This window comes from Vibrio sp. A37 (genome assembly GCF_059777565.1).
On record NZ_JBLNLI010000009.1, the window covers coordinates 1 to 57,671 of the forward strand.

Genomic DNA, 57,671 nt, shown 5'->3' on the forward strand with positions numbered 1-57,671 from the left:
TGATGGCAAAAGTAGGTTTATTGCCGAATGTGATTAACCGTTACCCACATGAGTTTTCAGGGGGACAATGTCAACGAATTGGTATTGCACGAGCACTGATACTCAGACCGAAAATGATCATCTGTGATGAGCCGGTATCGGCACTGGATGTCTCGATACAAGCGCAGGTGGTGAATTTACTTAAAGAGCTACAAAAAGAGTTGGGCTTGAGTTTGGTCTTTATTGCTCACGACTTATCGGTAGTGAAACATATCTCAGATCGCGTGTTGGTGATGTATTTAGGCAATGCAGTAGAGCTGGGTGAAGCTGAGCCTTTATTTGCCGATCCCAAGCACCCTTACACACGAGCATTGATGTCGGCGGTACCCATTCCTGATCCGAAACTGGAGCGCAACAAGCACATCGAAATGCTGGAAGGGGATTTACCTTCTCCTATCAGTCCGCCTTCAGGGTGTGTGTTCCGCACTCGTTGCCCACAAGCGACAGAAGACTGTGCTAAGACCAAGCCAGTGATGAAAGGTGATGCCATTCATGCGGTGTCGTGTTTGCAAGTAAACATATAATTTTCCAATTTGGCCTGTGACAGGCTTAAGCGTGGTCGCGATATCGGGCCGCGCTTTTTTTCACTACTTCAACTATTTCAAACATCAAGGTCAACTTCTTCTGCTTATGCCACCAAGCTTGATATTTATAATGAATACTAAGTTAACTGGTTGAATATAGGTGATCAAAATGGGACAACTTGTAGAAGGTGTTTGGAGTGATGTCGGTTACGACACAAAAAAAAGTGGCGGGAAATTTGTCCGTGAAGATGCTGGCTTCAGAAACTGGATTGTAAACTCTCCAGATGCCAAGTACCAACCTGAATCAGGACGTTATCATTTATATGTTTCTCTTGCCTGCCCTTGGGCGCACCGGACGTTAATTTTTCGCGAGCTCAAGCAGCTTACTTCTCACATTGACGTGACCGTAGTCTGTCCAGATGTCATCAAAGAAGGTTGGCAAATAGGGCTTCCAGAACCTCTATTTGGTCATACTCGATTGCATCAAATTTATACTCAGGCTAAGCCTGATTATACCGGACGAGTAACAGTACCCGTTTTATGGGACAAGAAAACCAATACTATCGTGAGCAATGAATCTTCTGAGATCATTCGTATGTTTAACTCTGCGTTTAACGAGCTTACTGGTAACCACGATGACTACTATCCTGAATCACTGCAAAGTGAAATAGATAAATGGAATGATTTCATTTATCCGAATGTGAACAATGGGGTTTATCGCTGTGGTTTTGCCACCACACAGAGTGCCTATGAGGAAGCCTATGAATCTTTGTTTAACGCGTTAGATGAGATTGAGCAGCACCTCGACAAAAATCGTTATCTGGCTGGTAATCAAAAAACAGAAGCCGATTGGCGTTTATTTACCACCTTAATAAGGTTTGATGCTGTGTATTTTGGTCACTTTAAATGCAATAAGAAGAGAATTTCTGACTATGCAAATATTCAGAACTATTTAAAAGAGTTGTACCAAGTAGAAAGTGTGAAGCAAACCGTCGATTTTTATCACATAAAGCGTCACTACTACTTTAGCCATGTCAATGTCAATCCAACACAAATTGTGCCAGTGGGGCCTGAGTTGGATTTAGATAGTCCCCATAATCGAGCACAGAAGTTTGAACTATAAAAACGTATAAGCAAAAACGAAAAAGGCCCTCAACCAAATCTGAGGGCCTTTGATTTATCTTTTTATAAGCTTAATTATGCTTCAGCTTGAGATGCTTGGATTGCAGTTAGTGCGATTGTGTAAACGATATCGTCTACTAGTGCACCACGTGACAAGTCGTTTACTGGCTTACGCATGCCTTGCAGCATTGGTCCAATAGAGACAAGATCCGCAGAACGCTGTACCGCTTTATACGTTGTGTTACCAGTGTTTAGATCTGGGAAGACAAATACAGTTGCTTTACCTGCAACAGGAGAGTTTGGAGCTTTAGAAGCTGCCACGCTTTCCATGATTGCTGCATCATACTGAAGAGGACCGTCGATGATAAGGTCAGGACGTTTTTCTTTAGCGATGCGAGTTGCTTCACGCACTTTGTCAACATCCGCACCAGAGCCAGATTCGCCTGTTGAGTATGAGATCATAGCAACGCGAGGCTCAATGCCGAACGCTGCTGCCGATTCTGCAGACGAGATAGCAATTTCAGCAAGCTGCTCAGCGTTTGGATCTGGGTTAACCGCGCAGTCACCGTATACAAGTACTTGGTCTGGTAGCAGCATGAAGAATACTGACGAAACAACCGATACACCTGGTGCAGTTTTGATGATTTGGAATGGCGGTACAATAGTATTCGCAGTGGTATGAACAGCACCAGAAACCAAGCCATCAACTTCGTTGTTCTCAAGCATCATAGTGCCGAGGAATACAGAGTCTTCTAGTTTTTCGCGAGCAACAACTTCTGTCATGCCTTTCTTTTCACGAAGCTCGACTAAGCGTGCTACGTAATTGTTGCGAACTTTCTCTGAGTCGATGATTTGAACGCCTGCACCTAGTTCAACACCTTGTTGAGTAGCAACACGGCGGATTTCTTCTGGGTTACCTAACAGCACACACTCAGCGATGCCACGTTCAGCACAGATTGCCGCAGCTTTAACAGTTCGTGGCTCATCACCTTCTGGCAGTACAACACGCTTACGTGCTTGTCTTGCCAGCTCAGTAAGTTGGTAACGGAAAGCTGGTGGGCTTAGACGTTTAGTACCTTGAGAACCTTCACTGAGTGAGTCAATCCAAGGAACATCGATATGGCTTGCAACATGCTCGTTAATAAGCTCAATACGCTCTTTATCGTCTGGTGGAACTTCTAGGCTGAAGCTTTGTAAGTTAAGCGACGTTTGCCAAGTGTTACCTTCAACACGAATGATAGGCAGACCTGTGTCAATAGCAGGTTGGCAAAGGTGCTGGATTTCTGCAGGAAGCTCGTAGCCACCGGTAAGAAGAATCGCACCGATTTCAACGCCGTTCATTGCTGCTAATGAAGCTGCCACGATTACGTCAGGTCTATCCCCCGAAGTCACGAGCAATGAACCTGGCTTAAAGTGTTGCAGCATATGTGGCAGGGAGCGCGCGCAGAACGTGATGCTTCGAATACGACGTGAATTAATATCGCCTTCGTTGATGATTTCTGCTTTAAGGTGATTTGCGATGTCAATGGCACGAGTCGCGATAAGGTCGAGTGTCCATGGCACACATCCAAGCACTTTGATTGGGCTCGAATTGAAGATTTGCATCACTTCTAGATTTGTATGAATAGCAGCAGTCGAGTCATCAAAGATTTCAGAAAGATCTGGGCGAGTACGGCCAGCGCTGTCGACTGGAGCGTTCAATTTGTTAATGATAACGCCAGAAATGTTTTTGTTCTTGATTCCACCAAAGTGGGAACACGCAACTTCAATGCGCTCTTTAAGTTGCATTGGGTTGTCTGTACCAGGTGTCGCAACTAGCACTATTTCTGCACCAAGCGTAGCAGCGATTTCAGCATTAATTTGGTTGGCAAAAGGGTGCTTACGTGTCGGAACGATACCCTCAATTAACGTCACTTCAGAATTCTTATTTACGGCGTTGTATCTCTCGACGATTGTTTCGAGCAATATATCAGTTTTATCTGCGCCAATAAGGTGCTCAGCTTCGGCAATCGATGTAGGCTCACCGATCTTGATGTCACTGGTTGCCTGAATAATTGCAGACGTTAGATCTGGGTGATTAGAATTATCTAACCTCGGCTGCGCAATTGGCTTATAAAAAGAAACATCGACACCTTTACGTTCCATGGCACGCAGTACACCCGTGCAGACACTAGTTAAACCTACACTAGTGCTGGTTGGAATGAGCATGATTGTACGGGACATTGTATAGTACCTTTACTATTAAACTTAAATAATGTTCAACTTCTAGTTTAGTTGGGGGGTGTAACAAAATCAGAAGTTGAGCCCCTGAAAAATCTGGCCAGCAAGAATTACTGGCCAAGAAAAGAAAATTATAATTCTGATAAACGAGCTGTATCTTCAGCGATAACTAGCTCTTCATTTGTTGAGATAACCATTGCTGGAACACGGCTATCCTTAGTTGTGATGACACCTTCACCACCAAAACGTGCTTTAAGGTTAGCGTCACTATCCACTTCAATACCTAAAATAGCTAGGCGGTTTAATACAAGCTCACGGATAGGCGCTGAGTTTTCACCGATGCCACCAGTGAATACAATAGCGTCTAGGCGGCCTTCCAGCGTTGCGGTATAGCCTGCGATGTATTTTGCTAGTCGGTGACAGAACACATTCATTGCTCGAGCTGCTTCTTCTTTTTCACCGTAGTTGTCTTCAACAAAGCGGCAGTCAGAAGTTACTTCGGTCAAACCTTGCAGGCCAGACTCCTTCGTTAACATAGTGTTGATTTGATCAACGGAGTAACCTAGGTTGTCATGTAAGTGGAAGATAATTGCAGGATCAATGTCACCACAACGAGTACCCATCACTAAACCTTCTAGAGGTGTAAGACCCATAGAAGTATCAACACATTTACCGTTCTTAATTGCACATACAGATGCACCATTACCTAGGTGGCAGTTGATGATATTAACTTCATCAGTTGGCTTGCCAAGACGGTCTGCAGCTTCGCGACCAATGAATAAATGTGAAGTGCCATGCATGCCATAGCGACGGATTCCATGCTCTTTATATAGTGAGTACGGAAGAGCGTATAAAAATGCTTCTTCTGACATGGTTTGGTGGAAAGCTGTGTCGAAAACAGCAGCCATTGGTAGTCCAGGGAATGCTTTTTGAGCCGCTTTGATACCAACAATCGCTGCTGGGTTGTGAAGTGGTGCGAGTGTCGCACAATCTTCGATACCTTGCAGAACATCATCATTGATCAGTACTGATTGAGTGAATTTTTCACCACCATGGACAACGCGGTGGCCAATTGCTTTTACTTGTTCTGCTAGCTCTGGCTTAGATGCCAAGATAGTCTCTACAATAAAAGCCAGTGCTTGGTCGTGAGCTGCGCCTTCACCTAATTGAGCTTCGTGCTTACCATCAAGTTTCCATTTGATGCGTGCATCAGTAAGATATAAACATTCAGCAAGGCCTGTTAGGTATTCGTCGCCATTGCTTGGATCGACAACAGCGAACTTGAGTGATGAACTACCGCAGTTTAAAACTAAAACTAGCTTAGACATGAGTGACTACCTATGATTATCGGTTCTAACAAAAAAATAAATCCGAGAAATAGTAAGCAGCTTTGTGAGCGTGTACTTAATCTCGGTCAAAAAAACTTCAATTTCCCTATAGAAAAAGGTTACTGTTATCGGTGTAACCCGGAGTTTTCCTAACATATCTAACGTAAAGTTGCTCATACTGATAAAATAAGCAACAATGAGAAATAGACACCGTTCACGGTGAATATTAGATTTGTTAATATAACAAAAAATTGTTCGAATTAAAAAAATTTGATCAATTACAAAAAAAGGTAATCAATTGCGTCATTTGTTTAGATGTTCAACTTTTTTTAAAGACAGACCAGACGAGTGGTGGGGGTGGTTATGAGTAATAAAGCTGGTTTAGTACGTAGCTTGAAGAGTGGCCAAAAATATATGGACTCTTGGCCTATGCGTAAGGAACTCAATCTGCTCTTTCCAGAACAACGGATTATCAAAGCGACACGATTTGGCATAAAAGTGATGCCTGCAATTGCTGCGATTAGCGTTTTGACTCAAATGGTATTCCATAATGAGCAAGCGATGCCGCAAGCTGTCATTATTGCATTGTTTGCTATAAGCCTTCCTTTACAAGGAGTCTGGTGGTTGGGTAATCGTGCCAATACGCAATTGCCTCCTGCGCTCGCGGGTTGGTACCGCGAAATTCATCAGAAAATTACCGAGTCAGGGTTTGCCTTGGAACCGGCTAAATCAAAACCTCGCTACAAAGAGCTAGCTAATATTTTAAATCGTGCATTTAGGCAGCTAGATAAAACAGCTTTAGAGCGCTGGTTTTAGTTTAAAAGTTATATTGAATAAAGAAAAAACCTCACATTTAGATGTGAGGTTTTTTTGTGCTGTATAGTCGCTTAGTTGAACATTGCGATTGCTTTCTCAGCGTCGACATATTCTAGGTTGAAGCTTTCTGCAACTTCTTTACATGTCACTTTACCGTGAATGACATTCAAGCCTTCTAGGAAGCCTTTATCGTCCAGCAGAGCTTCGCGATAACCTTGGTTTGCTAGCTTGATAATGTAAGGCAGAGTCGCATTATTTAACGCGAAAGTTGAAGTGCGTGCGACCGCGCCTGGCATGTTAGCTACACAATAATGAACAACATCGTCCACAATGTAAGTTGGATCTGCGTGCGTTGTGGCATGAGAAGTTTCGAAGCAGCCACCTTGATCGATAGCAACATCAACTACAGCGCTGCCTGTTTTCATTCGCTTGATGTGGTCTTTAGTGATTAACTTAGGAGCTGCGGCTCCAGGGATAAGCACGGCACCTACAACAAGGTCAGCAGCTAAGACATGCTTTTCGATAGCGTCTTCTGTTGAGTAAACAACTTTAGCTTGTCCTTGGAACTCTTCATCTAGTTTGCGTAACGTATCGACATTTCTATCTAAAATGGTGACATCTGCTCGAAGGCCGACTGCCATTCTTGCAGCGTTAGCCCCCACAACACCACCACCAACAATGACAACTTTGGCTGGTTCAACACCCGGTACGCCGCCCAGAAGCAGTCCACGTCCACCGTGAGACTTTTCTAGTGTTTGAGCACCAGCTTGAATGGACATTCTGCCAGCAACTTCAGACATTGGTGCTAAAAGTGGCAATCTTCCCATATTATCTGTTACAGTCTCATAGGCTATACAGACAGCTTTGCTTTTAATTAGGTCTTCTGTTTGCGGAAGATCTGGTGCAAGGTGCAAATAAGTGAATAAAATTTGCCCCTCGCGCAGCATAGCGCGCTCAACAGCTTGCGGTTCTTTAACTTTTACAATCATATCCGCTTTGGCAAATACGTCGGAAGCGGTGGGAAGAATGGATGCACCTACGGATATGTAATCATCATCTGAAAAGCCAATGCCAGAACCGGCTTTGGTCTCTACGTAGACTTGGTGGCCAAGTGAGACAAGCTCTCTTACGCTTGCGGGGATCATTCCTACACGGTACTCGTGGTTTTTAATTTCCTTAGGTACGCCAATGATCATCCTGACTCCTTAATGTTTCGTGGTTATATTAACTGTGTTTGTTGTATTTTTATCGAGTTAATATCTAGTATAGTAGTAGATAGGCGATATTTGATACTGAATATTAAAAAATTGTAGTATATTTTTTTGCAAGGAAGTTATAAGGTGGAATAAAAAATGGTAGACAACTATAAAAAGCCGTCCAAAGATCTCGACCGAATCGATCGCAATATCTTAAATGAGTTGCAGAAAGATGGTCGAATTTCTAACGTAGAATTGTCAAAGCGAGTCGGCTTGTCTCCAACCCCGTGTTTAGAGCGGGTACGTCGACTAGAGCGTCAAGGATACATTTTGGGCTATACTGCATTGCTCAACCCGCAGTATTTAGATGCATCTTTATTGGTGTTTGTTGAAATTACGTTAAATCGCGGTGCACCGGATGTCTTCGAACAATTTAATACAGCCGTTCAAAAGTTAGATGATATTCAAGAGTGCCACTTGGTCTCAGGTGATTTCGACTATTTATTGAAAACTCGAGTGTCTGATATGAGCGCTTACCGGAAACTGCTAGGGGATACCTTACTACGCTTACCAGGTGTAAATGACACTAGGACTTACGTTGTTATGGAAGAAGTTAAGCAGACCAATCAGTTAGTGATTAAAACTCGTTAGCGGAAAGACCTTTCTATATTCTGACTTTCGGCAATTGGGTTTTGGACCTCGATATGTTTAAATCTTTATGAGTGGTGTAATGGCTTGTTGTGTTTCTGGTTTAATCATTTGTTTATAAATGACTAAACTATAAAAGACGAGCCTGAACCGCTCAAATTGTATTTAACAGTGCCTATCCTAAAATGGATAGTGTCAGCGGATGATTCAGTAACTTATGTTCAAAGAGAGCAAGAATAAAGTCGAAACTATCGTTAAAACGGGTGAAGAACCTCGTTCTTTCCGTTTAAATGGTTCGCAACGCCTCAAAGAGTGCGGGTTAATTCTAGCCGTACTTGTCTCTATGTTGTTATTTGTGGCGCTTATCACTTTCAGTCCGGCCGATCCTTCATGGTCCCAAACAGCGTGGGGCATGCATATCAATAATGCTGGCGGTTTCGTCGGAGCCTATATTGCAGATACACTTTTCTTTACCTTTGGGGTGCTTGCCTATTTAGTTCCCTTCTTATTGGTCATTTCTTCTTGGGTTTATTATCGCAAGAAGGATAGCGGTGAACCTATCGACTTCATGCTTTGGGGAACTCGTGTCTTAGGTTTAGTCATACTGATTTTAACCAGTTGTGGCTTAGCCAATATTAATGCCAACGACATATGGTATTTTTCTTCTGGTGGTGTGATAGGTGATGTACTAACGAATCTCGCTTTGCCTACATTGAATGTCTTAGGAACCACTCTCGTATTCCTATTTCTTTGGGGGGCTGGATTTACACTCCTCACTGGAATCTCTTGGTTAAGGGTTGTAGAGTGGCTAGGTGAAAAAGCCATCAGTGGATTGACCTCACTTGTTAATCGCACTCGTGGAGAGGAAGATGAGCTAATTCAGCCAACCAGTTTTGCGGTGAAAGATGACCATTTGTTGGAAACATCCCATCCACAGGAAAGAATTATTGAGTCTGATACCATCGAGGACGCGCAGATCAGCGACCCACTCATGGACACGAAAACAAGCAAGCGCAAGTTCAATATACACGTTCCTGAGAAATCAAAGCAGGAGCGAAAAGAACCTGTCCCTAACTTCCTAAAAACAGGTACCGATGCTGTTTCTGAAGACTTTACAGTGACAGAGCCAGAAGTTGATTTTCAACCGCAAAATCTAAACTCAACCATTGAAGAGCTAGAACAAGCCGTTGGTGTTCAAGACAACCTTACTGTCGTTGAAAATACAACGACAGAAGACCGTGTGACTCCAATCAACCGTGAAACAACGGACACGACGGACACCTTGTCACTTGATAGTGAGTCTGTTGTGGTTGAAGATACGCCTTGGAATATTGATGTCGAGCCATTGGACCCGGCTTTAGATACAGAGCAACTCAACCAAGTCTTTGATGAGATTGAAACGGACGAACAACATCAACAGCCAGTTATTTCGTCGTTTGATATTGAAGATGACATTGACGAACCGGTGCCTGAAAACGTTGATGAAGACGTACAAGCATTCCAAGATATGGTTGCAGATGCTAAATCAGCGGCCAAAGAGAAACAAAACCCATTTTTGGTGCAAAAAGAGACCGACCTCCCTGTGCCTGAAGAGCCAATGCCAACACTAGAGCTGCTTTACCACCCTGAAAAAAGAGAAAACTTTATCGATAGGGAAGCGCTAGAAAACATTGCTCGTTTGGTTGAAGCGAAACTGGCTGATTATAAAATTCAGGCAGAAGTCGTCGATATCTTCCCGGGCCCAGTCATTACCCGATTTGAGCTGGATTTGGCTCCCGGTGTTAAGGTTAGTAGAATCTCAAGCCTTTCTATGGACTTAGCGCGCTCACTATCTGCCATGGCGGTTCGTGTGGTGGAAGTTATTCCTGGTAAGCCATACGTTGGTTTAGAACTGCCAAATATGAGCCGTCAGACGGTATATTTCTCTGACGTTGTGGGGAGCCCTCAGTTTGAAAATGCGGCCTCTCCTACAACAGTGGTACTTGGACAAGATATTGCCGGTGATGCGGTGGTAGCGGATTTATCAAAAATGCCACATGTACTGGTTGCGGGTACAACGGGTTCTGGTAAGTCGGTTGGTGTGAACGTGATGATCTTGAGTATGCTTTATAAAGCGACTCCTGAAGAAGTTCGCTTCATCATGATTGACCCGAAAATGCTGGAGTTGTCAGTTTACGAGGGGATACCTCATCTGCTGTCTGAAGTCGTGACTGACATGAAAGATGCTTCCAATGCATTGCGCTGGTGTGTTGGAGAGATGGAACGTCGCTACAAGCTAATGTCTGCTCTCGGTGTTCGAAACATTAAAGGCTTTAACGACAAGCTTAAAATGGCCGCTGAAGCGGGACATCCAATCCATGACCCACTCTGGAAAGAGGGGGATAGTATGGATCAGGAAGCGCCGCTACTGACCAACTTACCTTACATTGTCGTCATCGTAGATGAATTTGCTGACTTGATGATGGTTGTGGGCAAGAAAGTGGAAGAGCTTATCGCACGGCTTGCACAGAAGGCTCGTGCAGCGGGTATTCATCTAATCTTAGCTACTCAAAGGCCATCCGTTGATGTCATCACTGGCTTGATCAAAGCGAATATCCCAACCCGTGTAGCATTTACTGTATCGACGAAAACTGACTCTCGAACAATATTGGATCAGGGTGGTGCAGAGTCTTTGCTTGGAATGGGTGATATGTTGTATCTACCTCCGGGCTCTAGCCACACGGTTCGTGTTCATGGTGCGTTTGCTTCAGATGACGATGTTCACGCAGTAGTTAACAACTGGAAAGCGCGTGGCAAGCCAGAGTATATCGAAGAAATTACCAGTGGTGATCAGTCTCCGGAGATGTTGCTTCCTGGTGAAAAAATGGAATCGGAAGAGGAGATGGATCCTTTATTCGACCAAGTTGTAGAGCATGTCGTCGAGTCTCGCCGGGGCTCGGTATCGGGCGTGCAACGTCGATTTAAAATAGGCTACAACAGAGCCGCGCGAATCGTCGAGCAGCTTGAAGCACAGGGTATCGTGAGTGCGCCGGGGCATAATGGCAATCGTGAAGTATTGGCTCCCGCGCCAGGTCGAGATATGAACTAGTTGAATAATCGGTAGAAGTAGAATTTGCGCGCGTTCTAAAAATCCCCCGCTATGAGTAGCGGGGGATTTTTTTATCGGAAGCTTAGCTCTGATTTACGAGTAAATTGGCTAACAAATACGATAACGAGTGCCACGAGATTAGCAGCAAATATAACAACTAACCATTGAGGCATGGACAATGTTAAAAATTGCCATGAGATCTTTGAACACTCTCCAGTGGCAGTAAATATCCAAGGGAACCATTGGCTCAAAGGTAGCCAGCTTGGAAACTCTGGAATTAAGCTACATGTGGAAAAGATACTTGGATGAAGCTGCATGCCGACGTGCTCTACAGCCAAAGACAGCCCTTTAGCTGCACTAATTCCCCAAACGATCATGCCTAACCATACAAACACAGGACTTTTAGGATTAATCAAACCCATCAACGCTCCTATGGCGATACCTAACATAGCCACACGTTCATAGACGCACATGACACAAGGATCTAACTTCATTACATGTTGGAAGAACAGCGCACAGCCTTCAAAAAACAGCGCGAAAAGTAGCAATAAAAACCAAGATAACCGACGTTTAGAAAATTGTTTTATTGAGAACAGTAAACTCACAGAATGACCCTATTGAGATAGAAAAAGCTCTGACGTATCAGAGCTTTTTATCTTGTATTGGTTCCATATTCAACCAATTTTTCTAGTGCGCCGCAGCTTTAGCAGTGTCTACTGCCTGTACTGTGGCATCAGAGATCCAATGAAGCTGGTGAAAATAGGCTGTCATAGGCTCAATAAAGAACATGATGCCCAGTAGTCCAACGATTGATAGTACGATAGTGTAAGGTAATGCCATTAGCACCATACGGCCATATGATAGTCGAATAAGTGGTGCTAGTGTTGAAGTGAGAAGGAACAAAAAAGCTGCTTGTCCATTGGGTGTGGCTACTGACGGAAGGTTAGTTCCTGTGTTGATTGCCACAGCTAATAGATCAAATTGCTCGCGTGAGATAATACCCTGAGCCAACGCATCTTTCACTTCTAGGATGTAGACTGTCCCAACAAACACGTTGTCTGACACCATCGATAGCAAGCCATTGGCAACATAAAATAGAGCGAGCTGGGTGCTCTCATTTTTAACGTTCAATACAGCATTAATGACAGGAGCAAACAGGTGTTGGTCGATAATAACAGCAACGATGGAAAAGAAAACCGCTAACAATGCAGTGAAGGGGAGAGCTTCTTCAAATGCTCGTCCTATTTGGTGTTCCTCTACAATTCCGGTAAATGATGTCGCTAAGATGATGACAGAAAGTCCGATCAAACCGACAGCGGCTAGATGGAAAGCCAAGCCAACCATCAACCATATCGCAATGATGCCTTGAACATAAAGTTTTACCACGTCTTGTTTAGTTCGTGACTTTTTTTCTGCGTTGTCGAAATCAACCAAAATCTTTCTTACGCTGTTTGGTAGTTCAGCGCCATAGCCAAATACTTTAAACTTCTCAACAAGTACGCAGGTAAGCAGTCCACAAAAGAATACTGGAATGGTAATGGGTGCCATACGAATGATGAAATCACCAAACTGCCAACCAGCTTGATCAGCAATAATTAGGTTTTGAGGTTCGCCTACCATGGTCATTACGCCGCCTAGCGCTGTGCCTATACCTGCATGCATAAGCAATGAACGAAGAAACGCTCGATAGTGCTCTAAGTCATCGCGTGTTAGGTCGCAAAGCCCTTCATCATGGGTATGATCATGGGTTGAGTTAGCCCCTTTTCCGGACGCAACTTTATGATAAATAGCATAAAACCCAACGGCGACGCTGATGACCACAGCAATAACGGTCAACGCATCTAAGAAGGCGGACAGAAATGCAGAAACAAAACAAAAAGAAAGGGAAAGCAGTACTTTAGAGCGAATTCCAAGCAGTATTTTAGTAAAAATGAAAAGCAGTAACTGCTTCATGAAATAGATGCCTGCCACCATAAAGATAAGCAATAGCAACACTTCTATATTCGTCACGAGTTCATGTTTAACTTGTTCAGGACTCGTCATGCCAATCGCTATTGCTTCAATCGCTAATAGTCCTCCTGGTTGCAGAGGGTAGCACTTTAGGGCCATCGCAAGGGTGAAAATAAACTCAACGACAAGCAACCAACCAGCGACGAACGGGCTGAAGTGAAATACGATGGGGTTAACTATCAAAAAAGCGACGATTGCCGCTTTGTACCAAGTTGGTGAGTTGCCAAGAAAGTTTTTGACAAAAGCGTTTCCGAGAGACATCGGCATAAGTAATACTCTTATTGTTTTAAACCAAACTACTAGTGGCTTGCATTCATTAGTGGGTAATACCTAGTCAATGACTTAGATTCACGCTGCGCAATTGAGGCTTTTATTATTGAAAGTGAGCGTTTTAGGGTAACTTTGCACAGCTTCTCCCTGAATATTAATAGCAAGCGCTCCATGCTCACAGCAAACTCTACTCATCAATGTTGTCGAGTCAACGTTAAGCTGCTTAGGTATTTGTAATTTTGTTTCGAAACGAGATCAGTGCAGCGATTTTAGTAATTTTTCTTGGATAAATTTGGCTCTTGCTGGTGAAATTATTGAAAGTGCTCATTATTTGCATTTTATTCCAATATGTATGCATAAATGTAAAGCTTTATGGGTAATTGTATTCATATTTTGAATTTTTTAAATTATTGTAAATACGTGTATTACGAGCCTATTTCTTAAAAAGAGTGTGTATAAAAATTTATAATGAAGGTTATTTTGCTCAACTTGGCATTATTCTGGTTTTTATGGAAAATTAGTTTGCTGGGTTTTTCGCGAATACTTTTGTCTAAAGGAGCTGATAGAGAATATCAGGAGTATTTAAGTGAAGTGATACTCTAGAAGTTTTATGCATTTTATTTTTATCGTGCCAAACTAGTGGTATGATGAGTTGTATTAGATTCTTATAACAAACAATCTGAAACTCGAATCCCCAGGTTGATTGGGTATATAACAAACTGGAAAAGTAATTAATGGTCATTAAGGCAAAGAGTCCAGCTGGATTTGCAGAAAAGTATATTATCGAAAGCATATGGAATGGTCGTTTTCCTCCCGGTTCCATTTTACCAGCTGAACGAGAACTTTCTGAACTTATTGGTGTTACACGTACAACTCTACGAGAAGTATTGCAAAGGTTGGCTCGTGATGGCTGGCTCACTATTCGGCATGGGAAACCAACTCAAGTTAACCAGTTTATGGAAACTTCAGGGCTGCATATCCTTGATACCCTGATGACATTAGATGCTGAAAATGCGACTGCTATTGTCGAAGATTTACTCGCTGCACGTGCCAATATCAGCCCTATTTTTATGCGATATGCATTCAAAGCGAATAAAGAAAGCTCTGAGCGGACTATTGTTAACGTTATTGAGTCTTGTGAGGCTCTACTGAATGCAGACTCTTGGGATGCATTCATGGAATCCTCTCCCTATGCTGAGAAAATCTCCCAGCATATCAGCGACGACAATGAAAAAGATCCAGAAAAACGTCAAGCTACTTTAGTCGCTAAAACGTTCAACTTTTACGATTACATGTTGTTTCAAAGATTGGCATTTCATTCAGGAAATCAGATCTATGGTTTGATATTTAATGGTCTGAAGAAGCTTTATGATAGAGTGGGTAGCTATTACTTCTCGAACGCAACAGCACGTGAGTTAGCGATGACATTCTATCGTGAGTTGCTAGAAGTATGTCGTTCTGGAGAGCGAGATAAACTGCCTTTGGTTGTGCGTCATTATGGGCTGGAAAGTTCGCAGATATGGAACAAGATGAAAACCACATTGCCGACCAGTTTTACAGAAGACGAAAGTTAGCACATAATGTTTAAATGATTCACAAAAAGCCTGTTAGTACAGGCTTTTTTGGGTTTCAGAACTATATATTGTCTTCGTGTCCGCCAGCAGCCCAAAGCCACTGAGAAAGATGTTGTTCCAAATCGTGCAGTTCATCAGGTCCAATTAATGCCAGTCCCAAATCTTCTGCTCGGGTAATGTCATTGTATCGAAGTGGTCGGAAGCTCACTAGCATCGCTCTAGCTTGCAAACCACCTAGGAGATCTCGGAGCGACTCAAGCTTATATAAGGTATCGTCACCATCATCTCTCATTCCTTTAGTTTTACATTCGATAATGTGCAGCTTGTTGTTCACTACACAAGCGACGTCTAATTCGTTTCTCACTTCCCGCTCGCCTAATTGACGATATACCTGAACGCTAAGTGAGTGATCTTGTATGGTTGGCATTTGATCTTGAATTTTCCGTACGGTGTTATGAACTAAATTTTCGAGCCATTCACCATTGGAAAACCTTCGTGCGTTCTCATCGGCGAAAGTTAGAACACCGTTTTCATAGGTGGCGATGTTTGCATTGGCTAGATCATTGATAAGCTGACTTAGTTCTCGATAACCTTGTTGTTTCTCGGTCAACTCAACATCAAGCTTCTGCTCTTTGCGGCATGTTGTCGCGAGATAATTAAGTGTTGCTAAACCGGGTCCCAGTTCTAGTGCTTGGCTGGCCCATCTCTTACCTATTTCATGTAAGTTTTCATTTAGGCTTTGAGATAGTTCTTCATTGTTGAACTCTCCTCGTGCGCCAAAAATGGTCAAATAATCGGATATCGTTATTTTGTCTTGAACCTGACCATCAGCTTTGGATTCAGGGTAAAGCCAACAAAAGCGGTCACTATTTGGTTCTACAACAAAAATGGGCCACTGATAGTCACGAAAAACCTCGTAGACAGACAGAAGTCGATGTCTTAACCCACAACTTGCATTGAGAATGACTCTTTCTCCCTGTTTGTCGAGCTTGTTGGCCAGCTCTTGAACGGATTGCTTGATTGATAATGTATTTGCGGCTTTTGTAATTTCAAAAAACTCGGATTCAATGTTTCTCTTGTTTAGAACTTGTCTCAGTCGCTGAAACATCTTTTCTTGGCTACTGTCGCCAATAAAAACCATATGAGCATCGACTACTCGATTATCCAGCAATGGAGTCACTAATCGAATAGGATCTGAGTCTATGATGCCTACGTGAACTGTCATAACGTTACCTCATGTCGGACGTTATGCCCTTATTTGGGGCGGTGCTATAGAAATTCTGATGTGCGGGCTACTTCAAATGTGATAGCCCACAACCTATTACTACGATATAGCGATGAATTTCACAAAAACAAGGTGGTTAGCCAGATATTCACCGTAAATAATTATTATTTACAAGGTATTTACATGTCCGATATTTGGATATGGGCATGGCAGTGCGCTGAGTTTGTTTACACAAAGTGACGATAAATAGGAATTATTGCTCTCTGATAATATTGAGCTTTCTATTTCCTTAACGCATACTGGGCCGAGATAAAATAAAAATGTAACGGAGCATTTTATGGCTGAAGAGACCATCTTTAGTAAAATCATTCGCAAAGAAATTCCTGCAGATATTGTTTATGAAGACGATTTAGTGACAGCGTTTAGAGATATCAATCCCCGAGCGCCAACGCATATTTTGATTATTCCAAACAAGTTAATACCAACCGTTAACGATGTGACTGTCGAAGACGAAGCGACAATGGGAAGAATGTTTACGGTTGCGAGGAAACTTGCTGAGAAAGAAGGTGTCTCACAAGATGGTTATAGGTTGCTCGTGAACTGCAATACTCACGGTGGCCAAGAGGTTTATCATATCCATATGCATTTAGTGGGTGGACGTCCTTTAGGACCAATGCTGGCTGGCTAATATTCAAGAGAAATTTGCCGTCAAACCGACAAAAAATAAATGGGCATATTGCCCATTTGTTGTATATCCAAGTAAGCTAAATTCAGTATTTGTAAGTAATATCTAGCCTCAAACACTGTGTTTTATACTCAACTCAAGGTATAGAAAGTTTTGGAGGCAAAACGATTAATTTTCATTTTAACGGAAAGCGTAAGTGCGAAAACACATTAGACTCGTAGTGGCAATTTCTACTCTTTCTTTGCTGACGTCTTGTGCCAACATGTCTACAGGAAATCTATTTAGTCACTATAGTGCTCAGAATAGAGGAGTTTATCAGGCGGTAGAAGCAGGCCGATACAGTAAAGCGGTGGAAGCATTACCTGATAATAATATTGCTGGGAATATTCTCGACAATATGGAAAGAGGGCGAGTGTACTACTTAGATCAAAAGTATGCTGACAGTATGGCCAGCTTTCAAAAAAGTAATCAGGCGGTAGATAAGTGGCAAAATCAGCCTATTGTTTCTATATCCGATACCGCGACGGATATAGGTTCTCTTGCAGCAAATGATAATTTGAACCAATATAAACCGGCTGATTATGAGCTAGGATTTTTGCATTTATATTTAGGGCTCAATTATCTACACAAGAATGATTTAACGGGCGCATTAGTCGAAATGCGCAAGGCAAATCAAGTGCAAATGAAAGCCCGACAAGACAGAGCAAGCGAATTGCAATCTGCGCAAAAACAGATGAACACTGAAGGTATTTCACCAAATCTAGGTGCAGTACTGGCGAATTACCCGAATGCAGGTAAGGTATTAGGCGAAGTGCAAAATGCCTATCTCTTTTACTTATCCGCATTGCTATATGAGACATCTGGCGATCTCAATGATGCTTATGTTGACTATCGCCGAGCGCTTGCGGTTATGCCTGACAACCAACAGGTTATAAACGGCACAATCAGAGTCGCAAATATGCTAGGCATGAATCAGGATTTGCAGCTATTGCTTAAGCGATACGGCCAGCCTAAACAGATGAAAAAAGATCAGGCTAGAGTCATTGTGATTGAAGAAGAAGGTGAAGTAGAAGCACGACAAGAGTGGAAGCTTTCTATTCCTCTTGCTAGTAGTAGTGGTGGTGCGATTTACTCATTGTCATTGCCATATTATCCAAAAGATGAGCCTGAACGATTTGCGCCACTGCGTATCAATGGTAAAAAGTTAGCCGCTGATAAACTAGCGAATGTAAATGCTATGGCGGAGAATGATCTGGCTGAACGTTTACCAACCATAATTATTCGTCAGGTGTTGAGAATTTACGCTAAAGACCAAATTCGGCGCGAAGCTGCAGCGAAGGGAGGGGAAATTAGCAATTTGATTCTAAACTTATGGAATACATTTACCGAGCAAGCCGACACTCGTAGTTGGCAAACATTACCACGAAATGTTTATACTGCGAGCCAGTTTGTGAATGCAGGCGAGCAAAACATTAATGTTGCTGGGCACGATTATGAGTTTAATGTGAAAGCGGGCCATACGGCATTAGTTTGGATTTCACGCCAAGGTGGAAGCGCCGTTATTTGGCATAAACAACTAGGAAGATTGGAATGAAAAAGTGGCTGATTTTTATATTCGTTGCCTTATTTGTGACGGGGTGTGCTCAAAATACCGCTGGGCTGCAAATTGATGGTGAGTCCCATAAAGTCCTTTTTGGAGATAAAGTACTTGGTTCGAGACTTATCGTTAATGACATTACCACCACTCAAGTCGATGGACGTGCTAGAGGTGTGGTTCGCCTAACCAGTAAGTATCAAGGTAATTTGAATATCCTGTATCGTTTCTCTTGGTATAATGACCAAGGCTTGGAAGTGAACACGAGCTCTGGTCCATGGCGTCAAGCGATTGTATATGGTGACGAAACCGTGTCACTTTCTGAAGTGACGTTAAACCCAAATGGCACCCAATTCCGGTTGCAGATCCGTGAAAATAATGACTAGGTTTACAACCCTAGGGTGCGTACTGATATCACACTGTAAGTAAGTGATTTAAATCTTTATATTCAAGGAACTAGAAACTTAACGTTTTTGGTGACTGAGTATTTAAACAACCAAATTAGTAAACTGAGGAACCACCAATATGAAAAAAAGTGCGATTGCATTAATTGGCTTGGCTGTTCTTCTTGGTGGCTGTACAAACAAAGTCACTTACGAAGATCCAAATGCCGTTGACACCACATCAGTAGATTTCAACTCAACCGATCTGCAAAAGATAGCCAACAATATGGTTGATAGTATGTTGATGTCGCCATCTATTGCAGCGATCACGCGTAATAATCGCCCAATCGTTTTTGTTGACGGGATTAAGAACAAAACGAGTCAACATATTGATACGGAGTCCATCACTGATTCTATTAGTACGAAACTGCTCAACTCGGGCAAGTTCCGTTTTGTTGATATGAGTCGTGTTAATGATGTTCGTAAGCAATTGAACTTCCAAAATCATGATGAACTAGTCGATCAAAACACTGCGATCAAGTTCGGTAATATGGTAGGCGCTCAGTACATGCTATACGGAAACTTGTCTAGCATCGTTCAAAGCAACGGTAGTGATAAAGATGTATATTACAAAATGACTATGCGCTTGATGGATCTTAAAACAGGTCTTATTGAGTGGGCAGATGAAACTCAGATCCGCAAGCAAGAATCGCGAGCGCTGATCGGTTTTTAATACCAATGTCAGCAATTAAGTGATCAGAATATTGCATGGGAAAAATCGTTCAGAGCAAGGCAGAATTTTTATAACTAGTTTATTCTAATTATGGAAATTTCAACAAAGTGATGAACGATTTTAGCCAGCAATAATGACTAAATAGTTGCTGGAATCGGTATAACCTTCAGGAGTGATTTATGGCGAGAATGCCGTGGCGAGATGCTTGTCGGTTAGACAATTCTTTAGCGTCCTTAGATCACTTCTTTAAAAGCCCTCCAGATTATGCTCAAACTTTGTCTGGAGGTTTGACTAACAGGTGTTGGAAAGTCGTTCTTACAAACGGTGAACAATATGTATGGCGGCCAGATAGCCTAGTATTAAAAGCATTTTCCATTTCACGATATCAAGAACATAGAATACTAACCTCAATCCAACCTGAAAACCTCTCTCCCAAGCCTTATCTTATTAATGCCAATGGTTTATTGGTTGAATGGATTGATGAAGAACAAGCTGAGCCAATAGATTTTCCGTCGTTGTTGCATTTATTTGCCAATGTACATAATTGCAACGTTTTATCCATTGCGATTGCTCCATTTAACTATACAGCCAGAGTGGATCATTACTGGATACAAATTAATGAACCTCTTAAAACGGCTGAACTAGAGGCGCTATATCAGCAATGGAGAGAGGCCCCCATTATCCCGGAAGTCGAACAGACTTTGTGCCATTTCGATCTAGGTCCCTATAACGTTGTGAACACCTCAGATGGATATAAGATCATAGATTGGGAATACGCTTCTCTTTTTGACCCTAGGTTCGATCTAACACTCACTATTGTCGCTTGTCAGCAAGAAGTTGAAGCGTCTGTTCAGCAATATTGTTTGCTGCGCCATATTGATGGAGTCGACGATTGGGTAGAAGGTGTTATTCAATGGTTGCCTCGGGCGAAATTAATGGCCATGCTTTGGTATTTATTGGCTTACCAGTTAAAAGGCGGTGAGAACTATTTGCAAAGTGCTGAAGAGTTACAGCAAACTCTAAGCGACCAAAGCGACCAAAGCGACCAAAGCGACCAAAGCGACCAAAGCGACCAAAGCAACTGAATACCAAAATTGTGTTATATATCCGCTTTCCAAGCATTAAAACCTTACTTTCTATGTTAGATTTAACGAGAGGTAGATCGTGGAGGTTTTATGATTATATATTTGCATGGGTTTGACTCCTCGAGCCCAGGGAATCACGAGAAAATTCTTCAACTTCAATTTATTGATGAGGATGTTCGATTTATAAATTACAGCACATTACATCCTAAGCACGATATGCAGCATATTTTGAAAGAAGTGCACAAGCTGTTGGAGGAGACAAAAGATACGTCAGTATTGATTTGTGGTGTTGGGTTAGGTGGGTATTGGTCTGAGAGAGTAGGTTTTCTAAGCGGTATTAAGCAAGTTATCTTTAACCCTAACCTGCACCCAGAGGAGAATATGTCTGGGCGAATTGATAGGCCAGAAGAATATGAAGATATCGCAACCAAATGTGTCGAAAAGTTTAGAATAAAAAATAAAAATAATTGTTTAGTGATTTTATCTGTGGAAGATGAAGTTTTAGACAACAAGAAAACTGCTTCTGAGCTCGAGTCATATTACCCAGTAGTATGGGATGAAAATGAAACTCATAAATTCAAAAAAATCTCTCAGCATTTACAACGAATCAACGAATTCAAGAGCTCTTAAGTAGCACGAACGCATCGATGAGCGTGTATTCCCTTCCATCACGCTCATATCATCTTCACTTCTGATAACTCCAACTCCCTTGCCCAGCAGTAATCAAAAGTTGCGTGACTGATTTAGCGCTATATAATGTGACCGACATAGAAATTTGATACATGTCAAAAAAGTAAGAGTAAGTAATAACTTACCGTAAATTTAAAACTTATGGGCTGTAGAGCCTATTTATCCAAATTATTCGTGAAGCTCAGATGGCAAGAAGGACGTGCAGTACCAATATATACGGTATGTAAAAGAAAAAGAATTTATCGATATGATTTGATCAAAGCTTATAGAGTCTAGCGAGTTTTCCATTTGCCGCATATTCTTTAAATAGCACTCTGTCGTATCGAGCCATTTTTATCATTTCTTAGAGGATTGTTGTTGTGACACGAATTGTCGTCGTTGGCGGTGGTGCCGGTGGACTTGAGCTGGCTACTAAACTTGGCCGTACACTAGGCCGTAAAAAGCGTGCCCATATTACCCTAGTTGATCGTAAGGCGAGCCATTTATGGAAGCCATTACTGCATGAAGTAGCTACAGGTTCACTTGATGAAGGGGTTGATGCGTTAAGCTATCGAGCACACGCTAAAAACCATCATTTTGATTTCCGTATTGGCAGCTTGTGCGATATTGATCGAGAACGTAAAACTATTACGTTGTCAGAGATGAGAGATGAACAAGACCAGCTACTCATGCCAAGCCGCGAAATAGAGTATGATATTTTAGTCTTAGCCATTGGCTCAAAATCTAACGACTTCAACACACCGGGTGTGAAGGAGCACTGTATTTTCCTAGATAGTCCTGAGCAGGCTAGTCGTTTCCGTACGGAAATGAATAATGAATTCTTACGTTTGCATGCCAAACATGGTGAAGGAATCGTTGATATCGCAATCGTTGGTGGTGGTGCGACAGGGGTTGAGCTTTCTGCAGAGCTTCATAACGCAATCAAAGAACTGCATAATTATGGCTTTAAAGACCTTGATTCAAGCAAGCTAAACATTAACTTGATTGAAGCTGGCGAGCGCATTTTACAAGCTCTTCCTCCACGCCTTTCTGGCTCCGCACACACCGAGTTAACCAAATTAGGTGTGAATGTTCGTACTTCTACAATGATTACATGTGCGGAAGAGGATGGACTCATCACTAAAGAAGGTGAGAAAATCCCTGCGCAGATTATGGTGTGGGCGGCTGGAATTAAAGCCCCAGATTACATGAAAGAGATCGCAGGGCTAGAAACTAATAGAATCAATCAGTTGGTAGTTAAAGATACACTGCAAACGACACGTGATGAGGATATCTTCGTCATCGGTGATTTAGCGCAATGTACGCAACCAGATGGTTCTTTTGTTCCGCCACGCGCTCAAGCAGCTCACCAAATGGCTAGTCGCGCTTTTAGTAATATTGTTGCGAAGCTCAACAATCGCGAACTAAAACCATACATCTATAAGGATAAAGGGTCTTTAATTTCGCTCAGCCGCTTCTCTACGGTGGGTAGCTTAATGGGGAACCTGACCAAAGGCTCAATGATGGTTGAAGGTCGAATCGCTCGTGTGGTTTATATATCGCTGTACAGAATGCACCAAATGGCATTGCATGGCATGTTTAAAACACTACTTATCATGTTGATGGGCCGTATCAATAGGTTACTGCGCCCTAAGCTGAAACTCCACTAATACATGAAATCGGCAAGAGCTCAGTGTTTTAACTGAGCTCTTTTTCGTTACACAACATCTTCTGGTATAACGGAAAATACCATTCCCGCTTTTGGAGTGCCTTGATGCAGATAGCGGTTCTTAGCGATGGCCTCGAAAGTTGCTTTGCAGGAAAGGGCGAGTTTTTGGCTCGGGATATTGTCAGGATCGCAAACAATTTCTACACGTGTGATCTTTAGCTTATCAAAGCAAAACTCAATCACAGCCTCTAAAGACTCTTTGCCAAATCCATTGTTTTGGTATTTGTCTGCTATCCAGTAACCGACACTGACCATATTGAAGGTATGGTATAGCTCATTAACTGACACCATCCCGACGAGTGAACCATCTGCTTTTTTATAAACTCCGAACCCATATGATTTCGCCTGAATCCAATTCAAGCGAGTGTTCAATACAAAATCATCTGCGTCGTCAACGGTAAAATTTGGTTCGCACCAATCTACCCACTGATGTAATGATGGCGATTGTCTGATGCAGTCTGTTAACGCTTGTACATCCTCTGATCTTACGAGTTTAAGCACTAAACGGGGAGTGACAATTTGGAGGTCAACAACCATAGCTATACAAAAATATTTATCTTTTATATCAATTATATTGGCAGATATGAAACTTGCTTGGAATGTTATGCAGCTCTGTGATCAAAAAAGCCCTCGTTTAACGAGGGCCTGTGTCGAGCGACTTTTAACAAGTAATTATTTTACTTTACGTACTTGAATAATCATTCCCATAAGTGGGTTATCAAGATAGTAGGTTTCAGAACTTCTCATACGGCGTTTTTGCTTCATTTGATAAGTCTTGAGTATCGTTTCGATTTTGACAGGAGGTGTTATTTGCTCCATGTGGCCAATTTGTACACTAGAGTTATCTTGCCCTTGGTCTAGAGTCGAATTTAAGCCAATCTGAGGGTCACTGATAATCGTTTTTTTGGTGCTAGGCTCTCTTAAATCCAATGTTGTATCTGCGTACAAGTAGTGCTCTACATAAATTTGCAGCTTCCCATCTAACTCATATAGTGGCTTTGGTACAGAGTGCTCAGTCACCCCGTCCATGACTTGCTGCCCAACCACTGCTTTTTTTTCTGTACCATCAGGGTCAAATTGCGAAGCATAATTTTTCCCTGCTTGAATTCTAAACACAGGAGCAGAATATCGGCCTTGATCTCCTTGACGCCAAGCAACATGCATCAGTACTTGGAATCCAGCATGGTTTTGTAAAGCCTTGACCTGTTTATCTAGCTTATACGCGGAAGGAGGTAGCATGGTCACTCCTTTCTTAGCAAGGTATGCGCTATTGTAGAAACTGCCAACATTCTTCATGTTAATCGGAGGCAGATCATTTGGCCAAGACTCATTGACGCTTTGTGGGTTGACGTCGCGCTTAAATATAATCACTTCTATGTCGAATTGTCTCTTTGCCGCAAAAACGGGGGCAGAAACAACAATGAGCAGTAGCAGTGGGAGCAGTTTTTTCATTATGACTCCGTCATCAGATAGAAATCGATTCGCCAATAAAACATAAACTATTATGCCGTTGCCGCTATTACATTACTTCGAAATTCAGCTAGCATATCGGTAACGAACTGAGTTCGTTTACGTCTGTCAGCTAATGGTACAGCAAACTTAAGTTTAGTGGGTCCTTCCATAGCGAATTTTTGTGGTTGAGATTGCAAGAGTGTAACTAAATAAGCCGGGTTTATGTCAGCATTTGGATAGAACTCAATATAGCCACCTTTTTCATGTGCCTCAATTTTCTTCACTTTTAATGCGCCTGCCGCGATTTTTAGTTCTGATATAGATAGTAAGTTTTTCGCCGCATCTGGCAATAGGCCGAACCTGTCGATGAGCTCTACTTTTATTTCTGAAAGCTCTTCTAAGCTTTGGACACTTGCGACTTGCTTGTACATAGACAAGCGTGTGTTTATATCTGGTATGTAACTATCTGGAAGAAGAGCTGGAATGCGCATCTCAACTTCAGTTTGTTCTCTAAGTAGCTCGTCTAAAGAAAGTTCTTTTCCATTTTTCATTGCCTCTACGGCTTGCTCTAACATTTCCATGTACAAAGTGAATCCCACAGATTGTATTTGTCCGCTCTGCTCGTCACCAAGTAGTTCTCCAGCGCCACGTATTTCTAAATCGTGAGTTGCTAGGGTAAAACCTGCCCCCAAGTCTTCCAAGGAAGCAATTGCATCTAGACGTTTTATCGCATCTTTAGTCAAGGCTTTAGGGTGAGGGGTCAGCAAGTACGCATAAGCTTGGTGGTGTGAGCGTCCAACGCGACCACGTAATTGGTGAAGCTGGGCCAAACCTAAATTGTCTGCACGATTCATGATGATGGTATTGGCGGTAGGTACATCAATACCTGTTTCGATGATGGTGGTACAAACCAAGAGATTGAAGCGCTGGTGGTAAAAGTCGTTCATGATACGCTCAAGTTCTCTTTCTCGCATTTGTCCATGAGCGACCGTAACCCTAGCTTCAGGAATCAGTTTTTCAAGATCCTGAGCAACTTTTTCGATTGTTTCTACTTGATTGTGCAAAAAATAGACTTGGCCGCCACGCATGATTTCACGCAATGCTGCTTCGCGAATCACATTATCATCGTGTTGGCGGACAAACGTTTTAATCGATAGCCTTCTAGCTGGTGGAGTAGCAATGATGGATAAATCACGCATTCCACTCATCGCCATATTGAGTGTTCTTGGAATTGGCGTCGCGGTTAGAGTTAGGATATCTACATCGGCGCGCATTGCTTTTACTTTTTCTTTCTGGCGAACACCAAAGCGGTGTTCTTCATCAACGATCAATAGGCCAAGGTCTTTAAATTGTATATCGCTGGAAAGCAACTTGTGAGTACCAACGACGATGTCAACTTTGCCTTCAGCGACATCCGCCAATATTTGCTTTTGTTCTTTTGCCGATTTGAATCGCGATAACACTTCGACTCGAATGGGTAAGTTGGCAAAGCGATCTCTGAAATTTTCAAAGTGCTGCTGGGCGAGCAAGGTAGTCGGAACGAGTACCGCTACCTGTTTACCATTATCCGTGCTGACAAAAGCAGCACGCATTGCCACTTCTGTTTTACCAAAGCCCACATCACCACAAACCAAACGATCCATTGCTTTAGCTTGGCACATGTCTGATAAAACAGCATTGATAGCATTGGCTTGATCATCTGTTTCTTCAAATGGAAAGCCGGATTTAAAGGTAGCGTACTGGCCTCTGTCTAATGCAAACTTGTAACCAGGTTTGAGCTCTCTTTTCGCATAAACATCTAGAAGTTCAGCAGCAACATCTCTTACTTTTTCAGCCGCTTTTTTCTTTGCTTTTGCCCAACTTTCGCTGCCAAGTTTGTTAATAGGTGCGCCATCTTCAGCACCACCAGAGTAACGGCTAATTAAATTTAACGATGATACAGGCACATAGAGTTTCGCTTCATTTTGATACTCAAGCATTACGTACTCTGTTGCCATTCCGCCAGCTTCTAGCGTTTCCAACCCTAAGTAGCGACCGATACCATGGTCAATGTGAACGACAGGCTGTCCGGGTTTTAGCTCAGCGAGATTACGTATAACAGTATCGCTGTTAACTACTTTTTTATTTTTGCGGCGATGTTGGATAACTCTATCGCCAAGTAAGTCACTTTCACAAATCAGTGCAACATTGTCTTTGCCGAAAATAAACCCGTGCTCACTTGAGCCAATAACAAGTGAAAATTTGTTGTCACTGGTGACTGCTGATTGAAAGCTTTCAGCTTGCTCAGGCCTGAGTTTAATGCCTTGTAAAAGCTCGATTAAAGCCTCTCTTCGGCCTTCGGACTCAACCGAAAAAATAACTTTGCCATTAAATGATTCGCTGAATTTGCGCAGTAAATTTAATGGTTCACTGTTTTGATGCTGTACGGCAAGGTCTGGTAAGGATTCGATATCTGAGTTAACTCGGCCAGCTCGTTTTTGCACTGGATCTCGGCTCAAGGTTATCTGAGCGAATTGTTTTAAATGACCAAATAATTCATCTTTCTTTAGCCATAATTCTTCTGGTGGCAATAGTGGGCGCAAAGGGTCGACTTTACGTTGATCGTATCGAAACTCCACATCTTCTAAAAAGTGGTCAATGGGTGATTCAATATCCCCAACCACAATAAGTTGGCAGTTTTCGTCGATGTAGTCGAACAGCGTTTCTGTGTTTTCAAAAAATAGTGGTTGCCAGTATTCAATGCCTGCAGGCCATGTTCCTTTCGATACTTGAGAGTACACTGATTCTGGTTCACGGCGAGCTTCAAAACGCAGCCTCCAGCGAGTTCGAAACTCCTCAATGGCACTTTTTGTCGTTGGAAATTCGTGTGCAGGAAGCAGCTGAATACTTTTTATCTCTTCAATCGAGCGCTGACTTTCTGGCTCAAATGTACGAATGGTATCAATTTCATCGTCAAAGAAATCTATCCGATACGGAAGCTGGCTTCCCATTGGGAATAGGTCGAGTATCGAACCTCGGCTGGCATATTCTCCGGGGCCAAATACCTGATCAACATGACGGTAACCAGAGTTTTCAAGTTTGATTCTCAGCTTTTCAAGAGAGAGTTGATCGCCAGCATTCACCATCAAAGTGTGTTGCAGCATAAAGCTTCTAGGTGCTTGCCTTTGCAATAATGTACTGACAGGAACGACGGTAATGCCAGAGGTAAGGTTTGGCAGTTGGTACAACCTAGCGATTCTGTCAGAGATAATTTCTTGGTGAGGAGAAAAACTATCATAGGGCAGTGTTTCCCAGTCAGGGAATAAAGTGACATCTTCTTCGCTAAACTGCTCTATCTCGCTGACAAGTTTCAACGCAGTTTGTGGGTCTGGTACCGCAAGTAGAGTATGTCCGCTGTGAGTGTTTGCTAGCTCTGAGATAGCAAGAGCAAGGCTTGCACCTTGTAAATTACCGACATGTTTTTTGTCTCCGGCACCTGTAGGGTTAGCCAGAGATAGCAATGAAGATGTAGTCATGATAAAGCGTTAAGTTATTCTCGGTTTAGAGTGCGTTCGCGCAAAAGTTTTTGTTGTTGGTGAAGTGCGGCCTTAATTAGCAAGTCTTGGTCTTGCTCTCGTAATAAGACATATTCCAAGGAAATGGCGTAACCATTTTCATGTTCTACACATTCTACCACTTTGGCGTAGCAGTATATCGCAGCTGCAGGATGTTCCAAAAAAAGTTTTGCTCGTGCGTGAGAATCAACCTTAAGAGGAACGTTTGATTGGTAGGTAAACTGGCTTGCCCCAAAAGAAAGAGTATGATGGCGATATTGTTTATCATCTTGCTGAGATAGTATGTAGGTGAGAATTAAGTTGAGCTTAGAGTTTTGATGATCCAGTAACTCCGTCACATAGCGCAAGTCACTGTGTTTAAGCTCAAGCATGGCTTTGTCATTCAGATGATCCAGTTGACTAAACTCACTGGCGATGATGAAAGAGTGAGGAATTTCTGCCTCAAACTCATTGATCGAAGGCAAAACAAATTCGTCACTTAACGGTTGTACGTTGATCGCCATTGAATGGTGAACACTAAAATATTCTTGTCCTGCCATGGTAACATTCCTTTTTTGCTATCTTTATGATTATAACTAAATTACTCGGGTGTGTTGACCTTTTACTCTTTGTTGTCCGTGATTTCCTTTACAATGGTGAGACTGTGAGAGCTGGTGCTGGATTAGATTGTCTAGAATTTAAGCAAAAGATTAGCCTTTGTCGTCAATAGGCAAAAACAAAGTGGAACTTAAAGCGTAATATGCCTGTCACTTAAAGATTAAATGAGTATAAGTTTCTGCATTGTGGCTAAATTTATGCACTTTTCGTTAATAAAAGGCTACAACGAAACGTTGTAAATCGTTACAGTATCTCGAATTATTTATGATTGGTTTTTTCTATGTATCCATCCATTTCGGCATTTATCGGTTGGCGCTATCTTAGAGGGCGCTCTGGGGATAGATTTAGTCGTTTTGTCTCTTATATTTCTACTGCAGGTATTACGATTGGAGTGATGTCCCTTGTCACAGTGTTGTCAGTGATGAATGGGTTTGAATCACAGCTTAAAAGTCGCATTCTTGGCGTACTTCCTCAGGCTGTTGTATCACAAACAAATGGCGACACGTCTCTAGAATCTACTCCACCTGCATTTATTTCACGCTTATCTACTGCCTATCCTGCGCAACCTATAGTGCGTGGTGAGGCTGTCATTCAAAGCGCTTCTGAACTTACGGTTGGAATGATGGTTGGGGTTGAGCCTAAAGATAACGACCCCATTCAGCAATATATTATGGCAGGTAGGTTGAGCAGTTTGACACCAGGCTCATACCGAGTGCTTATTGGTCAGACTTTAGCTCGAAACTTAAATGTCTCAATAGGAGATAAACTTCGGCTCATGGTAACTAGTGCTAGCCAATTTACACCATTTGGCATGATACCGCGTCAGCGGTTGTTTACTGTAGCAGGAGTGTACAATACAGGTTCAGATGTCGATGGGCAGTTAATCATCACCAATATGCAAGATGCCGCTCGATTGATGCGACTAAAATCTGGAACCGTTTCGGGCTGGCGCTTATTTTTCAAAGATCCTTTTGTCGTCAGTGAGCTAGCCAAGCAACCTATGCCAAAAGGCTGGAGCTGGAGTGATTGGCGAGCTCAGCGTGGTCAGCTATTCCAAGCCGTTGGTATGGAAAAAAGCATGATGGGTTTGATGCTAGGACTCATTGTGGCTGTGGCCGCTTTTAATATCGTTTCCGCATTGATTATGGTTGTGATGGAAAAACAATCTGAAGTCGCTATATTGAAAACCCAAGGGATGACAAACCGTCAAATATTGGGAATATTTATGGTGCAAGGCGCGAGTAGTGGTACGATTGGCGCGCTTGTTGGTGGCGCTCTTGGTATTGCTTTGGCGCTTAATCTCAATAAGATATTGCAAGCTATGGGAGTGTCGTTATTTGCGATAGGAGGACAGCTACCTATAGTGATCAATCCGTTCCAAATCGCCGCCGTTATTGTATTGGCCATCGCCCTTAGTTTCTTAGCAACACTTTTCCCTGCTTATCGCGCATCTTCAGTTAAACCAGCCGAGGCCTTGAGATATGAGTAACCTTCTAGAATGCCAAAATATATACAAAACCTACCAAGAAGGTTCTGTTTCCACTCAAGTCTTAAAAGGGGTGAGTTTTAGCCTCAACAAAGGAGATTTTGCTTCTTTGATAGGGACGTCAGGTTCAGGAAAAAGTACACTTTTGCATGTGTTGGGGGCGCTCGATGATCCTTGTGAGGGGCATGTTCAATTTCTTGGCCATGATTTGTCTAAATTAAACAGTGATAAACAAGCGAAGTTGCGCAATAAATACTTAGGATTTGTTTATCAATTTCATCACTTGCTGACAGATTTTAGTGCAGAAGAAAATGTAGCGATGCCACTTCTTATTGGCGGTATGAAGATGTCCGCAGCAAAGAAAGAAGCGAACGCTTTGCTCGATAAAGTTGGATTGAGTCATCGGCTTAGTCATAGGCCCTCTGAGCTCTCAGGCGGTGAGAGGCAGCGTGTCGCAATTGCCAGAGCATTGGTCAATACGCCGGATTTAGTTTTGGCTGATGAGCCGACAGGCAACCTAGATCATAAAACAGCATTGTCTATCTATGACTTGATGCGCGACCTCAATAACGAATTCAATACGGCCTTTCTTGTTGTGACTCACGATGGAGAGCTGGCCGGGAAAATGGATAGACAGTTCCATATGCAAGATGGCCTTCTGGTTGGGGAGAGGGAAGTATAGATGATGGCCTCTCTTTCACTACTCATCGGAAGCAGGTTTAGCCGAGCTAGGCAGAGAAACAAGCTGGTTTCATTTATTTCCCTTTCTTCGACAATAGGGATCGCTGTCGGCGTCGCCGTTATCATTATCGGTTTATCTGCCATGAATGGCTTTCAGCGTGAGCTTAATAACCGGGTACTGTCCGTGATACCTCATGGCGAATTTGCTGGTGTTCGTGGCCCGATCCAGAACTGGCAACCTGTTGTGAAACAGGTATTGAAAAGTCCACAGATTAAAGCTGCAGCGCCGTACGTTGGATTTACTGCATTGGCTGAAAAAGACTTGAAAATGAAAGCGATTGCGGTTCGAGGTATCGATCCTTCGAAAGAGTCAGCGGTGTCCGATATGTCGAAATATATTGAACCCACGGCTTGGAAGAACTTTAAAGCAGGTGAACATCAGATAATCTTAGGTCAAGGTGTTGCGACGGAATTGAAGGTTAATGTTGGTCAGTATATTACCTTAATGATTCCTAAGAACAATGAAACGACCCGAGTTGAAGCTCCCAAGCGAGTTCGTGTCAAAGTGGTGGGCTTACTCAACTTAGAAGGTCAGATTGACCACACATTGGCGCTATTGCCTTTAAAAGATGCGCAAAAATATGTAGGTATTGGAGATGCAGTGACAGGCGTCGCGGTAAAGGTTTCGAATGTCCTAGATGCAACGCAGATTGTTCGTGAGGTAGGGAGTCATTTAAATGTGTATGTCTACCTTAGGAGCTGGCAGCAAAAATATGGCTTTTTATACAGTGACATTCAGTTGGTTCGAACCATTATGTATTTAGTGATGGTTTTGGTGATCGGTGTTGCTTGCTTCAATATTGTATCGACCTTGATGATGGCAGTAAAAGATCGCTCATCTGAAATTGCAATCTTGAGAACAATGGGCGCGACGGACTCGTTGATACGACGTATATTTGTTTGGCAGGGCGTTTTTTCTGGCGTGCTTGGTAGTCTCGTTGGCAGCGTATTTGGTGTCTTAGTTGCTCTGAACTTGACTTCACTGGTTGATGGATTGCAAGACCTTATTGGGCATCGTTTCCTATCAGGTGATATATACTTTGTGAATTTTTTGCCGTCTCAAGTGGATTTCTCAAACGTGCTCGTTGTGTCAGCGACGGCAGTGATTCTTAGTTTTGTTGCGACTTGGTATCCGGCATCACGAGCAAGTAAGTTAAATCCTGCAACCGTCTTGAGTTCTAAGTAACCTAACCTTAATGTGAAAAGTATGAAAAAAGGGCCAATGGCCCTTTTTTCATACTTTTTCAATTGCTGTTTTACACTTCAAAGAGTTGTCCATTCCATACTGAACGATGCTACGTTTTATTCGATAAAGATAGCGATTATCTTAGCTGTCGTTTTTGCCAACTACGAACGACAGAATAGCGCCAAAGGCCTTTAATACCAAAGTAGCCAATCAGGCCTGAAGCAATACCACAAATAATACAACCGAGTACAAATGGGGGACCGATAGTGTGCATCTGCTGCATGATGAAGTCCCACGATAACTCAAAGTGGAAAGGTTGTGGGGGGGTGTGAAGAACAAATGCGCCAACTTTATAGGCGAAATAAAACATAACGGGCATGGTAATCGGGTTACTTACCCAAACCAGAGCAACAGACAGTGGCAAATTTACACCGCACGCGATGGCTAAGCCGGCAGACATGATCATTTGGCTTGGTAAAGGGATAAATGCCATAAAAAGGCCAATTGCAAAAGCACCTGCCGCTGAGCGCCGGTTCAGGCACCATAAATTCGGGTTGTACAAAACGTTGCCAAAAACTTTCAATGCCTTCTGACGTTTTATGACTTCATGATCAGGAATTAGACGCTTAATAAACTTTTTAGGCATAGGAAAACATGGCTCTTTTTTCTAAATATTGGACGTTACTTGTATTTATTTTCACAATCTTAAGTGCGCCACTCTGGCCAGCGTTGCCGAGTTTAATATGGGTTACACCTGTTGTAGTCCTTATCGCTGTTTGTACTAAGTATAGGAGGTTAAATTGGTTCTTTGGGGGAGGGATTGCGTTAATCGTTATCTTACTACAAGGGAATAAGTTATATGCTCAATCTCGTGCCATTTTCCAATTTGGTGAGCATGTTACCATATCTGCAAAAGTAGGCAGCTATTTTAGAAAAATTAATCATGGATATGAGGGAACAGTAGAGGTTCTTGCGATTAATGGTCGAAAGTTGGATTATTTTGAGCAAGGTAAGATACGTTTGACTAGTCAGGCTCATTTAGCAATTGGAGATGAAATCTCAGCCAAGGTTCGATTAAAAAAAGTAACAGGCTGGCTCAATGAAGCTGGCTTTGATCGTGAGAATTACTATTTTAGCCAAGGCTGGCTCGCCCGGGCAGCGGCAATAGATGAGATTAAAATTGACAGAAGTAGCGAATCGCTAAAACGTTTATTTTTTAATGAAGTCACCCATCATATTACGAGGCTAGAGAATCGAGGCTTAATCAAAGCCTTATTGTTTGGCTTAAGAGATGAAATTCCATATAGCGTGTGGAAAAACCTCCATACAAGTGGTCTTGGGCACCTTTTAGCTATATCGGGTCTTCATATTGGTATTGCGTATTTAGTGGGGTTTATTGTTGGCTCAGTATTTTCTCGAGCTTCAAAACAGATGATTTGGTTGCCCGTGATTATGGGTTGTATTTTAGCTGCTGTTTATGCTTGGGTCGCTGACTTTAGCGTGTCTACTCAAAGAGCGCTAACCATGTGTTTGTTTAACTCCTTGCTGCTTTTTATTCGAGTGCGAATCAGTGTGTGGATGAGGTGGTTGTCCACTTTAGCCGTTGTGCTGCTTATTTATCCCTTTTCTTTTATGTCCATAGGTTTTTGGCTTTCCTTCGTCGCAGTGGCAATATTGTTTTATGCAATTGAGATTAGTCGAAGTGATTCGGTGTTTACGAAAGTACTTAAAGTACAATTTGCTCTCATTGTGATAATGGCCCCAGTTGGGGCTTTGTCTTTTCAGGGTATAAGCCTAAGTGGGGCCATCTTCAATATTGTGTTCGTACCTTGGGTTAGCTTTATTATCGTTCCCTGTTTATTTGCAGCCAGCTTTTTTACTGTGCTAGAAACCAATCTGAGCCATTTATTGTGGCAATGGTGTGATTGGCTACTTGACCCTATTATTTTCGCAACCCAGTTTTCTTCATCTAGTTGGTTTTCAATTTCAGAAGATAGTTTATTGATTCTGATTGCTCTCACTGTTTTAGTGATTGCTTATCGCATTTTATCATCTGGCTTTTTCCCGCTGTTTTCCCTTCTTGTCGCAAGTAACCTAGGCTTAGCATTCGTATTTGAGCATCAAGCTGATTGGCGAGTTGATGTTATGGACGTTGGGCATGGGTTGGCTATCTTAATTGAGCAAAAAGGGGAGATGATAATTTACGATACAGGAGGAGTATGGATGGGTGGTAGTGCGGCACAGTCTGTGCTTATTCCGGTATTGAAGAGTCGAGGTATAAACAAGTTAGAAGGATTAATTCTTAGCCACCAAGATTCGGATCATGCTGGCGGTAAAGAGGTATTGTCTTCGATGTACTCAATTAATTGGATACGCTCAAGCGCTCCAACGCAATCTGAATTACCTTGTACAATCGGTGAATCGTGGCAGTGGAGGAATGTAAAGTTTGAAGTATTGTGGCCTCCTAACACTGTTTCTCGCGCTTTTAACCCTCATTCGTGTGTCATTCGTATTAGCGATCTCGAGAATACCTTTAATGTATTACTGACTGGTGATATCGAAAAAGTCGCTGAATGGCTATTGGTTAGACAAAATGGCGAAGCACTTGCCAGTGATATCATTCTTGTCCCTCATCATGGAAGCGAATCGTCTTCAATTGACCAATTTGTTGCGGCAGTGCAGCCTAAAGTAGCAATAGCATCAGTAACAAAAAGCAGTCGGTGGCACTTACCAAACGAACATGTCGTCAAACGTTATAAAAATATTGGAGCAGAATGGATCGACACCGCAGAAAGTGGGCAAGTTTCAATAGCGTTCATCAACAAAAATTTCAAAATATCGACATACAGGAATAGACAAAGTAGCAGATGGTATAGGCAGATGCTGCGTAACGGAGTAGAATAGCCGGAATTTTTAGAAATACAACTAGCATAAATATGTCACAAAACACAGACGAAACAAACTGGCAGACCTTTAAGCGGCTTTGGGCCTATATTCGCCTTTACAAGACCGGGTTGGCTGTTGCAGTGGTGGCTCTGATTATTAATGCTGCATCAGACACTTATATGGTGTCTTTGCTTAAGCCTTTGCTTGATGAAGGGTTTGGCAACGCAAAATCAGATTTTCTTAAAATACTGCCGCTGATCATTCTGGTGATGATGTTTATTCGTGGTACCAGTGGGTTTGTGTCGAGTTACTGCTTAAGCTGGGTATCGAGCAATGTAGTGATGAAAATGCGCCGCAAGATTTTCCATCAATTTATGCACATGCCGGTTTCGTTTTTCGATAAAGAATCAACAGGTGCTTTGCTTTCCAGGATTACGTACGACTCTGACCAAGTTGCAGGAGCAACAAGTAGTGCTTTAGTGAGCATTGTTCGAGAAGGTGCCAGCATCATCGGCTTACTGATCTTGATGTTTTGGAACAGTTGGCAGCTTTCTTTAGTATTACTTGTTGTGGCTCCAATCGTTGCTTGGGCTATCGGTGTTGTTTCCAAACGTTTTCGTAAAATTTCACGTAATATGCAGACCGCCATGGGACATATGACGTCATCCGCGGAACAAATGCTTAAAGGGCATAAAGTTGTCTTGAGTTATGGCGGTCAAGAAGTTGAAAGCAAAAGATTTGACCATGTAAGTAATCAAATGCGTCAACAATCGATGAAGTTAGTGGCCGCCCAAGCAATAGCAAATCCAGTGATTCAAATGATAGCTTCAATGGCGCTAGTGTCGGTTTTGTTTTTAGCAAGCTTTGACTCGATACGAGAACAACTAACAGCGGGTACATTCACGGTTATCTTCTCCGCTATGTTTGGTTTGATGAGACCTCTAAAATCTTTAACTGGTGTTACGGCAGAGTTTCAACGTGGCATGGCGGCAAGTCATACACTATTTACTCTGATGGACTTAGACACAGAGATTGATGATGGTAAATATGAAGCTAAAAAAATCAAAGGTGATATCGAAGTCAAAAATGTCACCTTTACCTATCAAGGCAAAGAAAAGCCCGCGCTACGAGATGTGAGCTTTACCATACCTCAAGGAAAAACAGTCGCACTTGTTGGCCGCTCTGGGTCAGGTAAAAGTACTATCGCAAGCTTATTTACTCGATTCTATGACGTGGATTCTGGATCAATCAGTTTGGATGGATACGACATCCGGGACTACACCTTGTCCAATCTGCGAAAGCACTTCGCTTTAGTTTCGCAAAACGTTCACTTATTTAACGACAGTATTGCTAATAATATTGCTTATGCGGCAGAGAAAGATTATTCCCGCGAGCAAATAGAACAGGCTGCCAAGCTTGCGCACGCAATGGAATTTATTGGGCCAATGGATGAAGGGCTTGATACCGTTATTGGTGAAAACGGTACGAGCTTATCTGGCGGACAACGCCAACGCGTAGCTATCGCTCGAGCATTGTTAAGAGATGCACCTGTTTTAATTTTGGATGAGGCGACATCTGCATTAGATACTGAATCTGAGAAAGCGATTCAGTCGGCGCTAGACGAATTGCAAAAGGATAAAACGGTACTGGTGATTGCCCACAGGCTATCTACTATTGAGTCAGCAGACGAAATCTTAGTGGTTGACGAAGGCGAGATAATAGAACGCGGTGCACACGCTAAACTATTAGAAAAAGATGGTGCTTACGCTCAACTTTATAAAACGCAATTTGGTGAATAAATCCTTTGATTGACAAAATATGGTTTAAGAGCCATCCAGTTGGTTGTTTATTGTGGCCAGTGCTTTGGCCACTCAGTCTTTTGTTCAAATTGATATCCCGACGTAGAAAGGCTCTATACGTTAACGGTACAAAGGATGTGTATCGACCGCCATTGCCGGTGGTAGTGGTTGGCAATATTACCGTTGGAGGTAATGGAAAAACACCAACCGTTATTTGGTTGGTAGAGTTACTTCAACGAAACGGCTACAAGCCCGGCGTTGTGTCGAGAGGGTACGGTGCAAAAGCCCCTAGATACCCTTTGCTTGTAGATAAGAATACACCAACTCATCATTGTGGTGATGAGCCTAAATTAATTCATCAACGCACTGGTGTTCCAGTCGCAGTTTCCCCTATTCGAGCTGAAGCTGTTAAGTCGCTTTTGAATACTGGTGTCGATATCGTCATAACTGATGACGGCCTTCAGCACTATGCCCTCGCCAGAGATATAGAGATAGTGGTTGTCGATGGGGTGAGGCGTTTCGGCAATGAAAAATTATTACCGCTGGGGCCGTTAAGGGAAGATGTATCTCGTCTGGAATCGGTTGACTTCATCATCACAAATGGTGGTGACGCACATAGCAATGAGATCGCAATGAGCCTAACACCAAGCTTAGCAGTGAATCTAAATACGCTTGATCAAGCCCCTGTGAGCCAACTTAAGGAGTTAGTTGCTTTCGCTGGTATCGCTCATCCACCACGTTTTTTTGATACGTTGGCCCAATTAGGCGCCGATCTAAAGAGCAACAAAAGCTTTGCTGATCATAAAGATTTTGATCGGGCTGAGCTTATGTCATTTGCTCGCCAAGGACGCAATGTCATAATGACAGAAAAGGACTCGGTAAAGTGTCAACAGTACGCTGAGAATAACTGGTGGTATTTACCTGTGTCTGCCAGTATTTCCGAGCAAGATGAAAATAAGATTTTGGGTAAAATTAAAGAGGTTATGAGAAATTATGGATCATCGTCTACTTGAGATTGTGGCATGTCCTGTCTGTAAAGGTAAACTGACTTTTGATAAAGATAGTCAAGAGCTTGTCTGTAAGCTTGATAGACTCGCATACCCAATCAAAGAAGGCATTCCTGTGCTGCTAGAATCAGAAGCAAGAACAATGTCTATGGAAGAGGGCAGATAGTGCCTTTTACTGTGATTATTCCAGCTAGGTATCATTCCACGCGTTTGCTGGGAAAACCCCTAGCTGATATTCACGGTAAACCCATGATTCAATGGGTGTATGAAAGAGCAATTTGTTCAGGTGCCGATGAAGTCATTATTGCGACTGATGATGTGCAAGTTGAACGTGCGGCGCATTCGTTTTCAGCCACCGTTTGTATGACTTCGTCAAAGCACCAATCTGGAACAGAGCGGCTAGCAGAAGTTATTGACTTAATGGGTATTGCTGCAGATCGTGTAGTCGTCAATGTGCAAGGCGATGAGCCGTTAATACCTCATAAAATTATTGATCAAGTGGCAAGCAACCTATCTAGTTCTTGCGCTTCAATGTCAACACTTGCAACCCCGATTACATCTGAAAAAGAGGCCTTTAATCCACATGTCGTAAAAGTTGTATGCGACAAGCAAGGATACGCCCTGTATTTCAGTCGAGCTTCCATTCCTTGGAATCGAGAGTGGAACACTAATAATAGGGATTTGATTCATCAGCCACTATTTCGCCATATTGGTATTTACGCTTATCGAGCGGAATTTATTAAAGAATACCTTAAGTTGCCAAGCTCCAGTTTAGAACGAGTTGAGGGTTTGGAGCAGCTCAGAGTCCTTTGGCATGGTGAGAAAATTCACGTAGATATCGCTTGCGAAGTTCCAGGTATTGGCGTTGATACAGAAGCCGATCTACAACATGTACGTAAAGTTTTATCAGGTTAGGTTATTTACGTATTCTTGTGCCAGCTAAAAGAAATAAAAAAGGAGCGCATTGCTGCGCTCCTTTCTAGTTCCGAATAGTGTTATATTTTAGTGTCATATTCTGTGCTGCGAGGTGGGCACGTCCCGAGTATTTCTCGTCGACCACTTTCTTTTACTTCCTCAAGCACGACCTCAAAGCCCCACAAACGATACATATGCTTCAGTACTTCATCATGCCCCTCGTCTAGAGGAATGCGGTCATGAGGAACATATTGCAAGGTAAGTGAGCGATCACCGCGAACGTCGACGCTATATACCTGAATATTTGGCTCCAAGTTACTGAGGTTATATTGAGCTGCTAACTTTTCTCTAATCTTGCGATATCCGAGACTATCGTGAATTTCACTCACTTCGATGAAGTTCTTACGGTCATCATCGCAGATAGCAAATAATTTGAAGTCTCGGATCAACTTCGGAGATAAGTATTGGCTAATGAAGCTCTCATCTTTAAAGTTTCTCATCGCAAAATGGACCGCATCTAACCAATCTGTACCAGCAAGATCTGGGAACCATTCTCTATCTTCATCCGTTGGCTCTTCACAAATTCTTTTGATGTCCCTAAACATGGCAAAACCAAGAGCATAAGGGTTAATGCCACTATAATAAGGGCTGTTGTAAGAAGGTTGTGCAACCACACTAGTATGGCTGTGTAGAAACTCCAAAATGAATTTCTCTGACACTAAACCTTCGTCATACAAGTGATTGAGAATGGTGTAGTGCCAGAAGGTAGCCCAGCCTTCATTCATTACCTGCGTTTGTTTTTGAGGGTAGAAATACTGGCTGATCTTACGAACAATACGGACAATTTCTCTTTGCCATGGCTCCAAGAGTGGTGCGTGTTTCTCAATGAAGTAGAGAATGTTTTCTTGTGGCTCTGAAGGGAAGCGCACTTTGACGTCTTCTTCTTTGGTCTTAGCCTGCGGAACAGTTCTCCATAGTTCATTGACTTGAGATTGAAGGTACTCTTCGCGCTCCTCTTGTCTTGCTTTTTCTTCAGCGATAGAGATTTTCTCAGGTCGCTTATATCTATCCACACCGAAATTCATTAGAGCGTGGCAAGAGTCCAGTAGCTCTTCAACTTCTGAGACACCATATTTCTGTTCACACTCAGCGATATAGTTCTTCGCGAACAACAGGTAATCGATTATTGAGCTAGCATCAGTCCAAGTTTGGAACAGATAGTTTCCTTTGAAGAAAGAGTTGTGCCCGTAACACGCATGAGCCATTACTAAGGCTTGCATTGTTACGGTATTTTCTTCCATAAGATAAGCAATACATGGATCGGAATTGATTACTATTTCATAGGCAAGACCCATTTGGCCATGTTTATAACCTTGTTCAGTTTGGATAAATTTCTTACCAAATGACCAATGGTTATAGTTAATGGGCATACCGATGCTCGAGTATGCATCCATCATTTGCTCAGAGGTAATTACTTCTATTTGATTTGGATAAGCATCCAAACGATAGTGATCTGCTACTCGTTTGATTTCTTTGTGGTAACGGTCGAGTAGATCGAACGTCCAATCAGGTCCATCTGGTAGCGCCTTAGTTTTTTTCTTTGAGCGTGATTTTGCTTTTGTTGTCATATGCGCCTTCCTAAGCCGTTTCTTTCTGGAACAACTCTCTAAATACAGGGAATATGTCATCGACAGTTCGGATGTTTTTCATCGCGAAGTTATCGAATGCCTGTTCGAGTTTCTCATACTCATGCCAGAGCGTTTGGTGGGAGCGACGTGTAATCTCGATGTAAGAGTAATATTGGCAACTTGGTAACAGTTTATTGATTAGTAGCTCTTTACAGCGAGGGGAATCATCTGCCCAGTTATCTCCATCGGATGCTTGGGCAGCATAAATATTCCATTCGCCAACAGGGTAGCGATCTTGGACAATCTCATTCATTAGTTTTAATGCACTGGAAACTATCGTGCCCCCTGTTTCCTGAGAGTAGAAAAACTCGTGCTCGTCAACTTCTTTTGCTTGAGTATGATGACGAATGAAAACAACTTCTACATTTTCGTATGTACGCGTTAAGAATAAATAAAGTAGAACATAAAAACGTTTTGCGATGTCTTTAGTTGCTTGGTCCATCGACCCAGATACATCCATCAAGCAAAACATAACGGCTTGGCTAGATGGGATAGGGCGTCTTTCATAGTTTTTGAACCGAAGGTCAAACGTATCAATGAAAGGTACGCTTTCAATTTTTTGTCGTAGTTCCTTAATTTCCTTTTTGAGTCTTTTTTCTTCAAGCGCCTGAGCGGGTTCTATCTTCTTGATGCGCTCCAACTCATCTTCTAACTCATGAAGTAGCCTTTTTTTACCTGCTGTCATAGCAGTTCTACGAGCAAGAGACTGTTGTAGAGAACGAACAACAGCGATATTGGAAGGGATACCAGCGGTTTGATAACCCGCTCGATGTGTTTTCCACTCAGTTATTTTGTTGATTTGTGTTTTATCAAGATTGGGTAGCTCCAAATCTTCAAATAAAATGTCGAGGTACTCGTCTTTGGATATTTGGAAGATAAACTCGTCTTGGCCTTCACCATCAGGACTTGCTTCACCTTCTCCCGAGCCACCACCTTCACCGCCGCCTTTGGGACGATCTATTTTATCGCCTTTGATAAACTGATCGTTGCCAGGGTGAACGCGTTCTTTTACACCACCTTTTCCTTGATGAAAGATAGGCTCTTTAATATCACGGTGTGGAATAGAAACGTCTTCACCAGACTCAGTGTTGGTGATGGAACGTCTGTTCACTGCATCAGCGACAGACTCTTTGATTTGTTCTTTATGACGACGTAGAAAGCGCTGACGATTTACTGCGCTCTTATTTTTCCCATTCAGTCGTCTATCGATAAATTGCGCCATGAGCCACCTCTAAGTAAACTTCACAATAAGCCGACTATCTGCCTGCTCAGCAGGACAGATAGTACTTTGTTTTGGGCTTTTGTTAGTTGCGGTTAAGAGGATTTACGTACTCGTAAATACCACTCGGAAAGTAATCTGACTTGCTTCTCTGTATAGCCCTTCTCCATCATACGCGCAACAAAGTCGTCGTGTTTCTTCTGATCTTCAGAAGAGGTTTTCGCGTTGAACGAGATAACAGGGAGCAATTCTTCCGTATTAGAGAACATTTTCTTCTCGATAACGGTGCGTAGCTTCTCATAACTGGTCCAAATTGGGTTCTGGCCGTTATTGTTCGCTTTCGCACGTAGTACAAAATTAACGATTTCGTTACGGAAGTCTTTTGGATTACTAATACCCGCGGTTTTCTCAATTTTCTCCAATTCGCTATTGAGAGAAGCTCGGTCGAATAGCTGACCCGTCTCTGGATCACGATATTCTTGATCTTGAATCCAGAAGTCAGCATATGTGACATAACGGTCAAAGATATTCTGGCCATACTCAGAGTAAGACTCTAAATATGCAGTCTGAATTTCTTTACCGATAAACTCTACGTAGCGCGGAACTAGGTAGCCTTTCAAGAATTCAAGATATTTCTCGGCCATCTCTTGTGGGAACTGTTCTCTCTCAACTTGCTGTTCGATAACATAGAAAAGATGAACAGGGTTTGCAGCCACTTCTGACTGATCAAAGTTAAACACTCGAGACAGAATCTTGAACGCGAAACGTGTGGAAAGCCCTGACATACCTTCATCAACACCAGCGTAGTCACGATATTCTTGATAGCTTTTCGCTTTTGGATCGGTGTCTTTAAGTGTTTCTCCGTCATAAACTCTCATTTTGGAGAATAGAGAAGAGTTTTCTGGCTCTTTCAAACGAGACAAAATACTGAACTGTGCTAGGAGCTCTAATGTGCTAGGAGAGCAAGGGGCCTTCGAAAGTTCAGAGTGGTCAAGAAGCTTTTGGTAAATTTTTACTTCTTCAGAAACACGCAAGCAATATGGCACTTTCACGATGTAAACACGATCGAGGAATGCCTCGTTGTTTTTGTTGTTTCTGAACGTCTGCCATTCCGATTCGTTAGAGTGGGCTAGAATCATTCCATCAAATGGCAGTGCCGATAGACCTTCAGTACCGTTAAAGTTACCTTCTTGTGTTGCCGTAAGCAGTGGGTGTAGGACTTTTATCGGTGCTTTAAACATCTCGACAAATTCCATTAGCCCTTGGTTAGCTTTACACAAAGCACCTGAGTAGCTGTACGCATCAGGGTCATCTTGAGAGAAATGCTCTAGCTTACGAATATCGACTTTACCAACTAGAGATGAAATATCTTGGTTATTTTCATCACCAGGTTCAGTCTTCGCGACGGCAAGCTGGTCAAGAATTGATGGTCTAACTTTTACAACTTTAAACTTCGAGATATCTCCACCAAATTCATGCAGGCGTTTCGCTGCCCATGGAGACATGATCGAGCGAATATAACGCTTCTCAATGCCGTATTCGTTTTTAAGTAAATCGCCGTCTTCATTGATGTCGAATAGACAGAACGGATGATCGTTGACAGGGCTACGTTCACCATTCGCAGATAGAACGTAAATTGGAACCTGCTGCATTAACGCTTTTAGCTTTTCTGCTAGTGAAGATTTACCCCCACCAACAGGGCCGAGCAAATACAAAATTTGTTTGCGCTCTTCCAGTCCTTGTGCCGCATGTTTGAGGTAAGAAACTATCTGCTCAATTGCGTCTTCCATTCCGTAGAAGTCTTCAAATGTCTTGTATCTAGATATCACTCGGTTGGAAAATATACGACTTAGTCGTGGATCTTGCGCTGTGTCGATTACTTCAGGCTCACCAATAGCCATGAGCAAGCGCTCTGCCGCATTTGCGTAGGCACTTTTGTCATCTTTACAAAGTTGTAAAAACTCTTGCAAAGATATCTCTTCATCCTTGGCGGCTTCATAACGTGCTTGGAAATGGTCAAAAATACTCATATCGAAATCCCCTCTGAACCTGTCAAAATGACATACAACCCGCATTAAAGTACAAATCCTTTCTAACTTAATCCTAGCTCTTCTTTGTACATTTTGCTTAACAATTATGTGTTTAATTACGAAAACGGTGATGAAAATCCCTTATTCAATTTTGTTCATTTTTCCTATCAATATGTTTGGGTTACATTACCGAAAGCTGGATTATTTTGTCTCTACTGTTACTTATTACATATTAATTAACCAAAATCCAATAAATGAAGGATTGCATTTGTTTGAAAATATGTTGAAGTTTATACTTGTGCGCAACATCACCGATGAAGAACTAAACGTAAGGAACGTAAAGTGAAGACAAGATGGTTGGTTGCTGCTATGGCAGCGGTTAGCGCAGTACCTATGACCGCAAACGCTGATTTTTCTCTAGGGGCGATTGCTTCTTATTCACCTGAGGTATACAAAGATACGCCATCCACAACAAGAGTGTTCCCGCTTATCGGTTATGAAGGTGAGCACTTTTTCATTCGCGGATTAAATGCAGGTTACCGCCTATTTCCAGTCGAAAGGAACAGTTATGGTTTTGGCCAGAACATCGTGTTTAGACTGAAATATGATCCTAGGTCTTTTGACCCTTCAGATTCCACCGACTCGGAAATGCAGCAGCTAGATGAGCGAAAAGCCACCGTTTATGGTGGTGTCGGTTATCAAGTATACTCTCCAGTGGGCTTGTTTGAATTAACCGGGATGACAGATACTTTAGGCCGGACTGATGGTTCTTATGCTCGATTATCTTGGAAAGTGCCATTTATGTTTAAACGTTGGGGTATTATCCCTAGCGTCGGTTATGTGTATGACGATGCAACACTCAATAACTACCTTTACGGTGTGAGTGCTTCAGAAGCACAGAGATCTGGTATCAATGAGTTTGATGCTGGAGCTGATGGTTCTTACTACATTAATGTACAAAGTTACTTAAATGTGACTGATCATGTAAGAATTACCGGAAGTATTACCTATAGGAATTTAGAAGGTGATATCGAGAGTAGCCCGATTATTCAAAGTGGTGTAAATACCACTGCTGCGCTGGGAGTATCCTACGTTTTCTAGGGCGACTGGAATATAGAGCTTAACAGGCAGTGATGCGAAGTTCGTGTCACTGCCTTTAATTTTTATGCGTTTAGAATCTGATTGAGCTCTGCAGAGCTTAGGTGGTATTGGCGTGGACATTCACTCCAAGTGGCTTGCATTCTTCTGTACTTGTCTAACATCGGAACTTGACTATTAAAACAGTGTTCACCCTTATCGAATTGCGGATAAAGTCCCTCGCTATCGACAAGGAAGCGCACGTAATTGACGTGTTGAGCTTCGCTCGCACAATCAAAGCCCAAAAATTGTAATCGTCGTTGATCCACTCTTTCCGCTTCGTCATTACTTAGCATTTTGTGAGATTCTTGCATGGCGTGATGCATCTCCATAATGTTAATGATTTCACGACATTCTTCTTCTATAAGGCAGCCAAACTCTTTGTTTAGCTCTTTCATTTGCAGCTCATAACCGCGTTCTACGATGGTTTGAAGACGTTGATATTTTTGAGAATTATCTGGGTCTAATTTTGCCATCAGTAGATATTGGTTGGATAAAATTAAACGTTGAGCATTTGTCATTTCCATGCCAGCCTCACTAACAATGTATTAACTTGGTTGAAACTAGTATAAGAGCAATTATTGCTTTTGAAATATGATCTGAACACGTGTTAATGCAAATTAAACAAAAATAACTGAAATATTGAAATTAATAATGTGCACTACTACAAGTTTTGTTCTACTTATAAAATTGTTTTTATGCGAAGAGGTGATAAACCGCAGCCTAGTGCGGCTGCGGGTAGGAAGTTTGGCGAGTTCAGTATTTAACGTTGTTATGATATTGGCTAAGAATATTCACTATATTATCCATGACTTCTTTACTCGGTGGTTGAACACCCTCTAACGGGTACTCGTAGCCTAAGGCTTCCCATTTGTGAGCGCCTAATTTGTGGTATGGAAGGAGTTCTACTTTTTCAATATTATCCATATCTTGGATAAATTCACCTAGCATTCGAGCCGCTTCTTCACCGTCGGTATAGCCGGGTACCACCACGTAACGGATCCAAGTTTTCTGACCGATTTTTTGTAAGTATCGAGCAAACTCTAAGGTTCGTTTGTTAGAGACACCAATAAAATCATGGTGAATTTTGTCATCCATATGCTTGATATCAAGCATGACTAGATCGGTAACCTCAAGAACCTCATCCACTACATCAGTGTACTTGCGAATAAACCCGTTAGTATCGAGACAAGTGTGGATGCCTTCGTCTTTGGCTGCTCGGAAGAAATCACGTACAAACTCAGGCTGCAACATCGCTTCGCCACCAGAACAGGTAATTCCTCCCCCTGAGGCGTTCATAAAGTGTCGGTAAGATTTTGCTTCTTTAATAAGTTCTTCAACAGTCACTTCTTTTCCACCATGGGTATCCCATGTATCTCTATTGTGGCAATACATACAGCGCATTAGGCAGCCTTGAACAAAAACAATGAAACGGATACCAGGCCCGTCGACTGTCCCACATGATTCAAAAGAGTGAATACGACCGATTGTTGACATGAATGCTTCTCAGAAAGGAAATTTATCCAATATTTTATTACAAAAAGTAGGGCTTATATAGAGCCAATCAGGGTGAAGTTACGCTAAATCAAAAAATCCTCCTTAGTTTGGAAAGTGTTATAAACTTGTTATTAATAATGATGTTATTAGTAATGTCGGCTTAGACGCAACTTTTGCGAAAAGTTGTACTTTTTTGGTGACGATTAAGGATGTGCTATGAAGTCAATCGCTATCTCACAAAAACAAAAAATAGCTTTATTTCTAGTGCTGTTAACCTTAGGTTTTGTGCTTCTTGGAGTCTTTACTTCAACACGTCTAGCGGAAATGGAACGGCAGTATTTTAGTAGTAACCAGATCACAACTGGTTCAATCACTATGTATCAAACAGAGGTTAAACTGCTTTCTCTTGCCAAAAAATTAGGTTCAGTGACAGGTGCTCAGGTTGAACAATTGAAGCAGGAAATAGCCTCTGTTACAAAAGAAATACAACAAAATGCGGTTTTTTTGCAAAAACTGGAATTGTTAGATGAGGCCACTTCGTTGGTAGAAAGTACTCAACGGTTTGAGCAAGCGCTGTTACCTTGGTTAGAACTACGTTCAGAGTTAGGGTTTGATGTCAGCGAAGGTAAATTAGGTCAGCTTAAATCGTTAGCCGATACCATAGAAAAGAAAATTGCTGAAACGGGGATGGTCACGCTTAACTCCGACTTTCAAGCAATGATTAAAGCGCAACAAACTTATTTATTGCAACCGAATGAACAGAACCTAAAGCTGTTTAATCGTTCCATGTTTGGGTTTGTAAACATATCAAATACCTATGCCATGCTGGAGTTGTATGAAAAGGAAGTGGAGTTGTTTAAAACCACCTTCAAGCGTGTTAGTGAGTTATCTCAGCAACTTGGCACAATGGAACAACAGCTTTTTGCCAGTGAAGAAGTGGTAACTTCGGTCGTTAAACAGGCGACCCAAAAGCTCACTTTAATTGACGAAACCTATCTTAACGCTGCGCGCGCTAGCGCGGATCAAACTGTGTGGTCTGTGCTTATTGCCTGTGCAGTGCTAGCGGTATTTACCATCAGCATTTTCATGACGTTTAGCCTTTCTTTAAACAAAGCTTTGAAGTCCACCAACGAAATGCTCTCTGAAGTCTCAAAAGGAGATTTATCGATAAGAATGGCAAAATCCAGTAATGAAAAAGATGAGTTTAATCAGCTCGCTAATGCTATCAATCAAAGTTGTGAAAACCTTGGTGAGCTAGTGAGTGCAGTTCAACTCAGTAGTGATGACCTGTCAGAAAACGCTGCTGAATTAAACATGGGACTCGATAGTTTAGCGAAAAACCAATCTGATGTTCTTGGACAAACGCAGCTGCTTGCTTCAGCTACAGAACAAGTTAGTGTTACTACACAAGAAGTGTCTAATTCTCTGGAGTTTGTTGCCGACATTAGTAAATCCACCACGGATGCTGCAGATGAGGGAAGCAAAATTATTACATCTGCAATAGATTCATTTGAAGAGGTCGCCACCATATTGACCTCCGCAGCAGGGCATACCAAACAGTTGGAAGAAGCATCTTCAAAAGTTGACTCGGTGATGGAGATCATAAACGGAATTGCCGAACAGACTAATTTGTTAGCGCTAAACGCTGCGATTGAAGCGGCTCGCGCTGGTGAACAAGGACGTGGGTTTGCCGTAGTGGCTGATGAGGTGAGAAACTTAGCAGTGCGTACTGTAGATGCGATAACTGAAATATCTGGCACAATTGAAACGATGAGAAAAGAGAGTGCAGACGTCATTCAATATATTTCTCAGTCGGAAAGTACGATGAAAGTAGGTCAAGAGAAAGGAATGGCTGCTATGGAGGCTCTGTCTAAAATAACTGAAAAGGCTCAAGAGGCAGCTCAGCAAACGGATATTATCTTTGGATCTATTAGAGAATTGGCCACAACCAGCCAATCAATGGCTGACAACATGACACAAATCTCTGTAGCGATGAAAGATCTTGAGCAAAATAATGAGCAGCTGAGATCGATCGGTGAGTTGGTGGACGAACGCTCAAGTAACCTGAGCGTTGATTGTCAAAGATTTAAGATTTAAAAGAAGGCAAAAAGAGAAATCCCACCATTTCCACTAATAGAGTGAGCCGATTCTTTATAGGCTTTGGTTGTTGCACTTAAATTGACATTTGCCCCGAAACGCTCGTTGTAGATAGCAAAGCCGGCTATAGCGCTGCTTTGTACGTTTTCTAAAGTGACATCATATTGAGAGCTCGGGCTAGGAAGCCCTGAACGGTCACCTTCAATGGTAATATCATTAAATACATAGCCTGTTTTTATGCCGGTATATGCGAACCAACCTGTCCCTGATGGGCCAAGCATGCCTGGTCGGAAAGGGTTTTCCGTTGTAATTTCCGCTGCACCTAGGCTATCTTCCAAATTGTAACCCCACCTAAGCATAAAGCCTGTAGCCACGTTACTTCTGAAGTTGCCAGCGTTACCTTCCGTTATGTTGGATAGTTCTAGGCTAGAGTTACTCCAAAACTTATCTCTTAGCAGGTTTAAATGAACGAGATAGCCAATACCACCTGCATATTCATTGTCGACTTGATATTGCCAGCCTTGTGGTTCATCTGAGCCAATTATGGAGTGAATTAGCTTTTGCGACTCCTTTGACATGGAGCGCTCACCCGTTGTTCCAAAGGTTAGGTTGAACCTTTGTGCTGCGACTGGACTTAAGCTGATGTAATTTGTCTCGAGGTATAAATACCCAGCATAGGGCCTGTCATCTACCTGCGGTTGGGAAGATGATATATCAGATGGTGTATAAATCTTCTGCCCCAAGGTTATACCTACTTTGTCCATAGATGATATCCCCCACAGAGATAAACTTAATGCTTTAAAACCTAATGAAGGCGTTGTAGCGGCAGAAGTGTAATCAATGAATACTCCGCTAGAGTAGTCTCTATCGGTTCCAAATATTCCATCGTTATCGACACCGACGCTTAACGTTGATCGTTCTGAGGCATATAGGGGCAGGGTGAATAGGAACAAAGTGGATAGGCAGAACAGCTTTTTCATTGAGTAACATCTTGTTGAGGAATCCTTTATATCAAGACCTTATCAGGAAGATGTTCATTTTTTCAATTTATGAATGATAAATGTGCGCAAGCTCAGATGAATAAAAAAAGCCTCGCAGATGCGAGGCTTAGTAACATTTTTATGAGTCAGTGGATTATAGAGACTCAGTAAATGTACGTGCGATTACGTCAGCTTGTTGTTCAGCAGTTAGAGAGTTAAAGCGAACAGCGTAACCAGAAACACGGATAGTTAGCTGAGGGTATTTCTCAGGGTGCTTAACTGCGTCTTCAAGAGTTTCACGGTTAAGAACGTTAACGTTCAAGTGCTGACCGCCTTCAACGCCAGACTCGTGGTGGAAGTATCCATCCATTAGGCCAGCTAAGTTAGCTTTTTGGCTCTCTGCTTCTTTACCTAGTGCATTTGGCACGATAGAGAAGGTGTAAGAGATACCGTCTTGAGCGTCAGCAAATGGCAGTTTACCTACAGAAGTCAAAGAAGCTACAGCACCTTTCTCATCGCGGCCATGCATTGGGTTTGCACCAGGAGCGAATGGAGAACCAGCACGACGACCGTCAGGTGTGTTACCAGTTTTCTTACCATATACAACGTTAGAAGTGATAGTAAGGATAGACTGAGTAGGGATTGCATTGCGATACATTTTAAGTTCGCGGATTTTACCCATAAAGCGAGAAACAAGGTCACAAGCGATGTCATCAACGCGAGCATCGTTGTTACCAAATTTAGGATAATCACCTTCGATTTCGAAGTCAGTTGCGATTCCATCTTCATCACGTACTGGCTTAACAGTCGCGTATTTGATTGCAGATAGTGAGTCAGCAGCAACAGATAGACCAGCGATACCACAAGCCATTGTACGCTTGATGTCACGGTCATGTAGAGCCATTAGAGATGCTTCGTAGCTGTACTTATCGTGCATGAAGTGGATGCTGTTCAGTGCAGTCACGTATTGCTTAGCTAGCCAATCCATGAAAGTGTCTAGGCGAGCCATCACGTCTTCGTAGTTCAGTATGTCGTCAGTGATTGCGTCAGACTTAGGACCAACTTGAAGTTTTAGCTTCTCGTCAACACCGCCGTTGATTGCGTAAAGCATAGTTTTCGCAAGGTTAGCACGAGCGCCGAAGAACTGCATTTGCTTACCAACAACCATTGGAGATACACAACATGCGATTGCGTAGTCATCAGAGTCCATATCTGGACGCATTAGGTCATCGTTTTCATACTGGATAGAAGAAGTATCGATAGAGACTTTCGCACAGAACTTCTTGAAGCCTTCAGGTAGTTGCTCAGACCAAAGAACAGTGATGTTTGGCTCTGGAGAAGGACCCATAGTGTATAGGCTGTTTAGGAAACGGAAGTTTGAACGTGTAACAAGAGTACGTCCGTCAAGACCCATACCACCCATAGATTCTGTTGCCCAGATTGGGTCGCCAGAGAATAGCTCATCGTACTCAGGAGTACGCAGGAAACGAACCATACGTAGTTTCATTACGAAGTGGTCGATCATTTCTTGAGCTTGTTCTTCAGTGATAAGGCCAGCAGCGATATCACGCTCTACAAAGATATCTAGGAAAGTAGAAGTACGACCTAGAGACATTGCAGCGCCGTTTTGAGATTTAACAGCAGCTAGGTAACCGAAGTAAGTCCACTGGATAGCTTCTTGAGCAGTTTCAGCAGGACGAGAGATGTCGAATCCGTATTTCGCGGCCATTTCTTTGATTTGGCCTAGTGCACGGTGTTGCTCTGCGATCTCTTCACGAAGCTGCATAGTCGCTTGTAGATCTTCACCGTTCTCAAATCTTTCTTGTAGAGAAGCGAATTGAGCTAGCTTGTCTTTGATTAGGAAATCTACGCCGTAAAGAGCAATCCGACGATAGTCACCAATGATACGGCCGCGACCATAAGCATCAGGAAGACCAGTTAAAACGCCAGACTTACGACATTTTAGAATGTCGGGAGTATAGATATCGAATACGCCAGAGTTGTGAGTCTTGCGGTACTCGTGGAAAATTTTAGAGATTTGAGGGTCTAGCTCGCGACCATACACTTTGCAAGAACCTTCAACCATGCGGATGCCACCGTTAGGGATGATAGCGCGCTTCAAAGGTGCGTCTGTCTGAAGACCTACGATAGTTTCTAGATCTTTCTCGATATAGCCGGCATCGTGAGAAGTGATGGTAGACACGATATCAGTATCAAAATCTAGAGGTGCTTTAGTGCGGTTCTCTTCTTTGATGCCTTCCATTACTTTAGCCCAAAGCGTATTGGTCGCTTCAGTACCTTCAGAAACTAGGAAAGATTCGTCGCCTTCATATGGCGTATAGTTTTTCTGGATGAAATCACGAACGTTTACTTCGTTTTGCCAATCACCTTCAGCAAAACCTTCCCAAGCTTTAGCAAATTGCTCTGCCATGACATACCTACCTTATTAGTGGTAAAACATTAACTATTGTTTCTATTAGTGGTCATCTTGTTGATGACCCTCTTAAATCTATTGACTCCGCACCTTGTCAAAATAAGCAAGCGACAACACACTTTAATGCTGTTTATCGCAGTGCGGTCATAAACCTAACCTAATCAATATGACTTCAAACTAAACTAAATTTTTTTTGCAAACCTTAAACTAAATCAATAAAACTTAAAATTTGCTCGTAAAAGTCGATCGTTTGTTGCGGCAACGGCTAAACACTAAAACAACTTCACATCGCCTAGATATTCGACCCTTAGCTTGTTTCTGATTTTTAGCGTCTCTTTATCAATACTCGAAATGGTACTAGCAAATAATATTGATAGGTTTATGAAAGTTGAATCTGTAATTTTGCGAAGTGTAACCCTCTCAATTTAAATTAAATGTGACTATTGTCAAAATTTATTGTGGGACAATGTCTAGCTTTATGGTGAGCTTTGGTCGATTTTTGGTATTTGAAATGTGATTTTTATGCAGTTTCAAGGCTTTTATAACTTATCGTTTTAACTAGTTTTGCATGACTAATCGAAACTTATGACTGTTTAGCTGAATCCAAACAATGTTTGTGTTAATGAGATGTTGCTTGAATTGGTATCTAATGCTAACTTCTAGCAATATATAGTAATGATGAATGGATGAGCTCAAAACTTTGTAAATTGGGCATAAAAAGGAGTAGTAGTGGATGAGTGACGTCCCCGCGTTGACGATAAACGACCTTCACAAAACGTTTGGCCAAAATGAAGTACTAAAAGGGATTTCGTTAGAGGCCCATAAAGGCGATGTCATATCCATTATTGGCTCTTCGGGATCAGGCAAAAGTACCTTTCTTCGTTGTATTAACCTATTAGAAATACCCACCATGGGAGAAATTTGGGTTAATGGTGAACTTATCAAAATGAAGCACAGCCGCAATGGTGACGCTCAGCCTGCCAATGAAAAGCAAGTACAACGAATTCGCTCTCGCCTTGCTATGGTTTTTCAAGGCTTCAATCTTTGGTCACATATGACCGTTCTGGAAAATGTGATCGAAGCTCCAGTACATGTGCTAGGTGTTCCCAAAAAACAAGCTTTAGAAAACGCTGAGTTACTACTGAAGAAAGTAGGGTTGTACGAGCGGAAAGATTACTACCCTGGGCATCTATCTGGCGGGCAGCAACAAAGAGCTGCTATTGCTAGAGCATTGGCGGTTGAGCCAGATGTCATGCTATTCGATGAGCCAACTTCAGCACTAGACCCAGAGTTAGTGGGAGAAGTGTTAGGTGTTATGCGTGATCTCGCCGAAGAAGGTAGAACTATGCTGGTCGTCACGCATGAAATGGCCTTTGCACGTGATGTTTCTAGCCATGTGATGTTCCTTCACCAAGGCTTGGTTGAAGAGCAGGGGGATCCTGCGAAGCTGTTTAGCAACCCGGAATCGGAAAGGCTTCAACAATTTATTTCATCGATTTATTAATACCCTAGGGAAATATAATCTACGCTTTAAATGACATTTAAATCAGTATTTAAAGCAATTACTAATCACAGGAGTGTGGACATGAAGAAGTGGTTACTCGCTGTTGCTATTGCAGCAACGACAATTTCCGGGCTTGCTCAAGCTAAGCAATGGACAGAAGTAAGATTTGGCATCGAGGGAGCATATCCTCCTTTTAGTTGGACAGAGTCTGATGGCTCCCTTAAAGGGTTTGATGTGGACATGGCACTAGCTCTGTGCGATGAAATGCAAGTGAAATGTAAAATTGTACCTCAAGATTGGGATGGCATTATTCCTTCGCTGCTCGCACGTAAATACGATGCAATCATAGCGGCAATGTCTATCACCGAAGAGCGTAAGAAAAAAGTTGCTTTTACTGACAAATATGCACTTATTCCAAATAAATTTATTGCTAAAAAAGGCACCAACTTAACCTTTACAAAAGAAGGCCTTAAAGGCGTGAAAATTGGGGTTCAACGTGCGACGACTCATGACAAATATCTAACGGATAACTATGGTGACTCTGTCGAAATCGTCCGTTATGGGTCGTTTGATGATGCTTATCTTGATCTTAAAAGTGGCCGTATTGTTGCCGTGTTAGGTGATGCTTCAGCGCTTGAAGAAGGGGTATTAAATAAACCTGGTGGAGAAGAGTATGAGTTTGTTGGCCCATCTTTAACTGATCCTAAATGGTTTGGTGATGGAATGGGTATCGCGACTCGTAAGCAAGACAAGGATTTAACGAACAAGCTAAATGCAGCGATAAAAGCGTTACGTGATAATGGTAAATACAAAGAAATCCAAGACAGGTTCTTCGCTTACGATGTTTATGGAAATTAATTTGTATCAGAAAAGAGAGGCGAAAGCCTCTCTTTGTTCTTACCCATTGGCACCCAATGCCTATAGCTGTGTGGGCTAAGTTATGGATTTACACGGTTACGAAATCTCTATACTAAAAGGTGCGCTGCTTACCATTGAAGTGGCTTTATTATCGCTATTGCTCGCCGTGATTTTAGGAATGATGGGAGCACTCGCCAAATTGTCTTCATATCGCATTGCTCGCTATATTGCCACGTTATACACCACGGTTATTCGTGGTATTCCTGATCTGGTTCTAATGATGCTGATTTTTTTTGGTGGACAGATACTAGTGAACAACAGCCTTTACTATATAAACGAAACTTTGAATGAGTGGTTTGTATCTAGAGACCCAAGCCATGTATGGGTGCCATACGTGCCAGACTACATCGACGTTAGTCCATTTATTGCCGGGGTTATCACTATCGGCTTTATCTTTGGCGCATACATGGCTGAAACTTTCCGTGGAGCGATTATGGCTGTCGATAGTGGAGAACTGGAGGCTGGAAAAGCATATGGGATGAGCCCATTCTTATCTTTTAGGCGGATCCTGCTTCCACAAATGATACGGCATGCATTACCGGGCTTTGGCAACAACTGGCTCGTTTTGCTCAAAACAACGGCGTTAGTGTCGATTATTGGTTTAGAGGATATGGTTCGAGTGAGTACGTTAGCAGCGGGCTCAACCAAAATGCCATTCACGTTTTATATGGCAGTCGCAATTATATTCTTGTTATTTACCAGTATCTCGACTGGCTTGTTAAAAGTTGTCGAACGCAAGTTTAGTATTCATACGAGGTAAAGAATGGACTTCAGTTTAGTTGTAGAAAGTTTTCCAATTTACCTCGAAGGGTTATGGACCACAGTTTGGCTGGTTGCGACTGCTCTCGTCATTGGTCTATTTATCGCTATTCCTATTGCAGTTGCTCGCAACAGTGTACATTACGTTTTGAGTATGCCTTCGTGGGCATTTATTTATTTTTTCCGTGGAACTCCGCTTCTCGTTCAGCTTTATCTCATTTATTACGGTATGGACCAATTTTTTCCCGTAAAAGATACCTTGTGGGAGAATGCTTGGTTTTGCGCCCTTGTCGCATTTGTCTTAAATACTTCCGCGTACACTGCTGAAATCATTCGCGGTGCCATCAATGGGTTGCCCAAAGGGGAAGTGGAAGCTGCAAAAGCTTATGGCATGAGTGTATGGAAAACTTATTACCGTATTATTTTGCCAAGTGCTTTGAGAAGAGCTTTACCTGCATACAGCAATGAAGTCGTGTTTATGTTGCATGGCAGTGCAGTCGCTGGGATTGTGACGATTATGGATTTAACTGGCGCGGCTCGCTTAGTCAACTCTCGTTATTATGCACCGTTTGAGTCTTTCTTAACAGCAGGCTTGTTCTATATGTGCCTAACTTTCATGATTTTATGGTGCTTTAAACAAGCAGAGAAACGATTCTTAGCATACCTAAAACCGCTAAGTTAGAAATGAAAAAAGAGCACCGAAATGGTGCCCTTTCAGTATTATTTCGCCAAAAGTTAATTAGAAAAGCTTGCCCAAATGGGTGCGTGATCAGATGGTTTTTCAATCCCTCTTAACTCGTAATCGATATCAGATTCGGTACATTTTTTTGCTAGTGACGGCGTTGCTAAGATGACATCAATTCTTAGTCCTCGGTTGTCATCAAAACCTCTTGAGCGATAATCAAACCAAGAAAATTTGTCGTCTACTTCGGGGTGTAAATTTCTAAACGTGTCTTCAAAACCCCAGTCTAAAAGTTTGCCTAGCCATTCACGTTCTTCAGGCTGAAAAGAGCACTTGCCGGTTTTTAACCAACGCTTTCTATTCGGTTCACCGATACCAATATCTAAGTCAATTGGGCTTATGTTGATATCACCCATCACTATAACTTGCTCATCGTTGGAGTGATGATCATTTAAATATCCCATCAAGTCTTTATAAAACTGTCGTTTATATGGGAATTTAGTCTCGTGGCTAATGTTGTCACCTTGTGGAAAGTAACCATTGAGAATTGTTACCTTCTGGCCATTTTCATCGTTAAAAGTGGCCATAATCATGCGCTTTTGGTGTTCGTCAGAATCAGTCGGGAATCCCTTTTGCACTGAAATAGGTTCTTGCTTGCACAGCATAGCGACACCGTAGTGAGCTTTTTGACCGTGGTAATAAACTTTGTACCCCATAGCTTCGACATCTCCTATGGGAAATGCTTCATCATGAACTTTAATTTCTTGTAGGCCGATGACATCAGGCTGATGCTTATCTATTAGAGCTTGTAATTGATGTAGTCGAGCGCGGAGGCCGTTGATATTGAAGCTAACTACTTTCATCTTTCTTATCCTTTGAGGGGCCTAAACCAACGTTAAGGCTTGTACTACCAATTCCAGCAATATTTTGCCCACTTAATTGCTGGAAATAGTATAAGTTTTTTTAGAAAGACAGTATAACCAAACAACCTGAAGCTAGCACCTTCAGGCTGTTTGAATATCATGTTGGTAGGGAGAAGGGTGCGACTGTCTAACTTTAGATGTTATTCAACTACAATACGCTTGTGTGCAATCCCAGTATGGCAGTCAATACAAGTCCCACCGTTTTTTTCCATTAGTTCGTGATTTAACCTTGCTCTTTGAGGCTGCGCCGCAAGGTCAAAATTACTTCCTGTATGGCAGTAACGGCAGTTAGCTGAATTGTCTTCTTCCATTGTATCCCAGACCTTTTGCGCGAGTTCTGGTCTGTGCTGTTCAAAATTTTCCTTAGTTATCGTCCCGACCAACATATAGTAAATATCAGCCGTCGCCATAATCTTGACTTTCATTTTGTCGACAAAATCATGCGGTACATGACAATCAGCACAAGTAGCAATGACTTTGTCATTTCTCATGTAGTGATCGGAAGCCTTGTATTCCTGCACGATGGTATCCATTTTCAAGTGACAGCTAAAACAAAAGGCATTTTGATTGCTCAGTACCATGACTCCTTGGAAGCTACCAATAGCGAGTAACAATACAAAGACGCCTATTGGTATGCCTAGCAATAAGGGCGTTTTAAGCCAGCTCCACAACTTGTGGAGCCGACTGCTGCCCTGAGTATCGGACTTGGATTTCCCCATGTCATCCTCCTCAGCACAGAGCAGATTATTTGTTTTCGTTCAGATAGCGAGACTGAAATGCTTTTTGCGCATCCTTGCGAGCTTTCTTCACCGAATCTGGCTCTTTGCCAGTAAACCAAGCATGCTCTGGGCGGTCTAATACCTCTTCGAGGAGCTTTCTTGCCCGTTTAGCGCCTTCAATATTGCCTTTATGTTCTGCTTTTTCGACCACTTCGATATATTGAGGAACCATTTCAATATAGAAACGCTCGGCGACTTCGTACATACCATGCCATTGAACGTAGTCTGGTGCCATCATAGCTGCACCGTGGCGTGCTCTGCGGCCTTCATGGTGCCAAAGGTAGAACCATGTCCATTCTATTTCTTCATCGAAGGCGGTTTCCGTCAACATATTCTCTTGGTAAAGCAAGTCCATCAGATCTTTACCTGGCCGAGCAAACTTCTCGTTATAGAGTTCGACTAGATTATCGAATTGTTGGTAGAAACTGTTGACCATTGATTTAGTGTGGCAGGACTGACAAAC

Annotated in this window: 48 protein-coding genes (1 of these 48 running past the window's edge); 27 read left to right on the forward strand and 21 right to left on the reverse strand. The window is 42.3% G+C overall.

The window, feature by feature from the left end:
• Positions 1-563, forward strand: a 563-nt coding sequence (locus tag ACM2FC_RS15540; RefSeq protein ID WP_498481875.1) for an oligopeptide/dipeptide ABC transporter ATP-binding protein, incomplete at its 5' end; no start/stop codon positions are given.
• 169 nt (positions 564-732) lie between these two features.
• Positions 733-1,686 (forward strand): glutathione S-transferase family protein, encoded by a 954-nt coding sequence (locus ACM2FC_RS15545; RefSeq protein ID WP_498481876.1) that lies wholly within the window; start codon positions 733-735, stop codon positions 1,684-1,686.
• A 74-nt stretch (positions 1,687-1,760) separates the two neighbouring features.
• Here ACM2FC_RS15545 and pta read toward each other — a convergent pair whose 3' ends face one another.
• Together pta and ACM2FC_RS15555 are read right to left on the reverse strand one after the other, a co-directional pair.
• Positions 1,761-3,908: a phosphate acetyltransferase gene (pta, locus tag ACM2FC_RS15550; RefSeq protein WP_498481877.1), complete on the reverse strand. Its 2,148-nt coding sequence runs from the start codon at positions 3,906-3,908 to the stop codon at positions 1,761-1,763.
• 128 nt (positions 3,909-4,036) lie between these two features.
• A complete protein-coding gene (locus ACM2FC_RS15555; RefSeq protein WP_498481878.1) occupies positions 4,037-5,233 on the reverse strand; it encodes an acetate kinase in 1,197 nt (398 codons plus the stop codon).
• A gap of 363 nt (positions 5,234-5,596) precedes the next feature.
• On the opposite strand from ACM2FC_RS15555, the gene yfbV reads away from it, so the two are divergent.
• On the forward strand, positions 5,597-6,049 hold the full coding sequence (yfbV, locus tag ACM2FC_RS15560) for a terminus macrodomain insulation protein YfbV (RefSeq protein WP_498481879.1): 453 nt from the start codon (positions 5,597-5,599) through the stop codon (positions 6,047-6,049).
• 71 nt (positions 6,050-6,120) lie between these two features.
• On the opposite strand, the gene ald is transcribed toward yfbV, so the two are convergent.
• The gene (ald, locus tag ACM2FC_RS15565) at positions 6,121-7,245 is read right to left on the reverse strand and encodes an alanine dehydrogenase (protein WP_498481880.1); all 1,125 of its coding nucleotides are present in this window, start codon (positions 7,243-7,245) and stop codon (positions 6,121-6,123) included.
• Positions 7,246-7,401: 156 nt separating this feature from the next.
• Here ald and lrp point away from each other — a divergent pair, with 156 nt between their 5' ends.
• Positions 7,402-7,896 (forward strand): leucine-responsive transcriptional regulator Lrp, encoded by a 495-nt coding sequence (gene lrp, locus ACM2FC_RS15570; protein ID WP_498481881.1) that lies wholly within the window; start codon positions 7,402-7,404, stop codon positions 7,894-7,896.
• Between the two features lie 214 nt (positions 7,897-8,110).
• On the forward strand, positions 8,111-10,981 hold the full coding sequence (locus ACM2FC_RS15575) for a DNA translocase FtsK (RefSeq protein WP_498481882.1): 2,871 nt from the start codon (positions 8,111-8,113) through the stop codon (positions 10,979-10,981).
• A gap of 71 nt (positions 10,982-11,052) precedes the next feature.
• On the opposite strand, the gene dsbB is transcribed toward ACM2FC_RS15575, so the two are convergent.
• Both dsbB and nhaB read right to left on the reverse strand, forming a co-directional pair.
• The gene (dsbB, locus tag ACM2FC_RS15580; RefSeq protein ID WP_498481883.1) at positions 11,053-11,586 is read right to left on the reverse strand and encodes a disulfide bond formation protein DsbB; all 534 of its coding nucleotides are present in this window, start codon (positions 11,584-11,586) and stop codon (positions 11,053-11,055) included.
• A gap of 82 nt (positions 11,587-11,668) precedes the next feature.
• Entirely contained in the window at positions 11,669-13,258 is a 1,590-nt protein-coding gene (gene nhaB, locus ACM2FC_RS15585) for a Na(+)/H(+) antiporter NhaB (protein WP_498481884.1), read from the reverse strand.
• Positions 13,259-13,995: 737 nt separating this feature from the next.
• On the opposite strand from nhaB, the gene fadR reads away from it, so the two are divergent.
• Positions 13,996-14,835 carry a fatty acid metabolism transcriptional regulator FadR gene (gene fadR, locus ACM2FC_RS15590; RefSeq protein WP_498481885.1) on the forward strand — a complete coding sequence of 280 codons (840 nt, stop codon included), beginning with the start codon at positions 13,996-13,998 and terminating at the stop codon, positions 14,833-14,835.
• Positions 14,836-14,896: 61 nt separating this feature from the next.
• Here the strand turns inward: fadR and ACM2FC_RS15595 are convergent, their stop codons facing one another.
• Complete coding sequence (locus ACM2FC_RS15595; protein WP_498481886.1) at positions 14,897-16,060, reverse strand: Card1-like endonuclease domain-containing protein; 1,164 nt, start codon at positions 16,058-16,060, stop codon at positions 14,897-14,899.
• A 337-nt stretch (positions 16,061-16,397) separates the two neighbouring features.
• On the opposite strand from ACM2FC_RS15595, the gene hinT reads away from it, so the two are divergent.
• The 7 genes from hinT (at position 16,398) to ACM2FC_RS15630 (ending at position 22,879) form a co-directional block, all read left to right on the forward strand.
• Complete coding sequence (gene hinT, locus ACM2FC_RS15600; protein ID WP_498481887.1) at positions 16,398-16,748, forward strand: purine nucleoside phosphoramidase; 351 nt, start codon at positions 16,398-16,400, stop codon at positions 16,746-16,748.
• Positions 16,749-16,941: 193 nt separating this feature from the next.
• Positions 16,942-18,339 (forward strand): COG3014 family protein, encoded by a 1,398-nt coding sequence (locus ACM2FC_RS15605; protein ID WP_498481888.1) that lies wholly within the window; start codon positions 16,942-16,944, stop codon positions 18,337-18,339.
• Positions 18,336-18,725, forward strand: a complete 390-nt coding sequence (locus ACM2FC_RS15610; protein ID WP_498481889.1) for a YcfL family putative periplasmic lipoprotein — start codon at positions 18,336-18,338, stop codon at positions 18,723-18,725. Before ACM2FC_RS15605 ends, ACM2FC_RS15610 begins: the two co-directional genes overlap by 4 nt.
• A gap of 139 nt (positions 18,726-18,864) precedes the next feature.
• Entirely contained in the window at positions 18,865-19,455 is a 591-nt protein-coding gene (lpoB, locus tag ACM2FC_RS15615) for a penicillin-binding protein activator LpoB (protein ID WP_498481890.1), read from the forward strand.
• Positions 19,456-19,634: 179 nt separating this feature from the next.
• Positions 19,635-20,540 (forward strand): phosphotransferase, encoded by a 906-nt coding sequence (locus ACM2FC_RS15620; RefSeq protein ID WP_498481891.1) that lies wholly within the window; start codon positions 19,635-19,637, stop codon positions 20,538-20,540.
• Between the two features lie 90 nt (positions 20,541-20,630).
• The gene (gene ycfP, locus ACM2FC_RS15625) at positions 20,631-21,170 is read left to right on the forward strand and encodes an alpha/beta hydrolase YcfP (RefSeq protein ID WP_498481892.1); all 540 of its coding nucleotides are present in this window, start codon (positions 20,631-20,633) and stop codon (positions 21,168-21,170) included.
• Between the two features lie 419 nt (positions 21,171-21,589).
• Positions 21,590-22,879, forward strand: coding sequence for an NAD(P)/FAD-dependent oxidoreductase (locus ACM2FC_RS15630; RefSeq protein ID WP_498481893.1), 1,290 nt, complete (start codon positions 21,590-21,592; stop codon positions 22,877-22,879).
• Positions 22,880-22,926: 47 nt separating this feature from the next.
• On the opposite strand, the gene ACM2FC_RS15635 is transcribed toward ACM2FC_RS15630, so the two are convergent.
• The 4 genes from ACM2FC_RS15635 to ACM2FC_RS15650 form a co-directional block, all read right to left on the reverse strand.
• Positions 22,927-23,475, reverse strand: a complete 549-nt coding sequence (locus ACM2FC_RS15635) for a GNAT family N-acetyltransferase (protein WP_498481894.1) — start codon at positions 23,473-23,475, stop codon at positions 22,927-22,929.
• 135 nt (positions 23,476-23,610) lie between these two features.
• Complete coding sequence (locus ACM2FC_RS15640; RefSeq protein ID WP_498481895.1) at positions 23,611-24,390, reverse strand: peptidoglycan binding protein CsiV; 780 nt, start codon at positions 24,388-24,390, stop codon at positions 23,611-23,613.
• A 50-nt stretch (positions 24,391-24,440) separates the two neighbouring features.
• The gene (gene mfd / locus ACM2FC_RS15645) at positions 24,441-27,905 is read right to left on the reverse strand and encodes a transcription-repair coupling factor (protein WP_498481896.1); all 3,465 of its coding nucleotides are present in this window, start codon (positions 27,903-27,905) and stop codon (positions 24,441-24,443) included.
• Between the two features lie 14 nt (positions 27,906-27,919).
• Positions 27,920-28,483, reverse strand: a complete 564-nt coding sequence (locus ACM2FC_RS15650; protein WP_498481897.1) for a PilZ domain-containing protein — start codon at positions 28,481-28,483, stop codon at positions 27,920-27,922.
• Positions 28,484-28,821: 338 nt separating this feature from the next.
• Here ACM2FC_RS15650 and lolC point away from each other — a divergent pair, with 338 nt between their 5' ends.
• From lolC to lolE, 3 genes are read left to right on the forward strand one after another with little or no spacing between them, the layout of a single operon-like run.
• The gene (gene lolC / locus ACM2FC_RS15655) at positions 28,822-30,030 is read left to right on the forward strand and encodes a lipoprotein-releasing ABC transporter permease subunit LolC (RefSeq protein ID WP_498481898.1); all 1,209 of its coding nucleotides are present in this window, start codon (positions 28,822-28,824) and stop codon (positions 30,028-30,030) included.
• Positions 30,023-30,709, forward strand: a complete 687-nt coding sequence (gene lolD, locus ACM2FC_RS15660; RefSeq protein WP_498481899.1) for a lipoprotein-releasing ABC transporter ATP-binding protein LolD — start codon at positions 30,023-30,025, stop codon at positions 30,707-30,709. The genes lolC and lolD overlap by 8 nt, the downstream gene beginning before the upstream one ends.
• The gene (gene lolE, locus ACM2FC_RS15665) at positions 30,710-31,954 is read left to right on the forward strand and encodes a lipoprotein-releasing ABC transporter permease subunit LolE (protein WP_498481900.1); all 1,245 of its coding nucleotides are present in this window, start codon (positions 30,710-30,712) and stop codon (positions 31,952-31,954) included.
• A gap of 136 nt (positions 31,955-32,090) precedes the next feature.
• Here the strand turns inward: lolE and ACM2FC_RS15670 are convergent, their stop codons facing one another.
• The gene (locus tag ACM2FC_RS15670) at positions 32,091-32,600 is read right to left on the reverse strand and encodes a DUF2062 domain-containing protein (protein ID WP_498481901.1); all 510 of its coding nucleotides are present in this window, start codon (positions 32,598-32,600) and stop codon (positions 32,091-32,093) included.
• A gap of 8 nt (positions 32,601-32,608) precedes the next feature.
• On the opposite strand from ACM2FC_RS15670, the gene ACM2FC_RS15675 reads away from it, so the two are divergent.
• From ACM2FC_RS15675 to kdsB, 5 genes are read left to right on the forward strand one after another with little or no spacing between them, the layout of a single operon-like run.
• Positions 32,609-34,858, forward strand: a complete 2,250-nt coding sequence (locus ACM2FC_RS15675) for a DNA internalization-related competence protein ComEC/Rec2 (protein WP_498481902.1) — start codon at positions 32,609-32,611, stop codon at positions 34,856-34,858.
• Between the two features lie 32 nt (positions 34,859-34,890).
• A complete protein-coding gene (gene msbA / locus ACM2FC_RS15680) occupies positions 34,891-36,639 on the forward strand; it encodes a lipid A ABC transporter ATP-binding protein/permease MsbA (RefSeq protein ID WP_498481903.1) in 1,749 nt (582 codons plus the stop codon).
• Between the two features lie 5 nt (positions 36,640-36,644).
• Positions 36,645-37,652, forward strand: a complete 1,008-nt coding sequence (lpxK, locus tag ACM2FC_RS15685; protein ID WP_498481904.1) for a tetraacyldisaccharide 4'-kinase — start codon at positions 36,645-36,647, stop codon at positions 37,650-37,652.
• Positions 37,633-37,812, forward strand: coding sequence for a Trm112 family protein (locus ACM2FC_RS15690; RefSeq protein ID WP_498481905.1), 180 nt, complete (start codon positions 37,633-37,635; stop codon positions 37,810-37,812). The genes lpxK and ACM2FC_RS15690 overlap by 20 nt, the downstream gene beginning before the upstream one ends.
• Positions 37,812-38,561 carry a 3-deoxy-manno-octulosonate cytidylyltransferase gene (kdsB, locus tag ACM2FC_RS15695; protein WP_498481906.1) on the forward strand — a complete coding sequence of 250 codons (750 nt, stop codon included), beginning with the start codon at positions 37,812-37,814 and terminating at the stop codon, positions 38,559-38,561. Before ACM2FC_RS15690 ends, kdsB begins: the two co-directional genes overlap by 1 nt.
• 80 nt (positions 38,562-38,641) lie before the next feature.
• On the opposite strand, the gene ACM2FC_RS15700 is transcribed toward kdsB, so the two are convergent.
• From ACM2FC_RS15700 to ACM2FC_RS15710, 3 genes are all read right to left on the reverse strand, one after another.
• A complete protein-coding gene (locus tag ACM2FC_RS15700) occupies positions 38,642-40,189 on the reverse strand; it encodes a SpoVR family protein (protein WP_498481907.1) in 1,548 nt (515 codons plus the stop codon).
• Positions 40,190-40,199: 10 nt separating this feature from the next.
• Entirely contained in the window at positions 40,200-41,471 is a 1,272-nt protein-coding gene (locus ACM2FC_RS15705) for a YeaH/YhbH family protein (protein ID WP_498481908.1), read from the reverse strand.
• Between the two features lie 92 nt (positions 41,472-41,563).
• Entirely contained in the window at positions 41,564-43,498 is a 1,935-nt protein-coding gene (locus ACM2FC_RS15710) for a PrkA family serine protein kinase (RefSeq protein ID WP_498481909.1), read from the reverse strand.
• A 369-nt stretch (positions 43,499-43,867) separates the two neighbouring features.
• Between ACM2FC_RS15710 and ACM2FC_RS15715 the strand changes: the two genes are divergently transcribed.
• Entirely contained in the window at positions 43,868-44,599 is a 732-nt protein-coding gene (locus ACM2FC_RS15715) for a MipA/OmpV family protein (protein ID WP_498482034.1), read from the forward strand.
• 62 nt (positions 44,600-44,661) lie between these two features.
• On the opposite strand, the gene ACM2FC_RS15720 is transcribed toward ACM2FC_RS15715, so the two are convergent.
• Both ACM2FC_RS15720 and pflA read right to left on the reverse strand, forming a co-directional pair.
• A complete protein-coding gene (locus ACM2FC_RS15720; RefSeq protein ID WP_498481910.1) occupies positions 44,662-45,162 on the reverse strand; it encodes a YfbU family protein in 501 nt (166 codons plus the stop codon).
• 229 nt (positions 45,163-45,391) lie between these two features.
• Positions 45,392-46,132 carry a pyruvate formate lyase 1-activating protein gene (pflA, locus tag ACM2FC_RS15725; protein WP_498481911.1) on the reverse strand — a complete coding sequence of 247 codons (741 nt, stop codon included), beginning with the start codon at positions 46,130-46,132 and terminating at the stop codon, positions 45,392-45,394.
• A gap of 216 nt (positions 46,133-46,348) precedes the next feature.
• Here pflA and ACM2FC_RS15730 point away from each other — a divergent pair, with 216 nt between their 5' ends.
• Complete coding sequence (locus ACM2FC_RS15730; protein ID WP_498481912.1) at positions 46,349-48,229, forward strand: methyl-accepting chemotaxis protein; 1,881 nt, start codon at positions 46,349-46,351, stop codon at positions 48,227-48,229.
• Here the strand turns inward: ACM2FC_RS15730 and ACM2FC_RS15735 are convergent.
• Positions 48,226-49,209, reverse strand: coding sequence for a lipid A deacylase LpxR family protein (locus ACM2FC_RS15735; protein WP_498481913.1), 984 nt, complete (start codon positions 49,207-49,209; stop codon positions 48,226-48,228). The genes ACM2FC_RS15730 and ACM2FC_RS15735 overlap by 4 nt on opposite strands.
• Positions 49,210-49,363: 154 nt before the next feature.
• A complete protein-coding gene (pflB, locus tag ACM2FC_RS15740) occupies positions 49,364-51,640 on the reverse strand; it encodes a formate C-acetyltransferase (RefSeq protein WP_498481914.1) in 2,277 nt (758 codons plus the stop codon).
• 736 nt (positions 51,641-52,376) lie between these two features.
• Here pflB and ACM2FC_RS15745 point away from each other — a divergent pair.
• The 4 genes from ACM2FC_RS15745 (at position 52,377) to ACM2FC_RS15760 (ending at position 55,506) form a co-directional block, all read left to right on the forward strand.
• Entirely contained in the window at positions 52,377-53,147 is a 771-nt protein-coding gene (locus ACM2FC_RS15745) for an ABC transporter ATP-binding protein (RefSeq protein WP_498481915.1), read from the forward strand.
• Between the two features lie 81 nt (positions 53,148-53,228).
• Positions 53,229-54,005, forward strand: coding sequence for an ABC transporter substrate-binding protein (locus tag ACM2FC_RS15750; protein ID WP_498481916.1), 777 nt, complete (start codon positions 53,229-53,231; stop codon positions 54,003-54,005).
• Between the two features lie 82 nt (positions 54,006-54,087).
• Complete coding sequence (locus ACM2FC_RS15755) at positions 54,088-54,825, forward strand: ABC transporter permease (protein ID WP_498481917.1); 738 nt, start codon at positions 54,088-54,090, stop codon at positions 54,823-54,825.
• Between the two features lie 3 nt (positions 54,826-54,828).
• Positions 54,829-55,506: an ABC transporter permease gene (locus ACM2FC_RS15760; protein ID WP_498481918.1), complete on the forward strand. Its 678-nt coding sequence runs from the start codon at positions 54,829-54,831 to the stop codon at positions 55,504-55,506.
• Between the two features lie 53 nt (positions 55,507-55,559).
• On the opposite strand, the gene xthA is transcribed toward ACM2FC_RS15760, so the two are convergent.
• The 3 genes from xthA to ACM2FC_RS15775 all read right to left on the reverse strand — a co-directional run.
• Positions 55,560-56,369 carry an exodeoxyribonuclease III gene (xthA, locus tag ACM2FC_RS15765; protein ID WP_498481919.1) on the reverse strand — a complete coding sequence of 270 codons (810 nt, stop codon included), beginning with the start codon at positions 56,367-56,369 and terminating at the stop codon, positions 55,560-55,562.
• Positions 56,370-56,569: 200 nt separating this feature from the next.
• Positions 56,570-57,148, reverse strand: coding sequence for a NapC/NirT family cytochrome c (locus ACM2FC_RS15770; protein WP_498481920.1), 579 nt, complete (start codon positions 57,146-57,148; stop codon positions 56,570-56,572).
• Between the two features lie 25 nt (positions 57,149-57,173).
• Positions 57,174-57,671: the end of a multiheme c-type cytochrome gene (locus tag ACM2FC_RS15775; protein WP_498481921.1), read on the reverse strand. Its footprint extends 972 nt past the window's final position; the window shows 498 of its 1,470 coding nt (coding positions 973-1,470); the start codon falls outside the window, past its right edge; its stop codon occupies positions 57,174-57,176.

Excerpts from the sequence above, each read along its gene's own strand:
- ACM2FC_RS15595 (WP_498481886.1), bottom strand. The coding sequence starts at position 16,060 with ATGACAGTTCACGTAGGCATCATAGACTCAGATCCTATTCGATTAGTG.
- ACM2FC_RS15545 (WP_498481876.1), top strand. The coding sequence starts at position 733 with ATGGGACAACTTGTAGAAGGTGTTTGGAGTGATGTCGGTTACGACACA.
- ACM2FC_RS15640 (WP_498481895.1), bottom strand. The coding sequence starts at position 24,390 with ATGAAAAAACTGCTCCCACTGCTACTGCTCATTGTTGTTTCTGCCCCC.
- yfbV (WP_498481879.1), top strand. The coding sequence starts at position 5,597 with ATGAGTAATAAAGCTGGTTTAGTACGTAGCTTGAAGAGTGGCCAAAAA.
- ACM2FC_RS15650 (WP_498481897.1), bottom strand. The coding sequence starts at position 28,483 with ATGGCAGGACAAGAATATTTTAGTGTTCACCATTCAATGGCGATCAAC.
- ACM2FC_RS15715 (WP_498482034.1), top strand. The coding sequence starts at position 43,868 with ATGGCAGCGGTTAGCGCAGTACCTATGACCGCAAACGCTGATTTTTCT.
- pta (WP_498481877.1), bottom strand. The coding sequence starts at position 3,908 with ATGTCCCGTACAATCATGCTCATTCCAACCAGCACTAGTGTAGGTTTA.
- ACM2FC_RS15675 (WP_498481902.1), top strand. The coding sequence starts at position 32,609 with ATGGCTCTTTTTTCTAAATATTGGACGTTACTTGTATTTATTTTCACA.
- ACM2FC_RS15760 (WP_498481918.1), top strand. The coding sequence starts at position 54,829 with ATGGACTTCAGTTTAGTTGTAGAAAGTTTTCCAATTTACCTCGAAGGG.
- lolC (WP_498481898.1), top strand. The coding sequence starts at position 28,822 with ATGTATCCATCCATTTCGGCATTTATCGGTTGGCGCTATCTTAGAGGG.
- lrp (WP_498481881.1), top strand. The coding sequence starts at position 7,402 with ATGGTAGACAACTATAAAAAGCCGTCCAAAGATCTCGACCGAATCGAT.
- ACM2FC_RS15700 (WP_498481907.1), bottom strand. The coding sequence starts at position 40,189 with ATGACAACAAAAGCAAAATCACGCTCAAAGAAAAAAACTAAGGCGCTA.
- ACM2FC_RS15745 (WP_498481915.1), top strand. The coding sequence starts at position 52,377 with ATGAGTGACGTCCCCGCGTTGACGATAAACGACCTTCACAAAACGTTT.
- lolE (WP_498481900.1), top strand. The coding sequence starts at position 30,710 with ATGATGGCCTCTCTTTCACTACTCATCGGAAGCAGGTTTAGCCGAGCT.
- ACM2FC_RS15670 (WP_498481901.1), bottom strand. The coding sequence starts at position 32,600 with ATGCCTAAAAAGTTTATTAAGCGTCTAATTCCTGATCATGAAGTCATA.
- lpoB (WP_498481890.1), top strand. The coding sequence starts at position 18,865 with ATGAAAAAAAGTGCGATTGCATTAATTGGCTTGGCTGTTCTTCTTGGT.
- pflA (WP_498481911.1), bottom strand. The coding sequence starts at position 46,132 with ATGTCAACAATCGGTCGTATTCACTCTTTTGAATCATGTGGGACAGTC.
- msbA (WP_498481903.1), top strand. The coding sequence starts at position 34,891 with ATGTCACAAAACACAGACGAAACAAACTGGCAGACCTTTAAGCGGCTT.
- lolD (WP_498481899.1), top strand. The coding sequence starts at position 30,023 with ATGAGTAACCTTCTAGAATGCCAAAATATATACAAAACCTACCAAGAA.
- mfd (WP_498481896.1), bottom strand. The coding sequence starts at position 27,905 with ATGACTACATCTTCATTGCTATCTCTGGCTAACCCTACAGGTGCCGGA.
- ACM2FC_RS15555 (WP_498481878.1), bottom strand. The coding sequence starts at position 5,233 with ATGTCTAAGCTAGTTTTAGTTTTAAACTGCGGTAGTTCATCACTCAAG.
- fadR (WP_498481885.1), top strand. The coding sequence starts at position 13,996 with ATGGTCATTAAGGCAAAGAGTCCAGCTGGATTTGCAGAAAAGTATATT.
- ACM2FC_RS15690 (WP_498481905.1), top strand. The coding sequence starts at position 37,633 with ATGGATCATCGTCTACTTGAGATTGTGGCATGTCCTGTCTGTAAAGGT.
- ACM2FC_RS15575 (WP_498481882.1), top strand. The coding sequence starts at position 8,111 with ATGTTCAAAGAGAGCAAGAATAAAGTCGAAACTATCGTTAAAACGGGT.
- ald (WP_498481880.1), bottom strand. The coding sequence starts at position 7,245 with ATGATCATTGGCGTACCTAAGGAAATTAAAAACCACGAGTACCGTGTA.
- ACM2FC_RS15720 (WP_498481910.1), bottom strand. The coding sequence starts at position 45,162 with ATGGAAATGACAAATGCTCAACGTTTAATTTTATCCAACCAATATCTA.
- pflB (WP_498481914.1), bottom strand. The coding sequence starts at position 51,640 with ATGGCAGAGCAATTTGCTAAAGCTTGGGAAGGTTTTGCTGAAGGTGAT.
- nhaB (WP_498481884.1), bottom strand. The coding sequence starts at position 13,258 with ATGCCGATGTCTCTCGGAAACGCTTTTGTCAAAAACTTTCTTGGCAAC.
- ACM2FC_RS15705 (WP_498481908.1), bottom strand. The coding sequence starts at position 41,471 with ATGGCGCAATTTATCGATAGACGACTGAATGGGAAAAATAAGAGCGCA.
- hinT (WP_498481887.1), top strand. The coding sequence starts at position 16,398 with ATGGCTGAAGAGACCATCTTTAGTAAAATCATTCGCAAAGAAATTCCT.
- xthA (WP_498481919.1), bottom strand. The coding sequence starts at position 56,369 with ATGAAAGTAGTTAGCTTCAATATCAACGGCCTCCGCGCTCGACTACAT.
- ACM2FC_RS15610 (WP_498481889.1), top strand. The coding sequence starts at position 18,336 with ATGAAAAAGTGGCTGATTTTTATATTCGTTGCCTTATTTGTGACGGGG.
- ACM2FC_RS15755 (WP_498481917.1), top strand. The coding sequence starts at position 54,088 with ATGGATTTACACGGTTACGAAATCTCTATACTAAAAGGTGCGCTGCTT.
- ACM2FC_RS15770 (WP_498481920.1), bottom strand. The coding sequence starts at position 57,148 with ATGGGGAAATCCAAGTCCGATACTCAGGGCAGCAGTCGGCTCCACAAG.
- ycfP (WP_498481892.1), top strand. The coding sequence starts at position 20,631 with ATGATTATATATTTGCATGGGTTTGACTCCTCGAGCCCAGGGAATCAC.
- ACM2FC_RS15635 (WP_498481894.1), bottom strand. The coding sequence starts at position 23,475 with ATGGTTGTTGACCTCCAAATTGTCACTCCCCGTTTAGTGCTTAAACTC.
- ACM2FC_RS15710 (WP_498481909.1), bottom strand. The coding sequence starts at position 43,498 with ATGAGTATTTTTGACCATTTCCAAGCACGTTATGAAGCCGCCAAGGAT.
- ACM2FC_RS15730 (WP_498481912.1), top strand. The coding sequence starts at position 46,349 with ATGAAGTCAATCGCTATCTCACAAAAACAAAAAATAGCTTTATTTCTA.
- ACM2FC_RS15735 (WP_498481913.1), bottom strand. The coding sequence starts at position 49,209 with ATGAAAAAGCTGTTCTGCCTATCCACTTTGTTCCTATTCACCCTGCCC.
- ACM2FC_RS15620 (WP_498481891.1), top strand. The coding sequence starts at position 19,635 with ATGGCGAGAATGCCGTGGCGAGATGCTTGTCGGTTAGACAATTCTTTA.
- ACM2FC_RS15750 (WP_498481916.1), top strand. The coding sequence starts at position 53,229 with ATGAAGAAGTGGTTACTCGCTGTTGCTATTGCAGCAACGACAATTTCC.